The sequence below is a fragment of the Micromonospora sp. MA102 genome, assembly GCF_025460765.1.
GTDB classification, from domain to species: domain Bacteria; phylum Actinomycetota; class Actinomycetes; order Mycobacteriales; family Micromonosporaceae; genus Micromonospora; species Micromonospora halotolerans.
Window position 1 is genome coordinate 230336 of the sequence record NZ_JAMWEG010000006.1, and the last position, 55066, is coordinate 285401.

Consider the following 55066-nt stretch of genomic DNA (forward strand, 5'->3'; position numbering starts at 1 on the left):
GGCACCAAGGCGTGGATCACCCACGCCCGGGTCGCCGACTTCTACAACATCTTCTGCCGCACCGGCGGCCCCGGCCCGAAGGGCATCTCCTGCCTGCTGGCCGACCGGAACACCCCCGGCATCCACCCGCAGGCCGCCGAGCGCACGATGGGCCTGCACGCCTCCCCGGTCGCCCAGATCGCCTTCGACGAGGCCCGGGTGCCGGCCGAGCGGCTCATCGGCGGCGAGGGGGTGGGCTTCACCATCGCCATGTCGGCGCTGGACTCGGGCCGGCTCGGCATCGCCGCCTGCGCGGTCGGCCTGGCGCAGGCCGCCCTGGACTACGCCATCGGCTACGCCCGGGAGCGCCGGCAGTTCGGCCGGTCGATCATCGACTTCCAGGGGCTCGGGTTCGCCCTGGCCGACCACGCCACCCAGATCTCCGCGGCCCGCGCCCTGACCCTGGCCGCGGCCCGGCTGCGCGACGCCGGCCGGCCGTACTCGATCGAGGCGGCGAAGGCGAAGCTGTTCGCCACCGACATGGCCATGCGGGTGACCACCGACGCGGTGCAGGTGCTCGGCGGCGCCGGCTACGTCGCCGACCACCCCGTCGAGCGGTACATGCGCGAGGCGAAGGTGCTGCAGATCGTCGAGGGCACCAACCAGATCCAGCGGCTGGTCATCTCCCGGGCGCTCGCCAAGGGCTGATCGACGCGGTGCGCGACGCCCGGCCCGCGCAGCGTCACGGCGGCGGGCCGGGTGCGGCGTGGGAGCGCTTTTCCAGGTAGGTTGCACCGCGTGGAGGAGATCGACCGCGCCATCGTCGCCGCTCTGACCGGAGACGGTCGGCTGTCGTACACGGACCTGGCCGAGAAGGTGGGGCTGTCGGTGTCGGCCGTCCACCAGCGGGTCCGCCGGCTGGAGCAGCGCGGCGTCATCAAGGGGTACGCGGCCCGCGTCTCCTTCGAGGCGCTGGAGCTGCCGCTGACCGCGTTCGTGGCGATCCGGCCCTTCGACCCCTCGCAGCCGGACGACGCCCCGGAGCGGCTCGCCCACCTGCCGGAGATCGACTCGTGCTACTCGGTGGCCGGGGAGGACTTCTACCTGCTGCTGGTGCGGGTGGCCAGCCCGGCGGACCTGGAGCGGGTGCTGCAGGAGATCCGGACGGCGGCGAACGTCACCACCCGGACGACCGTGGTGCTCTCCACACCGTACGAGCATCGGCCGCCGAAGGTCGGTCCGGACCCGGTGGACCAGCAGCGGCTCCGTGGCGTGCCGGCCGGGTCGGCGGGCTCGCAGCCGGGTTGACACACCCGAACGCGCGAAGATCACCTTTTGCGCCGGCCCGGCCCTGACCTCGGGCGGGCCACGGTGGATGAGTGCGCGCGTGCGCCGGTGGGCGGCCGGGATCGGGGCGATCCGCGACGTCCGCCTACGCTTTGAACCATCGTTCGCCGAGCCGCGAGGGCCCGGTGAACGGGTGAGCACGTTGGAAAAGGAGTTGGCGTTGCGACAGAAGTTCCTGGCGACCTGCCGGCGTGGGGCGAGGCGGCTGCGGTGGACCAGCGCCTGGTCGGCGGGGAGCGGGCGATGACGGCCTCGAAGCCGGGCCGGTCCCGGATCAGCGGACTGCTCGCGCAGGCGCGGGCGTCGGCCGCCGGTACGCGGCTGCCCGCCGCGGCGGTCGAGGTGGCGGCCCTGGCCGCGCTGCTGCTGGCGGCGGTGGGGAACTCCCGCCTCTGGGCGCTGCCCCCGGCCGTTCTCGCGCTCGCGCTCCTGGCCTGGACGTGGCGTGGCGGTGCGGCGGCCGCCGGGACCGGCGTGGTGGGTCGCGTCCTCCTGCTCGCCTGCGCGTACCTGCTCGGCGCGGTGCACGGCAGTCTCGACCCGGCCCTGGCCGTCGGGGTGGCCGTCGCCGGCCTGGCGATCCTCAGCGAGCCGCTGCTGGCCTCCGTGTCCGAGGCGGTCTACCCGGTCTCGGCCAACCTGCCCGGAATGGGCGCGCGGGGGGACCGCAGCCCCAACTCCGCCCGGGTGGCGCTGGTCAACGGCGCTGCCGTGCTCGCGGCACTGGTCTGCGCGTTCACCGACCTGGTCGGGTGGGTCGCGCTGGCGGTGGGGGCCGTGGCGCTCGGGTTGACCCTGTTCACCACGGTGCAGGCGCTGCGCCGGGTGCGGGCGCGGCGCAGCCGGGAGGCGAAACTCCTCGCCGCGCTGACGGCCTACGAGCCGGTCTTCCTCGTGCACTGGAACGCGCCCGCCGGCACGGCGTACCAGCTCGCCATGTGGCTGCCCTACCTGGAACGCCTCGGCCGGAAGTTCTTCGTGCTGGTGCGCAACCAGACCAACTTCCAGGAGGTGGTGGCTCTCACCAAGGCGCCGGTGGTGCTGCGGATGGGGCTGAACCAGATCGACGACGTCATCGCCCCGTCGCTGCGGGCGGCCTTCTACGTCAACACCGCGACGATGAACAACCACGTCATCCGGTACACGAACCTGAAGCACATCCAGCTCAACCACGGCGACAGCGACAAGGTGCCGAGCCACAACCCGGTCTTCCGGATCTACGACAAGAACTTCGTCGCCGGGCAGGCCGCGATCGACCGTTTCGCGGCCAACGGCGTGAACATGCCGGCGGAGATGTTCACCATCGTGGGGCGCCCCCAGGTGGAGAACGTCGCGATCGCCACCCAGCCGATCGCCTCGATCGCCAACCCCCGGGTCCTGTACGCCCCGACGTGGGCCGGCTTCTACGCCGACTCCAACTATTCGTCCCTGCTCGTCGGCTACGACATCGTGAAGGCGCTCGTCGCCCGCGGGTGCAGCGTCGTCTTCCGGCCGCACCCGTACAGCCGGCGGTCCCCGGCGCTGTCGCGGGAGTGCGACCGGATCCGCACGCTGCTGGCCGACGACCGGCGGACGAACGGGCGGCCGCACGTGTTCGGCGCCGAGGCCGAGGTGTCGATGTCGGTCGCGGACTGCTTCAACGCCTCCGACGCGATGGTGTCGGACGTGTCGAGCGTGGTGGCGGACTACCTGTACTCGGAGAAGCCCTTCGTCATGGTCGCCGTCTCGGTGCCGGCGGCCCGGTTCCCGGAGGCGTTCCCGCTCGCGCGGGCGGCCTACGTGATCGACGCCCACGGCGGCCGGTTGCAGGGGCTCGACGCCGTCCTGGACGACTTCCTCGGCGACGACCCGCTGGCCACGGCCCGCCGTGACCTCAAGAAGTACTACCTCGGGGACATCCCGGCGGACCGGTACGCGCAGCGCTTCCTCGATGAGGCCGCGCGTTACCTCTGACCGCGAGCGGCACGGGCCCACGATCGGCTCCGGTTCGGCAGGGACGCTGAACCGGAGCCGATCGTCGTCCGGTCCCGGCCCGCTCTCCGCCGCGGCTGGCGTCCACGCCCCCGGCAGGTCAGTGCCGCGCCGCCCGGTCGGCGTCCACGCTCTGCGGTACCGGCTGGTTCCAGCGCTGGATGACCCGCCGGCCGTGCTCGTGGCCGAGCACGCTGACGGTGGCGGTGTCCAGCCGCAGCAACCCGCCTGCGGACGGGGGGAGGCCGATCCAGCGCGCGCCGAGCACCCGCAGGCTGTGCGCGTGGCCGACCAGCGCGACGCTGCCGCGCTCCAGCAGCGGGGCCACCCGGTCGAGCACCCGGTCGACCCGGGCGCCGACCTCGGCGGGGGACTCCCCGTCGGGGCAGCCGTCGGTCCAGATGTTCCACCGCGGGTTCTCCTCGTGGATGTCCACGGTGGTGCGCCCCTCGTAGGCGCCGTAGTTCCACTCGGCCAGGTCGGGATCGGTGGCGTCGACGGTGAGCCCGGCCAGGTGCGCGGTGCAGGTCGCGCGTTGCCGGGGGCTGGACAGCACCCGGACGAAGCGCCGGCCGGAGAGCGCCACGGCGAGCGCCTGGGACTGCCGCTCGCCGTCGGGGGTCAGCTCCAGGTCGGTGTACGAGGTGTGCCGGCGGCTGGCGCTCCAGGTGGTCTCGCCGTGCCGGATCAGCAGGATCTCGCTCACCCGCCCAGTCAACCACGGACGCGCGGTCCGGGCCGGCGGGTGGCAGGTCAGCCGCGCAACGACTGGGTGCCGAGCACGGTGAGCAGGGCGAGGCGTTCGGCGTCCGGGCTGCCCGGTTCGGCGGTGTAGACCATGATCCGCAGGTCGCTGCCGGCGACGGTGAGCACGTCGCAGTCGAGGGTCAGCGGTCCCACGTGCGGGTGGTCGACGGTCTTGCGCGCGGCGGCGTGCCGGCCGACGGTGCCGGCGTCCCACAGCTCGGCGAACCGAGGGCTGTGCTCCCGCAGTTCGGCGAGGAGCCGGCCCAGCCGCGGGTCGGCCGGGTAGCGGGCGGCGGCGGAACGGAGGTCGCCGACCAGCGCGGCCTCGAACCCGCGCCGTTCCTCGGGGCCGAGCCGGACCCGCGAGCCGGGGCCGAGGAAGTGCCGCCACACGCCGTTGCGCTCGTCGCCCCGCCACCCGGACGGGTCGCCCATCAGCGCCGCGTACGGCGGGTTCGCCACCAGCAGCGTCCAGGTGGCGTCGTAGACCGCCACCGGCGTGCCCGCCAGCCGGTCCAGCAGCCGCTGCACGCTCGGGGTGACCTCGGTGGGCACGGCCTGCGGGCCGGGCGGCGCGAGCCCGGCCAGCCGGTAGAGGTGGGCCCGTTCGGCGCCGGAGAGCCGCAGCGCCCGGGCCAGCGCCGCGACGACCTGCGCCGACGGGTGGGCCGCGCGGCCCTGCTCCAGGCGGGTCAGGTAGTCGACGGAGATCCCGGCCAGCAGCGCCAGTTCCTCCCGGCGCAGTCCGGCCGCCCGCCGCGACCGGCCGGTTGGCAGCCCGGCGGCCTCGGGCGGCACCCGGTCGCGCCACCGGCGTACCGCCTGCCCGAACTCCGCCTCCGCCACGCCCACCAGTCTGCCCCGCGGCCGCCCTGGGTGGCCCTGGGTGGTCCTGCCGGTCCCAGGAAGACGGGACGCCTGGCTGGCCACCGGGCGCCGACGGAGCCTGGTGACATGACGACGACACTGATCACCGGAGCCAACAAGGGGCTCGGTTTCGAGACCGCCCGCCGGCTGGTGGCCGCCGGGCACACCGTCTGGATCGGCAGCCGGGACGCGGAGCGCGGCCGCCGGGCCGCCGAGCGGCTGGGCGCGCGTTCCGTTCCGCTGGACGTCACCGACGACGCCTCGGTGGCGGCCGCGGCGCGCACCGTGGAGGCCGGTGGGGGACTGGACGTGCTGGTCAACAACGCCGGTATCGAGGGACGGACGGCGGACAACGGCGTGGTGGGCGCCGCGGAGGTGACCGCCGAGGAGATGCGGACGCTGTTCGAGACGAACGTCTTCGGCCCGGTCCGGGTCACCCACGCGTTCCTGCCGCTGCTGCGGCGCTCGGCCGCCCCGGTGGTGGTGAACGTGAGCAGCGGCCTGGCCTCCATCACCCGGCTCGCCGACCCGGCTGACCTGGCGTACGGCTACCCCGGGGTGGCGTATCCCGCCTCCAAGACGGCGCTCAACATGGTCACGGTGCAGTACGCCAAGGCGTTCCCGGACATGCGGATCAACGCCGTGGAACCCGGGTACACGGCGACGGACCTGAACGGGCGGACCGGCACGCAGACCGTCGAGGAGGGCGCCGAGATCATCGTCCGGATGGCCCAGCTGGGCCCGGACGGCCCGACCGGCGGCTACTTCGACGTCGCCGGCACGCTGCCCTGGTGAGCTCACCTATCTTCCTAGGATGCCCTACGCGACGTGCGCCAGCCCACAGCGTTTGCGGAGACCGGCACCGGGGACGCAACCGGCGGAAGCCCGAACGAGCCGAGGAGGCGCAATGAGCTTCACCGACAAGGCCAAGAGCCGGGCCCAGGAGATGGCCGGCGCGGCCAAGGAGCGGATCGGCGACGCCACCGACAACGAGCGGTTGCGGGCCGAGGGCGCCAACGAGCAGAGTGCCGCCCGGGCGCGGCAGGCCGGGCAGAACGTCAAGGAGGCCGGACGCAACGTCCGGGACGCCTTCGACAAGTGACCGGCACGCGGCGGGCCCCCGGACAGCCGGGGGCCCGCCGCCGTTGCGCGTGCCGTTCGGAGGTCGGGGGCTGGTTAGGGTCGCGGGGTGACGATCCTGCGTTCCCTGGTGTTGTTCGTGCTGGCCGCGGTGGCGGAGATCGGCGGCGCGTGGCTGGTCTGGCAGGGCTGGCGCGAGCACCGGGGGCTGTGGTGGGTGGCGGCCGGTGTGCTGGCGTTGGGGGCGTACGGCTTCGTGGCGACGTTCCAGCCGGACCCCAACTTCGGCCGGATCCTGGCGGCGTACGGGGGCGTGTTCGTGGCCGGGTCGCTGGCGTGGGGTGTGCTGGTGGACGGGTTCCGGCCGGACCGGTGGGATCTCACGGGCGCGGTGATCTGCCTGGCCGGGGTCGCGGTGATCATGTACGCGCCGCGGGGCTGACGGTCGTCGCCGAACACGCCGCCGGGCGGCGCACGCCGACAGGGTGTCGGAGTGCGCCGCCGTCGGGGCGCGCGGGTTACCTCGGGTCGCGGTTGAACTTGGACGTGGACCAGAAGTAGCCGAGCACGGCCAGTCCCAGGCACCAGAGGACCGCGAGCCACCCGTTGTGGCCGATTCCGCTGCCGAGCAGCAGGCCGCGCAGGGTCTCGATGGCGGGCGTGAACGGCTGGTACTCGGCGATCGGCTGGAGCCAGCCGGGCATGGCGTCGACGGGGACGAAGGCGCTGGACAGCAGCGGCAGCAGGATCAGCGGCATGGCGTTGTTGCTGGCGGCCTCGGCGTTCGGGCTGACCAGGCCCATGCCGACCGCGATCCAGGTGAGCGCGGTGGCGAAGAGCACGAGCAGCCCGAGCGCCGCGAGCCACTCCAGGACGCCGGCGTCGGTGGACCGGAAGCCGATGGCCACGGCGACGGCGCCCACGAGGACCACGCTCAGGACCGACTGCAGCACGCTGCCGACGACGTGGCCGACGAGCACCGAGCCGCGGTGGATGGCCATGGTGCGGAAGCGGGCGATGATGCCCTCGGTCATGTCGGTGGAGACGGACACCGCGGTTCCGATCACGGTGCTGCCGATGGTCATGAGCAGGAGGCCGGGGACGAGGTAGGCGATGTAGCGGGAGCGGTCCGGGCCGCCGCCGATGCCCGCGCTCATCGTGTCGCCGAAGACGTAGACGAACAGCAGCAGCAGCATGATCGGGGTGAGCAGCAGGTTGAGGGTGAGGGACGGGTAGCGCCGGGCGTGCAGCAGGTTGCGGCGCAGCATCGTGGACGAGTCGCGTACGGCGAGGGAGAGGGTGCTCATCGGAGGGCCTCCTTGGGCTGGGTGGGGATGCGGGCGCCGCCGGTGAGGGCGAAGAACACGTCGTCGAGGTCGGGGGTGTGGACGGTGAGGGTGTCGGCGTGCACGTCGGCGTCGTCCAGGCGGTCGAGGATGGTGCGCAGTTCGCGCTGGGTGCCGGCGCTGGGGATCTGGAGGGTGAGCGCCTGGTCGTCGCGTACGGTGTCGCGCAGCGCGGCGGTGGCCCGCTCGTAGGCGGCGGGGTCCTCGAAGCGCAGTTGGACGTGTCCGCCGGGGATGAGCCGTTTGAGTTCCGCGGCGGTGCCTTCGGCGGCGATCCGGCCGTCGTTGAGCACGGCGATGCGGTCGGCGAGCTGGTCGGCCTCCTCCAGGTACTGGGTGGTGAGGAAGACGGTGACGCCGTCGGCGACGAGTTCGCGGATGATCTGCCACATGTTGTGGCGGCTGCGGGGGTCGAGGCCGGTGGTGGGTTCGTCGAGGAAGATGATCCGCGGGTTGCCGACGAGGGTCATGGCGAGGTCGAGGCGGCGCTTCATGCCGCCGGAGTAGGTGGACGCGGGCTTGCCCGCGGCGTCGGTGAGGTCGAAGCGTTCCAGCAGTTCGGTGGCGGTGCGCTGGCCGTCGCGCTTGGACAGGTGGTGCAGGTCGGCCATGAGGAGCATGTTCTCCGCGCCGGTGATCAGGCCGTCGACGGCGGAGAACTGGCCGGTGACGCCGATCGCTTCGCGGACGGCCCGGGGGTCGGTGGTGAGGTCGTGGCCGCCGACGCGGACGGGTCCGGAGGTGGGGTCGGGGGAGATGAGGGTGGAGAGGATCTTGACGACGGTGGTCTTGCCGGCGCCGTTGGGGCCGAGCAGGGAGAAGATCGTTCCCTGCGGGACGGTCAGGTCGACGCCGTCGAGGACGACCTTGTCGCCGTAGGACTTGCGCAGTCCGTTCGCCGCGATGGCCAGGTTGGTCATGGTGGGTGCTCCTTCTACAGGCTGCGGGCGTCGATGTCGCCGAGGGCGGTGGTGGCGTGGATGGTCAGGCCGGCGGCGGTGCCGCCGGTGTTGGTGAGGGAGTTGTGGATCCGGCCGTGGGTGGTGCCGGCGTCGAGGGAGGCGGAGACGCCGTGGGCGGCGGCGACGGAGATGTCGCCGGCCTGGGTGCGCAGCACGACGGTGCCGCGGGCGGCTTCGGCGATGCGGATGTCGCCCTTGGCGGTGGTGATCTCGGCGGGGCCGTGGAGGCGGCCGACGGTGACGTCGCCGGCGGCGGTGGTGAGGCGGACGCCGGCGGCCTCGTCGATCGTGAGGGCGCCGTGTGCGCCCTCGAAGGTGACGTCGCCGAACCGGCCGGCGGCCCGGAGGTCGGCGCTGGCGGCCTTCACCTGGACGCGGGAGCCGGCGGGCAGCTGGACGGTGACCTCGATGAATCCGGAGCTGCCGAGGATCTGGTTGCGGGCGGTGGCCTCGATGCGCAGGACGCCGTCGGCGTAGTGGATCCTGGTTTGTTCCGCCACCTTCACGTCGCGGCTCTTGGCGGCGTCGGCGGGCCGGACGTCGACGGTGGTGTCGGCCCGGTCGGCGGCGATGAGCTGGACGCGCCCGGCGGGGATGTCGAGGACTGCGGTGATCGGGGTGGGGGTGTCGAAGGTCTGCATGGTTTCTCCTGCCGCGCGTGTCGTTTCTGACATCGGAAACGCTACGTTGCGTTCAAAGGTTCAGCAACAAGCCTGTTGCGGAAAACCAGCATCAGCGCAGCTAGGGGGCAGATTATCGTTGCAACCGGAGTGAATCTAACGCAACGCGAACGGCTCCGTCCGTTGCATTGGGCGACGACTGAACGCTATGCTGGCGGCATCGGACGACCGTGGAGGGGATATCGCGATGCCGGGAGGCAGGCTCACCCAGCAGGAACGCCAGCAGATCGCGCTGGGGGTGGCCGACGGCCTCGCCTACGCGGAGATCGCCAGACGTCTCGACCGTCCCACCTCCACGATCACCCGTGAGGTGATGCGCAACGGCGGCCCCACCGCCTACCGCGCGGACCTGGCCCACCGCGCCACCGAACGCCGCTCCCAGCGGCGCAGGCAGGCCCCCGCGCGGGGGCCGCAGGCGCCGTCGCAGGCGCACGGGCGCGACGCCGAGGCGGTGCGCGAGTACGAGGAGATGTTCACGACCCTGCTCATGCAGCAGGGTCTGCCCAAGATGATGTCCCGGGTGCTGACGTGTCTCTACACGGCCGACGCGGGCAGCCTCACCGCGTCCGAACTCGTCGGGCGCCTCCAGGTCAGCCCGGCGTCGGTCTCCAAGGCGATCACGTTCCTGGAGAGCCAGGGTCTCATCCGCAGGGAACGCGACGAGCGCCGCCGCGAGCGCTACGTCGTCGACGACGACGTCTTCTACCAGGGCACGATCGCCGGCGCCCGGGCCAACGCCCAGCTCGCGGAGGTGGCGCGGCAGGGCGTCAGCGTCCTCGGTGCCGGCACCCCGGCCGCCACCCGCCTCGAAAGCATCGCGCGGTTCGTCGACTTCATCGCCGAGAGCATCAGCCGCGCCGCGGAGCAGGCCCGCGAGATCCTCTACACGAAGCCCGAGGCGGGCTCGGGCGGCGCCGCCGCACCGCGGTCGGATCGCAGCGCCGGCTGATCCGGCCCCGCCGGCCGGCGGGGCCCGAACAGACCGCCGCCCCCGCGGCCGGGTGGCTCGTGGGGGCGTCGGGGTGCTCGCGGGTCAGTCGTCGCGGTGGGCGGTCCACCAGGCCTGGCCGGTCTCCGGCAGGGTGTCGATCGGGTCGTAGTAGGCGTAGCGCTTGTTGAGCGCTTCCAGGTCCGCGGACTCGATCGAGGTGCGGTAGTTCTTGGTCCAGTAGGAGATGCCGCGTTCGCGGTCGTACTCGGTGAGCATGTGCACCCAGCGCTTGCCGACGAAGGGGACGTCGCAGACGATGCGCGGGGTGGCGTAGCCCGGCAGGTAGCCCATGATGTCGTGCTGGAGCTGCTGGGCGTGCCAGACGGGGACCCGCCAGTGCTCGGCGTTGGGGATCATGTCGCACATGTAGAAGTAGTACGGCAGGATGCCGGCCTCGCCCTGCAGCGCGAAGCAGAGGTCGAGCAGGTCGGCGCTGGTGGCGTTGACGCCGCGCATGAGCACGCCCTGGTTGCGGACGTCGCGGACGCCGACGTCGAGGGCGGTCTGGGCGGCCTTGGCGACCAGCGGGGTGAGCGACTGGGCGTGGTTGACGTGGGTGTGGATGGCGAGGTTGACGCCGCGGCGGGAGGCGGTGCGGGCGACGCGTTCCAGGCCCTCGACGACGTCGGGCTGGAGCCAGTGCTGGGGGAGGCCCATGAGGGCCTTGGTGGCGAGCCGGATGTCGCGGACGGTCTCCAGTTCGAGCAGCCGCATCAGGTACGACTCGAGGTTCTTCCACGGCACGTTGGCCACGTCGCCGCCGGAGACCACCACGTCGCGGACGCCGGGGTGGGCCTTGAGGTAGGTGATGTGGGCGTCGTAGCGGTCGACGGGCTTCAGGGTGAGCTTCAGCTTGTCGACGGCGGGGGTGGAGTTGCCGACCAGGTCCATCCGGGTGCAGTGGCCGCAGTACTGCGGGCAGGTGGACAGCAGCTCGGCGAGGACCTTGGTGGGGTAGCGGTGGGTGAGCCCCTCGGCGACCCACATGTCGTGCTCGTGGAGGCTGTCGCGGCTGGCGTAGGGGTGGGAGGGCCAGTCGGTGCGCCGGTCGGAGGCGACGGGGATCATGTAGCGGCGGATCGGGTCGGCGAGGAACGCCTCGGTCGTCATGGGCTCGAACGGCACCATGGTGTTGACCATCTGCGGGGGCACCAGCATCGACATGGTGGCCAGGGCCTTCTGGTCGGCCTCGAGGTCGGCGTAGAAGCTCTCGTCGACGAGGTCGCCCAGGACGGTGCGCAGCTGCTTGATGTTCTTGACGCAGTTGACCCGCTGCCACTGGGCGTTCTCCCACTGCTCCCGGGTGACGTGGCGCCAGCCGGGGAAGCGGGTCCAGTCGGGTTCGACCAGGGGGCTGCGGCGGTACTCGTACGGCTGCCCGGCGGTCGGAACGGCGACCGGGGCGTGACGGGGTTGAGGGATGGTCTCAACCGGTTGGGTCTGGGTCACGGCCCCTCCTGACATGTGGTGCGGGTGATCAACGATCCCGAAGGTTACTGGAAAATATCCGGTGAAGAAATTAGTCTGCCGTAAGTTTTCCCGCGACGCGAGCCCTGGCCGGGGTTTCGGGCGGCTGGACTTAGGGGGTCGGCGTGACGTCACCGGTGGGTCTGCACCGAGTCGTGGAACCGGCGGGGGTGCTGCCGCAGGCGGCGTGGCGGTTGGACGCCGATCCGCGGATCGCCGCCAACGAGGTGCGGATCCGGGTCGAGCGGCTGAACCTGGACGCGGCGAGCTTCCGGCAGCTGTCGGAGAAGCACGGCGGCGACGGGGAGAAGGTCCGCGCCGAGGTGCTGGAGATTATCTCGACCCGGGGGAAGATGCAGAACCCGGTCACCGGCTCCGGCGGCATGCTCATCGGCACGGTGGAGGAGGCCGGGAAGCGGTCCCCGCTCGGGCTGCGGCCCGGCGACCGGGTGGCCACCCTGGTGTCGCTGACGCTGACCCCGCTGACGATCCTCGACGATCTGGCCCGCTGGGACGGGCGCAGCGAGCAGGTGCCCTGCGACGGCTACGCCATCCTGTTCGCCCGCTCGATCGCCGCGGTCCTCCCGGACGACCTGCACCCGGAGCTGTCCCTGGCCGTGCTCGACGTGTGCGGGGCGCCGGCGCTGACCGCGCGGGTGGTCGCCGAGCAGGTGGCGCGGCGCCGCCGCGAGGAGGACCCACGCCCGGTGACCGTGGCGGTGATCGGCGGCGCCGGCAAGAGCGGCTCGCTGTCCCTGGCCGCCGCGCGGCGGGCCGGCGCCGGCCGTACCGTCGGGGTCGTGCCGGTGGCGGCGGAGCGCGACGCGCTCGACGCGGCCGGCCTGGCCGACGTGGTCGCGCTGGCCGACGCCCGCGACCCGGTCGGCCTGTCCACGGCGGTGACCACGGCGCTGAACGCCCCCGCGGACGTCACGGTGGTCTGCGTGGACGTGCCGGGCTGCGAGCACGGGGCGGTCCTCGCCACCAACGACGGCGGCACGGTGATCTTCTTCTCCATGGCGACGAGCTTCGCGGCCGCCGCGCTGGGCGCCGAGGGCCTGGCCGCGGACGTGACCATGCTGGTCGGCAACGGGTACGTGCCGGGGCACGCCGCCCTGGCGCTGGACCTGCTGCGCGGCGAGCCGGGGGTGCGTCGTCTGTTCGAGGCCCGGCTGGCGGCAGACTGAGCGTCATGACGAACCCCTCGACCCTGTACCGCGGCGGAGTGCTGCACTGTCCGGCCGACCCGAGCGCGACGGCGTTGCTGGTGCGCGACGGGCGGATCGCCTGGCTGGGCGCCGACGCCGACGCGCCGGCCGCCGACCGGGTGGTGGAGCTGGGCGGGGCGCTCGTGACGCCGGCGTTCGTCGACGCGCACGTGCACGCCACCGACACGGGCCTGGCCCTGTCGGGGCTGGACCTGTCGGCGGTGCGGTCCGCGACCGGGCTGCTGGAGGCCCTGTCCGCGTTCGCCGCCGCCCTGCCGTCCGACGCGGTGGTGCTGGGGCACGGCTGGGACGAGTCGTCCTGGGCGGAGCCGGCCCTGCCCGACGCGGCGGCGCTGGACCGGGCGGCCGGGGGCCGCAAGGTGTACCTGTCGCAGGCGTCGATCCACTCGGCGCTGGTGTCGGCGGCGCTGCTGGCCGCCTGCCCGGACGCGGCGACCGCCGCCGGCTACGACCCGTCGGGCTGGCTGCGCCGCGACGCCCACCACGTGGTGCGGGCGGCGGCGCTGGGCTCGGTGACGGCGGCGCAGCGGGTGGCCGCCCAGCGCACCGCCCTGCGGCACGCCGCGTCGCTGGGGATCGCCGCGGTGCACGAGTGCGGCGGCCCGGGCACCTCCGACGAGAGCGACTTCACCGGCCTGCTGGCGATCTCCGGCGACGGCGTGCCCGAGGTGTACGGGTACTGGGGTGAGCTGCTGGGCGCCGCGAAGGCCCGGGAGCTGGGCGCGGTCGGCGCCGGCGGTGACCTGTACGCCGACGGGGCGCTCGGGTCGCGCACCGCGCACGTGTCGGCGGCGTACCTGGACGGGGAGCCCGGCGCCTGCGGGCACGGCTACGTCACCGCCGAGCAGGTGCGCGACCACCTGCTGGACTGCGCGGCGCACGGGCTGCAGGGCGGCTTCCACGCGATCGGCGACGCCGCCATCGGCACGGTGCTGGACGGGTTCGCGCAGGCCGCGCGGAAGGTGGGCGTGGACCGGCTGCGGGCGGCCCGGCACCGGGTCGAACACGCCGAGATCATGAGCAAGCGGCTCATCGCCGGGTTCGTGGAGTACGGCATCGTGGCGTCGATGCAGCCGGCGTTCGACCGGCTGTGGGGCGGCGCCGGCCGGATGTACGAGTCCCGGCTGGGCCTGTCCCGGTCGCTGGAGTCCAACCCGATGGGCGCCATGCACGGGGTGGGGGTGGCGCTGGCGTTCGGGTCGGACTCGCCGGTGACGCCGCTGGACCCGTGGGGGTCGGTGCGGGCCGCGGCGGCGCACCACAACCCGGCGCAGCGGATGAGCGCGCGGGCCGCGTTCGCCGCGCACACCCGCGGCGGGTGGCGGGCCGTGCACCTGGACAACGAGGGGGTCCTCGCCCTCGGCGCGCCGGCGACGTTCGCGGTGTGGGACACCCCGGCCGGGGTGGAGCGGGGCCTGCCGGTGCTGCAGGCCGAGGACCCGGAGGCGCGCGGCGCGGACGACCCGACGCCGCTGCCGGTGTGCCGGGCCACGGTCCTGCGCGGAGACGTGATCTATCAGGAAGGGGCTTCGTGAGCGTGCGGAGCATCGGCACAGACAGGGGCGCGACGGCGTGACAGGCAAGCTTGGGCTGGATCCGGCGCTGGTGGCGCGGGCGCGGGAGTTGGCGCGCCGCGCCGGGCAGCCGGTGGTGGATCTGGCGCGCAGCCACACCACCGTGTCGGTGGAGCGGGCGGTGCTGCGGCTGGCCGGGGTGACCGGCGCCGACCCCGACGGCATCCCGTGGGTGAACCGTCTCGTCGACGCGGTCGTCGCCGACGTCGGTCTCGGCCACGGGGTGGCCGCGCCGGTGTTCGACGCCCTGGCGCGGGAGCAGATCGCCGACGTGACGCTGCTGGCGCAGAAGGCCGCCGCCGGGTCGGTGCGGTTCACCCAGCCCACCGGCAAGGCCGCCACGGCCGCCCGGCGGGCCGCCCGGAAGGCGGTCGCCGCGGGTGTGCGGCAGATCGACCGGCGCCGCGCCGAACGGGAGCGGCTGGTGAAGCGGTACGGGGACCCGAAGCAGCGGCCCTGGATCTACCTGATCGTGGCGACCGGCGACATCTACGAGGACATCCCGCAGGCGCAGGCCGCGGCGCGGGCCGGGGCGGACATCATCGCCGTGATCCGCTCCACCGGGCAGTCGCTGCTGGACTACGTGCCCGAGGGCGCCACCCGGGAGGGCTTCGCCGGCACCTACGCCACGCAGGAGAACTTCCGGCTCATGCGGGCCGCGCTGGACGAGTCGTCGCGGGAGTTGGGCCGGTACGTGCGGCTGACGAACTACGCGTCGGGCCTGTGCATGCCGGAGATGGCCACCCTGGCCGGCCTGGAACGGCTCGACATGATGCTCAACGACTCGATGTACGGGATCCTGTTCCGCGACATCAACCCGATCCGCACGTTCGTCGACCAGCGGTTCTCCCGGCAGGTGCACGCCCGCGCCGGCATCATCATCAACACCGGCGAGGACAACTACCTCACCACCGCCGACGCGGTCGACGAGGCGCACACGGTGACGGTGTCGCAGCTGCTCAACGAGTACTTCGCCCACGAGGCGGGACTGGCCGACTGGCAGCTCGGCCTGGGCCACGCGTTCGAGATCAACCCGGACCTGCCGGAGTCGTTCCGGCTGGAGCTGGCGCACGCGCTGCTGGCCCGGGAACTGTTCCCCGACGCGCCGCTGAAGTGGATGCCGCCGACCAAGCACATGACCGGCGACGTGTTCCGCGGCAACCTGCTCGACGGGTTCTTCAACCTGGTCGGCACCATGACCGGGCAGGGCATCCTGCTGGTCGGCATGATGACCGAGGCGGTGGTCACCCCGTGGCTGTCCGACCGGGACATCGCCCTGCAGAACGTGCGGTACGTGCTGGGCGCCGCCGGCGGCCTGCACGAGGACTTCGTGCCCGCACCCGGCGGGTTCATCCAGCAGCGCGCCCACCGGGTGCTCGGCGAGGCCGTCGACCTGCTGGAGCGCATCGGCGACCAGTCGCTGCTCACCGCGATCGCCGAGGGCACCTTCGGGATCATGAAGCGGCCCGCCGACCGGGGCAAGGGCCTCGACGGCGTCGCGAAGCACGAGGCCGACTACTACAACCCCGCCACGGACATCCTGGAGCAGGCGGCATGACGGAGAAGAAGATCGTCCGGCCGTACGGGGACACCACCGGCGACGGCATGGTGCAGGTGTCGTTCACGCTGCCGGTGCCGCACGACAAGCGCGCCGAGGGCGCCGCCGTGCAGCTGGCCAACAAGATGGGCATGGACCCGGCCATGCTGGTGCACGCCAAGCAGATGGGCGACGGATTCACCTTCTTCGTCGTCTACGGCCGGGTGAACCACCTCGTGGACCTGGACAAGGTGCAGGTGGTGGAACGGGACTTCCCGCTGCTGTCGGCCAAGGAGGTCAACACGGTGGTGAAGCAGCGGCTGCGGCGCAAGCTGTCCGTGGTGGGCGCCTGCATCGGCACCGACGCGCACACCGTCGGCATCGACGCCATCCTCAACGTGAAGGGCATCGCCGGGGAGAAGGGCCTGGAGTACTACCGCGAACTCAAGGTCACCAACCTGGGCGCGCAGGTCAGCGTCCCCGAGCTGGTCGAGGCCGCCCGGCAGGAGAAGGCCGACGCCGTGCTGGTCTCCCAGGTCGTCACGCAACGCGACGCGCACCTGCACAACACCCGGGAGATGTCCGCCGCGTTCCGGGAGGCCATGCCCGCCGGCAGGCGGCCCCTGCTCATCGTCGGCGGCCCCCGCTTCGACGAGACCATGACCGGGGAGCTGGGCGTCGACCGGATCTTCGGCCGCGGCACCACCCCCGGCGAGGTCGCCAGCTACCTGGTCCACGCCCTGATCACCGAGAAGAAGGCGAGAGCATGAGTGACCCCCGGGTCGGCCTGACCGTCACCCACCGCCGGTACGTGCCGTACTCCCACGCCCACTACGCCGGCAACCTGGTCGACGGGGCGTACGCGCTGGGCCTGTTCGGCGACGTCGCCACCGAGGTGTGCATCCGCACCGACGGCGACGAGGGTCTATTCGCCTCCTACTCGGACGTGCAGTTCAAGGCGCCCATGAAGGCCGGTGACGTGCTGGAGGTGACCGCCACGGTCACCCGGGTGGGCACCCGCAGCCGCACCATCGACTTCGCCGCCCGGGTGGTGTGCCGGGGCCGCCCCGACAAGGGCGAGTCCGCCGCCGAGGTCCTCGCCGAGCCGATCGTCGCGGTCACCGCCACCGGCACGGTGGTCGTCCCCCCAGCGGCGTGAGCGCGAGGAGTGGGCCGGGTTTGCGAGCCCCGCAGTCGCGAGCGAAGGACAGCTCCGCGTGAACCTCGCCGTCTGCGCTGACGTCGGGTCGACGTACACGAAGGCGGCGGTGGTCGACCTCGACGGCGGCCGGCTCGTCGCCGCGGCGGCCGCGCCCACCACCGTCGGCACCGACGTGCTGCACGGCCTGGACACCGCGGTCGGCGCCGCCACCGCCGGGCTGGCCGCCGGTGACCTGCCCTGGTACGTGTGCTCGTCGGCCGGCGGTGGCCTGCGGCTGGCCGTCATCGGCTACGAGCCCCTCGTGACCGCGCAGGCCGGCCGGCGGGTCGGGTTGTCCGCCGGGGCGAACGTGGTGCACGTGGCCGCCGGGCGGCTCGGCGCGGCCGAGCTGACCGCGCTGCGCGCCGCCCGCCCCGACGTGGTGCTGCTCGTCGGCGGCACCGACGGCGGCGACGCCGACACCCTCACCCACAACGCCACCCGGCTGGCCCGGGCCCGCTGGCGGGTGCCCGTCGTGCTCGCCGGCAACGCCGACGTCCGCGACGACCTGCACGCCCTGCTCGCCGCGGCGGGAGTGCCGGTCACCGCCGCCGACAACGTGCTGCCGCGCATCGGGGTGCTCGCCCCCGCGCCGGCCCGCGCCGCGATCCGGCAGGTGTTCCTGCGGCACGTCATCGGCGGCAAGAAACTGTCCCGCGGCACCCGGTTCGCCCGCCTGGTGCGGGCCGCCACCCCCGACGCGGTGCTCACCGGGGTGGAGGTCCTCGCCGACGCCCTCGGCGGGGACCTGGCCGTCGTCGACGTCGGCGGCGCCACCACCGACGTGTACTCGGTGCTCACCCCCGACGAACGCGACACCGGCCCCAGCCAGGAGGTCACCGGCACCCTGTGGCGGGCCCGCACCGTCGAGGGGGACCTCGGCATGCGGTGGAGCGCCCCCGGCGTGGTCCGCGCCGCCGCCGAGGAACGCCTCCTCGCGCCCGGCGAGGAGGACGACCTGGCGGCCGCGGCGGCCGTGCGGGCCGCCGAGCCCGGCTTCCTGGCCGCCGGCGACGCCGACCGGGCCGCCGACCGGCGCATCGCCGCGCTCGCCGCCACGGTGGCGCTGCGCCGCCACGCCCGCGGCGCCGCCACCGGCGAACGCGCCGGCCGGGACCTGCGCGACGTCAAGCTGATGGTCGGCTCCGGCGGGGTGCTGCGGCACGCGGCGCCCGGCGACGCCGCCGAGGTGCTCGCCGCGGTCCTCGGCGACCACGCCGGCGGGTGGCCGCTGCCCCGCGCCGCCCGCCCCGTCGTCGACGTCGACTACGTCCTGGCCGCCGGTGGGCTGCTCGCCGCCGACCACCCCGGCGCGGCGGCCGCGCTGCTGCGCCGCCACCTCTCCGGGGCCTGAGCGCCACCCGGCGGCGAGCTTCGCGCGTTCCGCCACCGTCAAGACGCCCGCAAGCAACTTCACCGGGGACGTCTACCTCACCCCTGTCTACACCGGCACGGAGCCGTCACGGATGACCGTCGCCCTCGTGCGGTTCACCCCGGGCGCCCGAACCCACTGGCACTCTTACGCCGTGGGGCAGACCCTGCACGTCACCGAAGGGGTGGGCCTGGTCGGCACCCGCGACGGCACCGTGCTGCGCGTGCGTGCCGGCGACACCGTCGTCTGCCCGCCCGGTGAGGAGCACTGGCACGGCGCCACGCTGACACGTTCATGAGCCACCTGGCCATGCTGGAGGCGCTGCCCGGCGGGCAGGACCCCACCACCTGGCTGGAGCCCCTCCCCGACGAGCGGTACCGGGCCGCGCACCAGCGCGACACCTGAGAGCCCCGCGCCCGGACCTTCGCAAAGCGTCGGGAAACCGGCGTTCGCATCGAGACGCGCCGACGCGACACGCCGTGTCGCAACACACGACAGGCCCGGGTGGGTTGACAGCGGCGGGGGTGCACGCCGTACCGTCTTTGAGTCCTACCACGGGAAGCGGCTGTTGTTCGCTTCGTCCCTTCGTCCGCTGGCCGAGCGACCGGAAGGTTGCGGCGGCCAGGTCCAGCGGGCGGGGGTCGGCGGGGCGGCGCGAACCGGCCGCGGTTACCGGTGTACGGGCAGGGTGAAAGGCACGGCCAGTAGACAACGGCCGGGCGGGGGCAGCCAGTCCACGTCAGGTCGGTCCGAAGGTCGGCGCCGATCGTCCTCGCCCCACCGGCCGGGAAGGGCCTGGGAGCATCGGGGCGCGGCGCGAGCCGCGCCCCGATTTTCGTGCCCGCTTCAGGCCCCGGCCAGGCCGGTGCGACCGGTTAAGCTGTGCGGTATGACCGGAGCGGTGCGGAAACTGTCGATCTCGGTCCCGCCGGACGTCGCCGAACGCCTCGAACGGGAACCCAACGCCAGCGCCTTCCTCGTGCACGCCGCGCGGTCGCTGATGCGCCGGGAAGCCCTCGACGCCGAGCTGGCCCACCAGGGCGTCACCGTCACCGAGGAGGGCATCGCCCGGGCGCGGGCGGCGCGCGCCGCCGTGGACGTGGCCTGGCCGGCCGAGCGCTACCAGGCGATCCGGGAGCGGGCGCGGCAGGCCGCCGCCGACGGCGAGGACCGCACCTCCCGGGTCACCGCCGCGTGAGCGACCCCGACGACGGCCCACCCGTGCGGCTGGTCCTCGACCGCTCGACGCTGCTGGCGTACCTGGCCGGGTCGGTGCACGTGGGGGAGACGCTGCACGAGGTGATCGCCGACGGGGTGCGCTTCGGGGTGACGGCGGTCGCCGCCGCCGAGGCGTACGCGGCCGTGGACGACCCGAAGGACCGGGCGGCGCTGCGCCGGCTGCTCGCCCTCGACGCCTGCGCCGTCCTGCCCACCGACGGCGGGGCCTGGCAGGAGCTCGCGTACTGGCGGGCCTTCACCGGGCGGGTCGACCTGGCCGCCACCGTGCTGGCCTGCCTCGACCACGACGCCCCGATCCTCACCGGCGAGGGCCGCTACGGCACCGACGAGCTGCCGGTCATCCGGCTGCCCGAGTGACCGGCCCGGACGGGCCGGCGGGCGGGTCCGCCGGGTAGCCTTCGGCCCGTGATCGTGGTGAGGTGCCGGTGACGACGCTCGACCGGGAAGAGACGCAGGCCACCGGCGGGGCACGCCCGGGCGCCGGCGGGGGACCGCTGCCGCTGAAACTGGCCGTCCCGGCGGCCCTGCTGGCCGGTCTGGCGCTGCTCGCCGCCTTCCCCCCGTACGGGCTGTGGCCCCTCGCCCCGGCCGGTGTGGCGCTGCTCGCCGCCGCGGCGCACCGGCGGCGGGCGCGCGCCGGCGCCGGGCTGGGCTTCCTCGCCGGGGTGGCGCTGTTCGCACCGCTGCTGGAGTGGACGAACCTGCACACCGGCTACCTGCCGTGGCTGCTGCTGTCCCTGCTGCAGGCCGGCTACCTGGCGCTGCTCGGCGCCGCCACCGCCTGGGTGTCCCCGCTGGTCGACCGGCACCGCGCGGCGTGGCCGCTGGTCACCGGGGTGCTGTGGGTGGGGCAGGAGGCGCTGCGCGACCGCACCCCGTTCGGCGGCTTCCCGTGGGGGCGGCTGGCGTTCAGCCAGGACACCTCCCCGCTGCTGCGGCTGGCCGCGCTCGGCGGCGCCCCGCTGGTCACCTTCGCCGTGGCGCTCGCCGGCGGAATCCTGCTCACCCTCGCCTGGCGGGACTGGCGCCAACCCGCCGGGCTGTGGCGGCCCGTGGCCGGGCTCGCCGCCGCCCTGGCCGCGGTGGTGGCCGCCGGCCCCGCCGTGCCGGTCGGGGTACGCGGCGGCGGCGACACCGTCACCGTGGCCATCGTCCAGGGCAACGTGCCCCGCCTCGGGCTGGACTTCAACGCCCAACGGCAGGCGGTGCTGAACAACCACGTCGACGCCACCCTGAAACTGGCCGAACAGGTCGCCGCGGGCACACAACGCCACCCCGACCTGGTGGTGTGGCCGGAGAACTCCAGCGACATCGACCCGCTGCGCAACCCCGGCGCGGGTGAGCGGATCTCCCAGGCCGCCGACACGATCGGCGCGCCGATCCTGGTCGGCGCCGTGCTGCTCGGCCCCGGCGAGGGCGAGGTGCGCAACGCCGGGCTGCTGTGGCGCCCGGGCAGCGGCGCCGACCTGGACCAGCTCTACACCAAGCGGCACCCCGTGCCGTTCGCCGAGTACGTGCCGCTGCGCGAGATCGCCCGGATGGTCAGCTCCGAGGTCGACCGGGTCCGCTCCGACTTCATCCCCGGCAGCACCCCCGGCGTGCTCGACACCGGTGTGGCCACCCTCGGCGACGTGATCTGCTTCGAGGTCGCCTACGACGGCATCGTCCGGGACACCGTGACCGGCGGCGCGCAGCTGCTGGTCGTGCAGACCAACAACGCCACCTTCGACGCGGCCGAGGCCCGCCAGCAGCTGGCCATGGTCCGGCTGCGCGCCGTCGAGCACGGTCGCGCTGCCCTGATGGCCTCCACGGTCGGGGTGTCCGGGTTCGTTTCCCCGGACGGGCGGGTAGACGGTGCGACCGGGTTCAACACCGCCGCGGTGGTGGTGCGGCAGATGCGGCTCGGCGACGGGCGTACCCCGGCCACCACGGCGGGGGTGTGGCCGGAGGTGGCCCTCGCGGCGCTCGCCGTCGCGGCCCTGGCCGGCGCGGCGGTGCTGCGCCGGCGCCGGGAGGTCGACCCGGCCTAGGACGACGAGCGGGAGGCGGTACACGGTGGGCGTGGTAGCCGACAGGCGCACGGTCGGCCATCCCGGGGTGGGACGGGTCCTCGTGGTCATTCCCACCTACAACGAGGCCGACAACGTCGACCGGATCGTCGCCCGGGTGCGGGAGGCGGCGCCGGGGGTCGACGTCCTCGTCGCCGACGACAACAGCCCCGACGGCACCGGCGCCATCGCCGACGGCCTGGCCGGCGCCGATCCGCACGTGCACGTGCTGCATCGGCCCGGCAAGGACGGGCTCGGCGCCGCCTACCTGGCCGGGTTCGCCTGGGCCCGGGAGCGCGGCTACGACGCCGTGGTGGAGATGGACGCCGACGGCTCGCACGCCCCGGAGGACCTGCCGGCGCTGCTGGACGCCGCCCGCGACGCCGACGTGGTGATCGGCTCCCGGTGGACCCGCGGCGCGCGGGTGCTGAACTGGCCGCTGCGGCGGCTGCTGCTGTCCCGCGCCGGCAACCTGTACGCGCGCCTCGCGCTGGGCGTGCCGGTCTCCGACGCCACCGGCGGCTACCGGGTGTACCGGTCGGCCGCGCTGGACGCCATCGACCTGGCCTCGGTGCGCTCCCAGGGGTACGCGTTCCAGGTGGAGCTGTCCCGGTTGGCGCACCGCGCCGGGGTGCGCATGGTCGAGGTGCCGATCACGTTCGCCGAGCGGGAGCACGGCGACAGCAAGATGAGCCCGCTCATCGTGGCCGAGGCGCTGTGGCGGATCACCACCTGGGGGCTGCGGGACCGGCGGGCGGCGGCGCGCCGCCCCGACGCGCTGGCCCGCTGGCCGTGAGCGCGGGCGTGTCATGCTGGAGGGGCGTGATGACACCCGCGGGCGGATGAGGTGAGATGCGCCGAGGACTGAAGTACCTACCACCGGCCCTGCTGCTGCTGGCGCTGGTGGAGCTGACCGTGTTCGTCCTGGTCGGCCGGGGCATCGGGTTCGGGTTCGCGGTGCTGCTCGTGTTCGCGGCCTCGCTGCTGGGCCTGGTGCTGCTGCGCCGCGAGGGCATGCGGGCCTGGCGCGGCTTCCGGGCCGCCGTGGAGTCCCGGCAGCCGCCGGGTCAGCAGGTCACCGACGGCCTGGTGGGCCTGCTGGGTGCGCTGCTGCTGGCGCTGCCCGGCCTGGTCAGCGGCCTGGTGGGGCTGCTGCTGCTGGTGCCGCCGGTGCGGCGGCTGGCCCGCGCCGGGGTGCGCCGGGCCACCGAGCGCCGGGTGTCGTCGATGGTCGCCGGTGACCTGTTCGGTCCGCGTCGGGTCCGGGTGCGCCGCGGCGCTGCCCAGCCGACCCCGGCGCCGCAACCGCCGCCGGTGACCGAGCCGGGCCGCGCCATCGAGGGGGAGATCGTCGAACCCGGCCGGTGAAACCGGACAGACATGACGAAGCGCCCCCGGGGTGATCCCCGGGGGCGCTTCGGTCGTTTCGGGTGCTCAGGCGCGACCGCGGCGGGTGCGGACCTCCTGCAGCCGCTCGGCCAGGATGTCCTCCAGCTCGGCGATCGAACGCCGCTCGAGCAGCATGTCCCAGTGGGTACGCGGCGGCTTGGCCTTCTTCTGCTCCGGCTCGCTGCCGTCGACCAGGCGGGCGACGCTGCCGTCGAACTTGCACTCCCAGGTCGTCGGGACCTCGGCGTCGACGGCGAACGGCACCTCGAACTGGTGCCCCTTCGCGCAGAGGTACTCGCGGGTCTGACGCGGCGCGAGCTCCGTGTTGCGATCGGATTCGTAGCTGACTGCGCCCAGTCGGCTACCGCGCAGCATACGCTCGCCCATGATCGACTTCCCCTCGTTCGTGGTGCTGGTCTTCAGGTGTAACGGTCCGTCACCGCCGCCCCATTCCCGGCCACGCTGACGACCCGGCGCGCGGTCGGGATCCTCAAGAGTAGCCGGTCATGACAGCTGCCCGGCGGGGTCGTCCCCGGCCGGGCCGAATCAGTGGAGTGTTTCGACTGTCAACGGGGATGTTATCCGCCATCACGTGGTGCGGAGGTGACGATGACCGGTGACGCGCCGGCCGAGGCCCGGGCGCCCGGCGGGAAGACCTTCTTCGGCCACCCGCGGGCGCTGTCGACGCTGTTCCTCACCGAGATGTGGGAGCGGTTCAGCTTCTACGGGATGCGGGCCATCCTCGTGCTGTACCTGACCGCGTCGGTCGCCGACGAGGGACTGGGTATCGGGGAGTCCACCGCCAACGCCGTCTACGGCACCTACAACGCCATGGTGTACCTCATGGCGCTGCCCGGCGGGTGGGTGGCCGACCGGCTGATCGGCGCGCGGCGCAGCGTGCTCTGGGGCGGCGTGGTGATCGCGGCCGGGCACTACGTGATGGCCGTTCCGGCCCGGTGGAGCGTGTTCGCCGGCATGGCGCTGATCGTGCTCGGCACCGGCCTGCTCAAGCCCAACATCTCCACCATGGTCGGGGACCTCTACGACCGGGACTCCCCGCGCCGCGACGCCGGCTTCTCGATCTTCTACATGGGCATCAACCTGGGCGCGTTCATCGCCCCGCTGATCACCGGCTTCCTCGGCGAGAAAATCAACTGGCATCTGGGCTTCGGGGCGGCCGCCATCGGCATGACCTTCGGCGTGATCCAGTACGTGCTGGGCCGGCGCAACCTCGGTGACGCCGGCGCCCGGCCGGCCGACCCGCTGCTCGGCGCCGACCGGCGGCGGGCGCTGACCCGCATCGCCGTCGTGGCCGTGGTGGTGCTCGTGGTGCTGGCCATGCTGGCCCTGATCGGGCTGTTCACCGTCGACACGGTGGTCAACCTGCTCACCCTCGTCACCGTGCTGGTCACCATCGCCTACTTCGCCCGGATCCTGACCGACCGCGAGATCAGCGGCACCGAGCGCAGCCGGATGAAGGCGTACCTGTGGCTGTTCGTCTTCGCCGCGGCGTTCTGGCTGATCTACGACCAGGCCGGGTCGGTGCTGAACATCTTCGCCGAGGACCAGACCGACCGGACCGTGGGCGGCTTCACCTTCCCGGCGTCGTGGCTGCAGTCGGTGAACCCCATCCTGATCATCATCGGGGCGCCCCTGGCCGCCTGGCTGTGGCTGAAGCTCGGCCACCGGGTGTCCACGCCCATGAAGTTCGCCGTCGGCCTGGTGCTCAACGGCCTGTCGTTCGTGCTGATGGCCGCCGCCGCGCAGGCCGCCGTCGGCGGCGACCTGGTCTCCCCGTGGTGGCTGGTCGCCGTGTACGCGATCCAGGTCGCCGGCGAGCTGGCGCTGAGCCCGGTGGGCCTGTCGGCCACCACGAAGCTCGCCCCGGTCAAGTACGCCAGCCAGATGCTCGGCCTGTGGTTCCTCGCCACCGCCGTCGGCGACGCGATCGGCGGTCAGGTCGCCCGGCTCGCCGACAGCTGGTCCGAGTCGACGTACTTCCTGACCTTCGGCCTGGCCTCGGTGGTGCTCGGGCTTGCCGCCGTGATGTTCACCCGGCAGATCCGGCAGCTGATGGTCGGCATCCACTGACCGACCCGGGCGTCACCGGGCCGGGGTCGGCGGCAGCGGCAGCGGCAGGCCCGGCAGCCCGTCGATGCTGGTCGCCACGTGATCCTTGCCGGCGAAGTACGCGCTCAGCGACGCGTCGTCCTCCCGGGCGAACCGCCGCCCGTGCAGGTCCCGGTCGGCCTCGTAGGTCATCAGCGGAACCGCGTAGCCGCAGGTGTCGCGGATCAGCTCGGCACGGACCACCACGATCGCCCGCAGGCCGTGCAGGCTCGGGTCGATGTCGGGGAAGTGGCCCGTCAGCTCCGGCCAGCGGGGATCGTCGCGGAACACCGGCTCGCCCCGCCCGTGCACCCGGACGATGTTCGGCGGGCCGGTGAAGGCGCACCACATCAGGGTGATGCGGCCGTTCTCCCGCAGGTGCGCGACGGTCTCGGCGTTGCTGCCGGCGAAGTCCAGGTACGCGACCGTCAGCTCGTCGAGCACCGCGAAGGAGCCGCGCAGACCCTTGGGGGAGAGGTTGATCGTGCCGTCGCCGGCCAGCGGAGCGGTGGCCGTGAAGAACATCGGCTGCGCCTCGATGAAGGTGCGCAGCCGCCCGTCGATACGTTCGTACGTCTTACCCACGCCCTGATCATCCTCGCCGGAGGCCGCCCGGCGCTGACCGGTCCCCGCCCGTCCCAGCCCGTGGCCGGCGGCCTCAGCCGGAACGGGAGCCCAGCCGGGCCAGCGCGCTGGCCAGATCGCTGACCTGGTCGGCGAGCTGACCGGCCCGCCGCTGGGCGGCGTCGCGGTCGGTCTCGGCGGCGGCCACCCGTACGGTGAGCTCGGCCAGCCGGGCCTCGACGGCGGCCGCGGCCTGCCGCGCGGCCGCCAGGTCGCCGGCGAGGGCGTCGCGCTCGGCGGTCCGGGCCGCCACCTCCTCCCGGGCGGCCGTGGCGACCGCCACGGCCTCCGCCCGGCCGGCCTCGGCCCGGTCCCGGGCGGCCTGCGCCTCCGCGGCCTCCGTGCGGGCCTGCTCGGCCGCCTCCTGCCCGGCCCGCCGCGCCGCCTCGGCCTCCGTGCGGGCCCGGTCGGCCTCGGCGCGGGCCGCCTCGGCGTCGCCGCGGGCCCGGTCGGCCTCGGCGCGCAGCCGCTCGGCCCGGTCGAGGGCCTCACCCGCCGAGCGGGTGGCCCGCTCGGCGTCGGCCCGGGCGGCGTCCCGTTCGGCGGTCAGGTCGGCGACCAGCCGGCGCTCACCGTCGCGTTCGGACCGCACGGTGCGCAGCTCGTGGCGGGCGGCGTCGCGGTCCCGCTCGGCCTGCACCCGCAGCGCCTGCGCGGCGCCGGCCTCGCCGCGCGCCTCGTCCCGGGCCGCCTCGGCGTGCCGGGCCCGGTCGGCGGCCGCGGTCGACGCGGCCTCGGCGCGCTCGGCCCGCTCCCGGGCGGCGTCGCGGTCGGCCAGCGCCGCCTGCGCCTCCTGGCGGGCCCGCGCGGCGGCCGCGGCGGCGTCCTCGGCGTCCCGGCGGGCGTCGTCGCGTTCGGTGTGCGCCGCCGCCACCTGGGCGGCCGTCTCGGCGCGGACCTCGGCGAGCTGCCGCTCCACCCCGGCCGGGGACAGCTCGGCGTGCAGCGCCTCGGTGAGGGTCTCCACGATCTGGTCGAGCCGGTCCACCGCCTCCCAGGTGCGGGCCACCTGCCCCGGCAGGCCGGGGGCGGTGCGGTGGCGCATCCGGGAGTTGCGCGACGCCCGCTGGCAGGCGCCGTCGTTGTCCCGGCAGTACCGGAAGGGCCGGCCCGCGCCGACGCGCTGCGGCACGTCCCGTCCACAGTGGGCGCAGGGGCGGGTCTCGGGGGTGGTCTGGGCGTCCATCGGCGGCGAAGTCTAGTTGCCGGAGGTCACGACGGCGGCGCCTACCCGTCGCCGCCGGCGTCGGCGCGGGCCGCCCGGTCGAGGGTGTAGCGGCGTTGCAGCAGCACCGCGACGACCATGAGCGCGGCCGGCAGCAGGCCGAAGCCGTACCGGATCGCGGTGAGCGCGCCCGCCGACTGGGTGACCGCCTGCCCGGCGGCGGAGGCCACGAAGCCCCCGGCGGCCAGGCAGAGGGCGTAGGCGTAGGGGCCCAGCGCCGCGCCGGTGGCCTCGGTGGCGGTCCACACCCCGGTGTAGGTGCCGGCCCGGTCGGTGTCGGCGGCCCGGATCACGTCGGGCAGCATCGAGAAGGGCAGCAACTGCATCCCGGCGAACGCCACCCCGAGCACCGCCACCGCGCCGACCAGCACCGGCAGCCCGGCCGGCCGGCCGACGGCCAGCACCAGCGCGCCGACGGCGAAGGCCACCTGGCCGGCGAGCAGCGCCGACTGCTTGCCGACGCGCCGGGCCACCGCCAGCCAGGCCGGGGTGACCAGCAGCGCCGGGGCGACGAACGCGGCGACCAGCACGGTGGTCAGTTTCGGGCGGCCCAGCTCGTACTCGGCGTAGTAGGGCACCCCGGCGAGCACCAGGTGGGTGGTGGTCGACATGGCCAGGTATGCGCCGACCAGCCAACGGAACTGCCGGTCGCGCAGGCTCGCCGCCAGGGTCGCCCACCCGCCCGCCGGGTGCGGTGGCGAGGGCGCTGCGGCGGTGCGGCGCAGCCGGTCGATCCCGGCGACGCCGACCACCATGGCCGCGAGCATCCCCACCGCGAGCAGCGCCGCCATCCGCAGGTAGCCGGCGCGGGTGGCGGTGTCACCGCCGGCCAGCAGCGGCGCGAGCAGCCCGGAGACCAGGATGCCGAGGGTGAGGACCACCATCCGGAAGGCCATCAGCCGGGTGCGCTCGTGGTAGCCGATCCGCAGGTCCGCCGGGGTGGCCAGGTAGGGCACCTGGTACGCGGCGAAGAGCAGGTTCCCGGCGACGAAGAACAGCGCCACCCAGGCCGCCGCCCGCGCGCCGCTCAGCTCGCCGGGCACCGCGAACAGCGCGGCGAAGGCCGGCGGCAGGGCGCAACCGGCCAGCAGCAGGCGCCGTCGGTGGCCGCGCCGGGCCTGCTCGACGTCGCAGCGGTGCCCGATCCAGGGGTGCAGCAGCACGTCGGCGATCTTCGGCAGCAGCAGGGTCAGCCCCGCCAGCCACGGGGCGACGGCGAGGACGTCGGTGAGGAAGTACAGCAGCAGCAGCCCGGGGACGGTCACCCAGACGCCCATGCCGAGCGAGCCGGCGGCGAAGCCGGCCAGCGGGCCGCGCGGCAGGACGGCGGCCCGCCGTCGCTGGTCGAGCGTCATCGCCGCCTCCTCCTCGGGGCACGCCGACCCCAATCCAACGGATGCTGGATTGTAGGGGGAACAATGGCGGGATGACCATGCCTCGCCGGCGACCGGGCCGGCCCCGCCGTGGCGACGAGCGCCCCACCCGGGAGCTGGTGCTCGCCGCCGCCACCGCGCTCTTCGCCGAGCGGGGCTTCGACGCGGTCGGCCTGCGCGACGTGGCCGCCGCGGCGGGCGTCGACGTGGCCACCGTCGCCCACCACACCGGTACGAAGGCGGAGCTCTACGACGCCTGCTTCGCCCGGGTCTTCGCCGCCGAGCGGGAGGTCCTCGAGGTGGCCGGGCAGCGCGCCCGGGCGGCCCTGGCGGCCGGGCGCGCCGACGCGCTGCGGACGCTGCACGACCTGGTCGACGTGTTCGTCGACTTCCTGGAGGACCGGCCGGAGACGACCGCGCTGTGGCTGCGGCGCTGGCTGGAGCCGCACCGGCACGCCGACCTGGACCAGCGCTACGCGGCCCCGCTCTACACGCTGGTCGAGGAGTTGCTCGCCACGGCCGCCGAGGGCGGCGCCCTGGTCGAGCCGACCCCGCACGTGACCGTGCGCAGCCTGGTCTGGGCGGTGCACGGTCACGTGGTGGCCCTCGCCGCCGGCACCGGCTCCGGCGCCCGGGAGCGGCGCGAGTTCCGCGGCTTCGTGCACCGCTTCCTCGACGGGCTGTACCCGCCGGCCAGCCCTTGACGGGTCGCCGCCCGCCGGGGATTATCCAGCGGTCGTTGGATTAAGGAGGCGGGCATGGCGGCACCACCCCGGGTCGCGGTCATCGGCGCCGGCGCGGCCGGACTGGCCACCCTCAAGGCGCTCGCCGACGCCGGCGTGCCGGCGGTCGCGTTCGAGGCCACCGACACCGTCGGCGGCCTCTGGGTGTACGGGTCACCGGGCTCGCCCGCGTACCGGACGCTGCACCTGAACACCAGCAAGGGGCGCACCCAGTTCGCCGACCACCCGATGCCGGCGCACTGGCCCGACTACCCCGACCACAGCCGCATCGCCGGCTACCTCGCCGACTACGCCGACCGGTTCGGGCTGCGCGACGCCGTGCGGCAGCGGCACACCGTCGAGCGGGTCACCCGGGCCGCCGGCGGCGGCTGGACCGTGCACGCCACCGGACCCGACGGACCGGTCCGCCTCGACGTCGAGGCGGTGGTGGTGGCCAACGGGCACAACCGGGTACCGAAGTGGCCCGACCCCTACCCGGGCGGATGCACCGCGGAGCAGCTGCACAGCCACGACTACCGGGGCCCGGAGCAGCTGGCCGGCCGGCGGGTGCTGGTCGTCGGCGGCGGCAACTCCGCGATGGACATCGCCGTCGACGCCTCGTACGCCGCCGCGCGCACCCTGCTGTCGCTGCGCCGCGGGGTCTGGGTGGTGCCCAAGTACCTGCTCGGCCGCCCCTCCGACACCCTCAACGGGGCGCTCGCCCGCCGGCTGCCCTGGCGGCTGCGGCAGCGGATCAGCCAGACCATGCTCACGGCCACCGTCGGCCCACCCGCCCGGTACGGGCTGCCCGCCCCCGCCCACGGCTTCCTCCAGGACCACCCCACCCTCTCCGACGGGCTGCTGTCCCGGCTCACCCACGGCGACATCCAGGCCCGTCCCGGGATCGCCCGGTTCGCCGGCGACCGGGTCGAGTTCACCGACGGCCGCGCCGACGAGGTGGACCTCGTGGTCTGGTGCACCGGCTACCGGGTGGAGGTGCCCTTCCTCGACGCCGAGCTGCTCGGCGACGGCGCCGACCGGCTGCCGCTGTACCGTCACGTGTTCCACCTGGACGCCCCCGGGCTGGCCTTCGTCGGCCTCATGCAGTCCACCGGGGCGGCGTTCCCGCTGGTCGAGGCCCAGGCCCGGCTGGTCGCCGGCTGGCTCGCCGGCACCTGGACCCCGCCCGACCCGGCCCGGCAGGCCGCCGCCTCCCGGGCGGAGCTGCGCGCCGCCACCACCCGGTGGGGGCAGCGCCGGCCGCACATGCGGGTCGACTTCGATGCGTACCTGAACGAGCTGGAGCGGGAGCTGGCCGCCGGGCGCCGCCGGGCGGGGGTGCGGCGGTGAGCGCGCTGGTTGGACGGCGGGTGCTGGTCACCGGCGCGCGGGGCACCTTCGGCCGGCACCTGTGTGCCGCGCTGAGCGCGGCCGGCGCCCGCGTCGTCGGGCTGGACCTGCACCCCGACGAGGACGGCGGGACGCCGGTGCTCGGCTGCGACCTGACCGACCCGGCCGCCGTGCCGGCCGCGGTGGCCGCCGCCGTGGACCGGCTCGGCGGCCTGGACCTGCTGGTCAACAACGCCGGCGTCGGCGGACCCGCCCCGGCCGAGCTGCCACCCGACGAGGTGGTCCGGCGGCAGCTGGAGGTCAACCTGCTCGCCGCCTGGCGCACCACGGCGGCGGCGCTGCCCGCCCTGGAGGCGACGCGCGGCCGGGTGGTCTTCGTGGCCAGCCGGATGGCCGTGCTGCCGCTGCCCCTCGCGGCCGCCTACGGGGTGAGCAAGCGGGCCGTCGTCGCGTACGCCGACGCGCTGCGCCACGAGGTCGGCACCCACGTCGGGGTCAGCGTGGTCTACCCGAGCATGGTCGCCTCACCGATCCACGACAGCACCGCCGAGGCCGGGCTGTCGCTGAGCGGGGTGTCCCGGCTGGAACCCGTCGAGGGGGTCGTGGCCGCGATCCTGCGCGCCGCCACCGCCCGCCGGGCACCCCGGGACGTGGCCACCACGGCCCGGGGCCGGCTGGAGCTGGCCCTGGCCCGGCACGCGCCCGCGCTGGCCGACCGGCTGGTGCGACGTACCGTCGCCGGGCGGGTCGCCGCCGGAGACCTGGACGCCGCGCCCCTGGCCGCCGGCATGGTGCGGCGGCACCGGGAGGCCCGCCGGTAGGGTGCCGCCATGCCTGTCTCGCCCTACATCGCGCGGATGCGCCGGCACATCGGACACGACCTGCTCATGCTCTACGGGGTCAGCGCCGTGGTGACCGACGAGGCGGGGCGGGTGCTGCTGGCCCGGCGCGGCGACAACGGCCGCTGGTCGGTGCCGGCCGGCACCGTCGACCCCGGCGAGCAGCCCGCCGACGCGCTGGTCCGCGAGGTCCGCGAGGAGACCGGCATCGAGGTCGAGATCGAGCGGATCGGCGGGGTGGCCACCCACCCGGTCGTCTACCCCAACGGGGACGCCTGCGAATACCTCAACGTCTGGTTCCGCTGTCGGGCCGTCGGCGGCGTGCCCACCGCCGACGGCGACGAGTCCCTCGCGGTCGGCTGGTTCGCCCCCGCCGAGCTGCCCGAACTGGACGAATGGTCCCGACTGCGGATCACCACGGCGCTGCGCGAGGACCCCCGACCCTGGTACGCCGCGCCCGGCGAGCACCACCCCGCCCTGCACCAGCCGGACAACCTCTGACCCTCGCCACCCGCCGGCTCCGGCGGGGTGCCGGTCAGGGGGTGGCGACGGCGGCCCGCGAGCGGTCGGCGGCGATGCGCACCGCGAGGCCGGCCAGCACGCTGCCCATCACGTAGCGCTGGGCCCGCGCCCAGGCGGGCCGCCGGGTGAGGAACGCCGACACGGTGCCGGCGGTGAGCACGATCAGCCCGTTCACCGTCAGCGCGATGCCGATCTGGGTCAGCCCCAGCAGCAGGCTCTGCACCGCCACGTGCCCGCGCGCCGGGTCGACGAACTGCGGCAGCAACGACACGTAGAGGATGGCGATCTTCGGGTTCAGCAGGTTGGTGACCAGGCCCATGGTGAACAGCCGTCGCGGACGGTCCGGTGGCAGCGGCGCCGGGGTGAACGCCGACCGCCCGCCCGGGCGCAGCGTCTTCCAGGCCAGCCACAGCAGGTACGCCGCGCCGGCCAGCTTCACGGCCGTGTACAGCGGCGGGACCAGCACGAAGACCGTCGCGATGCCGGCCACCGCGGCGGCCAGGTAGATCAGGAAGCCGACGGCCACACCAAGCAGCGACACCAGCCCGGCGCGCCGCCCCTGGGTGACCGAGCGGGACACCAGGTAGACCATGTTCGGGCCGGGCGTGAGCACCAGACCCAACGCCACCAGGGCGATTCCCACAAGCGCGCCGACCGTGACCACGCGACCTCCCCGCCGTCCGTCCTGCCCGGACCCTACGCCGGGGCCACGACGCCGGGCGGGCGGGCTCGCGGCGGGGCGGCGTGAGGGGCGACACTACCGGGATGCCGATCGTGCTCCACGCCGCCGCCACCCCCTCCGCCCCCGGCCTGCTGCTGCGCCCGTGGCGCGACGACGACGCCGAGGCGCTGCTGGCCGCGTACCGGGACCCGGTGCTGCGCAACTGGACCTCGTACCCGGTGACCACCCGGGCGGAGGCCCGGGCGTTCCTGCGCCGCAGCCGGCAGGGCTGGGCGTCCGACCACCGGTTCAGCTTCGCCGTGCTGGAGACCACGGGCGAGGGGGAGCGGCTGGTGGCCAACGTGGTGCTCAAGGAGGTCACCCCCGGGCGCCCGGCCGCCGAGGTGGGTTACTGGACGGCCGCGCCGGCCCGGGGCCGCGGGGTCGCGCCACGTGCCCTGGAGGCGGTCACCGGCTGGGCGTTCGCCCGGTTCGCCGCGGCCGGCCTGACCCGCCTGGAACTGCTCCACCAGATCGACAACCCGGCCTCCTGCCGGGTGGCCGAGAAGAGCGGTTACGCCTTCGTGGAGGTGCTGCCGGCCCGGCCGCCATTCCCGCGCGACGGCCACCGGCACGTCCGCCTGCGGCCCTGACCCGCGGCCGCGCGTTCAGCGCTCGGCCGGCTCGGTGCCGGCCGCGCGGCCGGTGGGCTCCGGACCGAGCAGGCGCAGCAGCAGCCGGGGCTCGCCCGGCCAGGCGTCGAGCAGCACCTGCCGGGGGACCTGCCGGCCGGCGTACCGCAGCGCGAGCGCCACCACCACGATGTCGTCGAGCGGGCCGATGACCGGCAGGAACTCCGGGATCAGGTCGATCGGGCTGGCCAGCCAGAGGCCGGCGAACACGACCGCGACCCGGGCCCGCCGTGGCACCCGGGGGTCGCGGCGCAGCCGGCGCACGGTGGTCAGGCAGTCCGGGATGAAGGCGGCCAGGTCGCGCAGGATCCCCGGCGGCAGCCGCCGGGCCAGCAGCACCAGCAGCGCCCAACTGGCCAGGAGGCAGGCCACCGCGACGCCGAGGCCGATGAGCCAGTCGCGCACGCCGGTGGTCCCTCCCTGCCGGGGGTACGGGTCGCCCGCCGACCCACCCCGGAATGTACGCCGCATCGCGCTCCGCCGGCAGCGCCGGATCACCTCGGAGTTTCCGCCCGGTTCCGCGCCGCGCTGTGGCCGGTGTCTCACCCGTACCCCGTCGGGGGCCGCCGGGGCGGGAACAGGCCGGTCGCGGCCGGCGCTGAACCGGGTCGGTGACCGGCGGATACGGTGGGAACGGGAGGTGACGGCGGTGACGACAGGCTGGGAGGCCGCGGTCGAGGCGCAGATCCGCTCGGCCCAGCAGCGCGGCGAGTTCGACAACCTGCCCGGGGCCGGCAAGCCGATCCCCGGACGCGACCTGCCCTACGACGAGGGCTGGTGGATCCGGAGCTTCCTGGAGCGCGAACAGCTCCCCAGCGACCTGCTCCTGCCCACCCCGCTGCAACTGCGCCGGCGCATCGAGAAGCTCCCCGAGGAGGTCCGCGACCTGCCCACCGAGGAGTCGGTGCGGGCGTACGTGGCCGCCCTCAACACCGAGGTGGTGGCCTGGCTGCGCGCGCCCACCGGGCCGCGCGTGGTGGTGCGCCCCGTCAACACCGACGGCGTGGTCCGCGACTGGCGGGCCGCCCGGGAGCGGGCCGCGGCCGAGCGGATGCCCGTGGCCCCGGACCCGGAGCCGGTGACCGTTCCCGCTCCGCCGAGGCGCCGCTCGTGGTGGCCCTGGCGCCGCCGCTGATCCGCCCCCGCCGGGAAACCGTGTCGGTTCAAGCCCTCGCCGAGCCGTCCCCGCGCAGCATCATTATCGGATTGCCGTTAACAGTAATCCGATAATTAGTCGCCACAAAAGGGGCAGAACGCCACCACACCATAATGACGCTTTTGGTGTATCAGGTGTCCGTCACTGCCCCAGGCGGCAGTGCGGGAGCGCGTGGGCCGGCGCTCGCCTGGCCCGCGCCGCGTTGTTGGCCAGCGCGACGTCGAGGAACGCACCGACCCCGACCTCGGTGACCTCGGCGAGCCGCGCGATGAGCAGCAGTCGCCGCCGCAGCGCCTCCGGCTCGCCGGCCCCGTACCGCGCCGGTCGCCGGCCACCCGGGTACGGCGACGCCCGGCGCCGGGTCGCCGCGTCGGCGGGAGCGTCGTCGTCGAGCTGCGCCGCGAGCAGCGGCCACACGTCCTGCCCGTCCGGGTCGAGTTCCTCGACGAGCAACGCGGCGGTGTCGCCGAGCACGTGGTAAGCCCACGGTTGGGGCAGTCGCGCCAGCCGGTCCACCGCGGCGTCGACGCCGGCGAGGTCCGACTCGTCGGCGGCTCGCACCCCGGCCGCCACCGCGTTCCACAGCTCCTGCTCCGCCGGGGTCGGCGGGTGCCGCATCGCCATCTTCGCTCCGCTTCTGACCTGCGAGGGGTCAGGCGTCCAGAGTTCGGGGCGGCCGGTGCGCCGCCCGGGTCGGGGTGGCCGGCACGGGCCCGTAGGAGGGCGAGACCCGTGCCGGCCGCGGTGATCACCCCAATCACCGCCTTGGCGTCGCCGTGGGCTGCCGCCCCGCGGTGACGTCGTCTCCGAGGTGAGGCGGGTCGGATGCGCCCGCCAACCTGAGTCAATTATCAGTCATATTCGCCTGGTTATGACGATTTGAACGTTCGTGTTGCACGTGTTCACGTCCGCATCGGGGTCGTCTCGCGTCCCACCGTTTGCACGTGTTCACGTCCGCATCGGGGTCGTCTCGCGTCCCACCGTGGCGGGGCGCGTGACCGGAGGTTCCACGGGGTGCCGGCCGCTCGTGGGGCGGGGCCAGGGCAGCAGTCGCGGTGGCCGCCGGGCGCTGAGGTCCTCGATCCAGCCGAGAGCCAGCACCACGCCGATGAGCAGCATGAGGGCGACCGCGAGGTAACCCACCTGGCCGACCCGCCAGAGACCCATCGAGTCGCCCACGGCGAAGCAGACGGCGATGGCGGCGTTGTGCCAGAGGTAGATGGTCAGCGCCCGGCTGTTCAGCGCGGTCACCAGCCGGTCCAGCGACCGGAGCCGGGACAGCCAGCCCATCGGCGGCGCGACGCGCAGCAGCACCAGCACGAACCCGAGCGACCAGAACGCCTGCGCCACGGGGATGTCGTTGAGGTCGCCCCCCGCGTCGGGATGGGTGGCCAGCCAGCCGACCGCCGCGCCCAGGCAGAGCACCGCCAGGCCCAGCAGCGCCGGCACCGGGAGCCGCCGCAACCGGCGGTCCTGGTGGGCGAAGCCCACGAGCCAGCAGGCGGCGAACGTGACGAGGTCGGTCAGCACCGACTCCACCGGCCCGTCGAACCCGGGCGCCGCGGTCTGGAGCAGCACCACGCCGGCCAGTGGCACGAGCACCGACCACAGCGGCCACCGCCGGTGCAGCGCCAGCATCGCGGGGGAGAGCAGCACCAGCCAGAGGTACGTCACCAGGTACCAGAGCACTCCGGTCACGTCCGCGGCCCACTCGCTGCCCGGCGGCTGCACCAGGGGCACCGCCCAGCTCAGCAGCGCCGGCCAGGCGGGCCGGTCGGACCAGCCGTGCCACAGCATCAGCGGCACGAGCACCAGGGCCAGTGCCCACAGCCCCGGGAGCAGCCGACGCAGCCGGCCGCTGACCGCCCGCTCCGGCGTACGGTCCAGCGAGCGGGCCATCAGCGAGCCGCCGAGGGCGAACATCACCCCCATGGCGGGGAAGGCGAAGCTGAGCCAGGCGGCCCCGAACATGTGGTACGCGATGACCCGGCCCAGGGCGAGAGCCCGCAGGGTGTCGAACCAGCGGTCCCGGCCCGGCCGCGTCCCGGCCGCCGGTGCCACGGGCGTCTTCTCGACCGCCTCGCCGGCCCGCTTGACCCGCCGCCAGCCCAACCGCGCGCCGGTCAGCGCGGTGACCACCGACCGGGCCAGCACCAGGTACATCAGCTGGCGGTAGGCGAACTGCTGGATGGGCAGGGTGAGCAGCGGCCGCAGCGGCTCCCGGTCGAGTTTGAAGGCCACCGCCGCGGTGAGCAGTTGCACGGCCAGCATGACCAGCCAGGCGATCGCCGTCTTCGTGGTGTCCAGGAAGAACAGACCGTAGACGGCGAGCAGGTCGAGCACCGGCCCGAGCAGGGGAAGCAGCACGCCGAACAGGGCGAGCATGGGCAGCCCGAACCGGCCGAAGCGGGCGCCCGCACCCCGGTCGCGCAGGGCGCCGCGGTGCTTCCACATCGACTGGAGGGTGCCGTAGCTCCAGCGGTAGCGCTGCCGCCACAGGTCACCCACCGACGCGGGCGCCTCCGTCCAGGCCCGGGCGCGGTCCTGGTACACCACGCGCCAGCCCGCGCGCAGGACGGCCATGGTGACGTCGGTGTCCTCGGCCAGGGTGTCGCCGCTCATCCCGCCGACCCCGGTCAGCGCGCGCCGGCGGAAGGCCCCGACCGCGCCGGGCACCGTGGGGATGCAGCCCAGCTTCTCGTAGAACCGGCGGTCCAGGCTGAAGCCGATGACGTACTCGATGTGCTGCCACTTGCCGAGCAGCCCGTGCCGGTTGGTGACCTTGACGTTGCCGGCCACCGCGCCGATCCCCGGGTCGGTGAACGGCTCGACGAGCCGCCGGATCGCGTCAGGCTCGAAGACGGTGTCCGCGTCGACGGTGACGATGATGTCGTGCGAGGCGTACAGGAGGCCGGTGTTGAGGGCGGTCGCCTTGCCGCCGTTGGGTTTGCGGATCACCCGGACGCCGGGCAGGCCGAGCGAGTCGACGAGGTCGGCGGTGCCGTCGGTCGACCCGTCGTCGACCACGATCACCTCGATCCCGGGGTGGTCGTTGGCGACCAGGGACCGGACGGTGGCGACGATGCCGGCCCGCTCGTTGTAGGCGGGCACGATGACCGAGACCGGCGCGTCCGTCACGCCCCAGGGCCAACGGTGGGCCCGTCGGCGCCGGGCCAGCCGGCCGGCCAGCAGGAGCAGCAGCAGCGTACGGGTCAGCATGAGCAGCCCGACCACCACGAAGACCAGGCCGAGGCCGCGCAGGATCCCGTCGGCCAGCCGGATCGCCCAGCAGAGCGGGGCGGCCCGCCAGCGGTCCCCGGTAGACGCCGCGACGTTGCCGGCGAACGCGGGCGCGTCCGGCCGGGCCCGGTTCATTCCCCCGCTGATCGTGGTGAAGGTGTAGCCGCGGGCGCGCATCAGCGGGATGAACCGGTCCAGGGCCGCGATCGTCTGCGACCGGTCCCCGCCGGCGTCGTGCAGCAGCACCACGGCGCCGTCGTCGCCGGGCGGCGTCAGGTTCCGCACGACGGCGTCCACTCCGGGCCGCGCCCAGTCCTCGCCGTCGAGGTCGTTGACCACGCTCAGGTAGCCCTGTCCGGCGGCCTGCCGGATCACCGGCCAGTTGGCGTCGTCGACGGCGCTGGGCACCGAGGAGTACGGGAAGCGCAGCAGGCTCGTCCGGACCCCGGTGGCGTGCACGATCGCCATCTGGGTCTGCGCGTACTCCATCCGCTGCCGCCATGGGGGCAGCAGGCTCACGTCTGGGTGGGTGAAGGTGTGCACGCCCAGTTCGTGGCCTTCGGCCACGGCGCGCCGGGCCAGGTCGGGGTGGCGGGCCACCTCCGACCCGATGACGAAGAAGGTGGCCGGGGCGTGGTGCCGGCGCAGGACGTCGAGGACCCGGGGGGTCCAGGTCGGGTCCGGCCCGTCGTCGAAGGTGAGGGCGATGGTCCGCGCGGGCAGCCGGTAGGTGCGGGGCTGCGCGCCGCGGGCGTCGAGCACGGGCCCGCCGTCCAGGATCTCCGTGGGCACGGTGACCTGGTCCTCGGCGTCGCGGACGTGGTCGGGGCGGAAGCGGGCGTTCGCGTAGGCCTCGACCAGCAGCACGGACCCGACCACCAGGGCCAGCGAGGCGACGACGAACCGGCCGGCGGTGCGACGACTCGGGAGCGTCATCCGACGACCTCCGGATCGATCAGCGGCAGGGTCGGCGGGGTCGTGGCGGGCTCGGTGGTCGCCGCGGGTGTCGGGGTGACCGACGGCGTCGGGTCCGCCGGTGGCGGGGTCGGCGCCGGGGCCGCGGTGGTGGGCCGGTCCGCCGGCGGCACGGCGTCCCGGGTCGGGTCGACCTGCCGGGGCGCCGGTCGCGCGGCGCGGGCCGGGCGTCGCGCGGCGGCCGGCTCCGGTCGCGGGTCGGCCGCTTCCGTCCGCGGCGGAACCGGGCGCGGCGCCGTGATCCCGGGCGAGGGAACCAGGACGGGTGGGCGGCTGGCTCCGCCGCTCGGCCCGCCGCCGACCGAGATCGGGCCGGGCAGCATCGGCGTCGCCGGGCCTGGGAGCAGGGCGGCGGCGGCCATCGGCAGGTAGAACAGCGAGGCCACCGCGACGAGGACTCCCGCGCGCCGGAGCCGTCGTCGGCGGGCGCCGGTGGCATCGACGAAGACCGGGCGGGCGGGGCGGGGCGGGACTGTCGTCGTCGGAGGATGGGGGCCGCCGGGGAGCCGGTCGAACGAGATGCGAGATGCCACCGGCTGAGGCTATTGGGGAGGTTGTGAGCGTATGTCCCGATTCTAAGGTGAGGATCCGAGGCGAACTTTCACCATTAGCATATCCGGAAGGAAAGGCATATTCGCCTCAGACGGAGCAGACGGGCCTTGAGTGGCGAAACAGGATGAAGGTCCACAATGCTCCGCGAGCCACCCCCGCGGCAGGGGGTGGCTCGCGGTCCGTCGGTCAGGGTTGGGTGCGGTCGTCGATCTCGGTGCCGGACTCCCCGGGCCGGGCGCCGATCGCCTCCTCGGCGGCGCGCCCGCCGGTGCTCTCGTCACCCAGGTCCAGGCTGCTGCGCGGCAGCCCCGACAGCCCGGCCGGATCCTGGCTGTCGCCCCGTACGCCCCGTACGCCCCGGTCGTCCTCGGTGCGGTCGTCGATCTCGGTGCCGGATTCCCCGGGCCGGGCGCCGATCGCCTCCTCGGCGGCACGCCCGCCGGTGCTTTCGTCACCCAGGCTCAGGCTGCTGCGCGGCAGCCCCGACAGCCCGGCGGGATCCTCGGTCGGCTGGTCCGGCCAGTCGGCCGTCTGTGCGCCCGCGCCACCGACGGACTCCCGCCGTCCGACGCCCTGCGCGTGGTACGCGCCGGGCACACCGGGGTCACCCGGATCGGCCAGGCTCGTGTCGACCGGCCGGGCGTCCGGGTCGGCCAGCCCTGCGCGGCGCAACATGTCGACCAGCTCGTCGTGCGGCATGCGCTCGGTGTCCGTTATTCCGGCCCCGCGCGCGATGGACCGCAGGGTGGTCAGGTCCTGATCTGCGAAGGTCTCGGCCATGCCGGTGCCTTCCCGGCGCCCGAGAGAAGGAAACCTGTCAGGCCCGTGCGCCACCCAGTCCCAGCAGCACGGCCAGGCCGAGCGCGCTGCGCGGGGCGTACGGCACCCGCCACAGGCCGCCGTGCGCCGCCGCGTACGCCTCGTCCCGCCACGGGTGGTCCTGGCCCGGACCGCCGCCGGTGCGCAGGTCGTGCACGAGCAGCGCGGCCATCAGGGTGTTGCTGGTGGCCGGCTCGAACACCTCGATGCCGAACCGGTGCGCCCCGGCGTACGCGGCCGCGAGAGCGCGGTTGCGCAGCACCGAACGGGTCCGGGTGGGCGGCGCCACGGTGAACGACACGGTGGCGCCCGCGTCCCGCGCCACGGCCGCCCGCCAGCGTTGCAGCCGCTTGGCCAGGGCGTAGTTCGGCCCCTGCTGCGGCACGAGACTGTCGTTGATCCCGGGATCGGCGCCGGGCGGGTAGTTGCGGTGCAGCAGCCGGCCGCCGGAGAGCAGTCGCAGGGACCGGCGTGCCAGTCCGCGGGCGGCGTACCCGCGTTCGGCGTGGGCCACGGCCTCGGCGGGCACGGCGTACACGTCGGTGGGGGTGGCCAGGAAGGCCAGCGCGGTGTCCGGGCGGCGGCGACCCAGGTGGACGGTGAGCGCGTCGACCGCGGTGGCGACCCGGACGTTCGTCGCGCCGTCGGCGTACACGTAGTTGCCGAGCACGAGCCGGCCGTCCAGGCCGTCGAGCCAGCGGGCGGCCTGCGGCAGGCGGTGCAGCAGGTCGGCGCCGGCGCCGGCGGCGAGGGCGGCGTCGCCGTCGCCGGTGCCGGGCCGCACCGGCAGGCGCAGCCGGCCGCCGTGCCGCTGGGCGGTGCGCAGCAGCCGGCGCCAGATCTCCGGCCGGGGCAGGTCGACGGCGACCACGTCGCCGCCCCAGCGCAGCACCGACGGCAGCGGGCCCATCTCGGCGCCCGCGCCGAGCACCACGATGCGCAGGTCGCGCAGGTCCAACCAGTCCGGGTTGGCCTGCACCGCCCGGACGGCCTCGGCGAAGCTCGGCTCGACGACGCCCGCGTCCACCCAGGCGTCGAGGCGGCGGCTCAGGTCGTCGCCGCGCAGGCGCTGCCCGCGGTACGGCACGGACAGCTCACGCTCCACCGGGCCGGCGCCGGTCACGGTGGCGGTCTCCAGCGGCGGCTCCCGGTCGGGCAGCGCGAACGCCTCGTCCAGCGCGACCTCGGCGCCGTCGGCGGGAACGTAGCGCATCCGGGCGTGCAGGCCGGCGAGCCCGTCCCGGGCGACGGTGAGCGCGGCCTCCCGGGAGAGCAGGCCGGCCTCGACGAGCCGGCGGAAGTGACCGAGGTAGCCGTGCCGCCAGTCGGTCTCGTGCTCGGCGGAGCGGGCGCCGACCGGGTCCACCGCCCGCAGGGCGTCGGCGACCACCTCCCGGCCCAGCACGGTCGTGCTGCGCCGGCCGTCGCCGGTCGCGGGGAACACCACCCCGGTCGGGCCGTCCACGGCTCACCTCCTGCTCCCACCGGCCACCGCCGGCTGTGCGCCCACTCTGCCGCATGGAGGGCGCGGCCGCCCGCCGGGCCGCTCAGGTAACGGCCCGCGCACGGAACGGTCACGAGGGTCGCGCTTGGGTATCGGCTCGGCCACGGCGGGATCCGCCGCGTCGTCGCCCTGCGTCAATGGCCATGACCCGTCCCAAGCCCCTTGGAGGAACCATGGTCCACCTGAGACGGTCGGTGCTGCTACTGGCGGCGCTGGCGACCACCGTGACGGCCGGTGCCTGCACCGCCGACGGCGGCGGACAGCGCAGCGACGCGGCCCACGGGCCGGTCCGCCCGGATTCCGGCGCCCCCTGGTCCGGTGACGAGACCCGGGCCTCCGACGATCCGCTCTCCACCTTCGCCGTCGACGTCGACACCGCGTCGTACGGCTACGCCCGCCGGCTCATCATGGACGGCCGGCTGCCGGAGCGCGGCACGGTGCGACCGGAGGAGTTCGTCAACTCGTTCCGGCAGGACTACCCGCAGCCCGCCGGCGACGGCTTCGCCGTGCACGTCGACGGCGCCCGCCTGCCGGAGACCCACGAGGCCGGCGGCGACGAGCGGCTGCTGCGCGTCGGCCTGCAGACCCGCGCCGAGGACGAGGAACGCCGCCCCGACGCGGCGCTCACCTTCGTCATCGACGTCTCCGGGTCGATGGGCGAGCCGGGCCGGCTCGACCTGGTCCGCGACGCCCTGCACACGCTGGTGGACCAGTTGCGTCCCACCGACTCCATCGCCGTGGTCGAGTTCAGCGACGAGGCCCGGGTGGTGCGGGAGATGACGCCGGTCGCCGACGCCCGGCCGCTGCACGCGGCGATCGACTCGCTGCACACCAGGGACAGCACCAACCTGGAGGCCGGCCTGGTGCTCGGGTACCGGGTTGCCCGGGACGGCTTCCGCTCCGGCCGGACGAACCGGGTGATCGTGCTCTCGGACGGGCTGGCCAACGTCGGCAGCACCGAGGCCGAGCCGATCCTGCGCCGGGTACGCGCCGAGGCGGAGAAGCAGATCGCCCTGCTCGGCGTGGGCGTCGGCAGCAGCTACGGCGACGAGCTGATGGAACAGCTCGCCGACCGGGGCGACGGCTTCGCCGTCTACGTCAGCGAGCGGGAACAGGCCCGCGAGGTGTTCGTCCGGCAGTTGCCGGCCACGCTGAGCGTGCGGGCGCTGGACGCCAAGGTGCAGGTGACCTTCGCGCCGCAGGCGGTGCGCTCCTACCGGCTGGTCGGCTACGACAACCGGGCCGTGGCCGACGAGGACTTCCGCGACGACCGGGTCGACGGCGGCGAGGTCGGCCCCGGACACAGCGTCACCGCGCTGTACGCGGTCCGGCTCGCCGAGGGCGCGGCCCCCTCCGACCGGATCGCCCAGGTGCAGGTGCGCTGGACCGACCCGGCCGACCGGACCCCGGCCGAGACGTACGGGTCGGTGACCGTCGCCGACGTGCAGCGCGGCTTCGCCACGGCGTCGCCACGGCTGCGGGCCTGCTACGCGGCGGCCTGGTTCGCCGAGACGTTGCGGGGTGCGGAGTCCGACGGGCCGGTCCGGCTGACCGACCTGGCCGCCATCGCGGACGGGGCGGCCGCCGCCACCGAGGACGCCGAGGTGCGGGACCTGGCGCGGGTGATCCGGTCCGCCGACGAGCTGCGCTGAGCGGTGGGGGGCCGGCGCCGGGCAGGGGAGGCGCCGGCCCTCAGCGGCGGGCGGGTTTCGGCTCCGGGGCGGGGCGGTTGCGTTCCGGGTCGACTCCCACCTGCACGGCGAAGCCCGGGTCGACGGCGAGCAGCGGGCGCGGCCCGAACAGCGCCATCGCGGTCAGCAGCTGGTCGGCGCCCCGCTCCCGCCAGGTCGGCCGCCGCTGCGGGTCCAGCTCGGCGTGCTCCCGGCGCTGCCGGCGCAGCAGCCGGCGGGCGGCCGCGCCGGTCTCCGGCACCTCGCACAGCCACCAGCCGCCCAGCGCGGTGGCCAGGCAGCACAGCAGCAGGCCCACCACGGAGGCCGGGCCACCGGCGTCCCGACCCTCGACGGCGCTCTCCACCAGCCGGGTCACCCCGACCGCGGCGACCGCGAACAGCGGCAGGGTGCCCAGCGCGATGCGTCGCCGCTGCGCCGGGGTGAGCAGCCAGCCGTCGCGGACGAGCCGGCCGACCAGCCGGCGCAGGGCCCGGCCGACACCGGGGTCGGCGAGCACCGCGGCCCAGGTCTGCGGCCGGCGCAGCGCGGCGTGCAGGGCGCGGACCAGCGCGGGCGAGCGGGGCGGCGGCGGGCCGTCCACCGACAGGGTGGCCAGCTCGCCGAGGCGTACCACGCCGGCGCGGTGCAGCGCGGCCACGCCCACCTGGCAGGCCAGCAGGGCGCGGTCGGTGAGGTAGGCCAGCTCGACCGCGTCCGGGAGGTCGCCCCGGGCCCGCCGGCCGGTCAGCTCCCGCGCCGCCAGCGCGACGGCGACGGCCACGGCGACCGCCGCCAGGTAGTCGAGGAGGAAGAGCGGTCCGCTGACACCCCAGAGCATGGCGACAAGTATGGCCCGGCCCCACCGGTCGCCCGGCGGCCGTGCGCCCGCCGCTCAGGAGGCGTGGCTCACCTCACTGTCCCAGATCTGCGACCAGGGGCGGCGCAGGCCGCGGCAGACGAAGATCGGCCCGCCGTTCTCGTCGTTGTCCACGTCGACGCGCTGGTCGACCCGGCCGGCCTCGGTGACCTCGGTGAACCAGGCGCGCAGCGGGTCGGGGCGCTCCCAGCCGACGACGATCACCACGTCGGCGTCGTCGGCCGGCCGGCCGAACCCGGCCATGCTGTTGTGCCCGGAGTAGGCCCGGGGCAGGCCGCGGGCCGGGCCGTAGCGGGCCAGGGCGCCGGCCTCGCCGTAGTTGCCGGTGAGCACGATCGCCCGGTCGCGCTCCCCGGGCGGCAGGCTCCGGTGCACGGCGGCGACCGAGTCGGCGAACGCCGGCCAGCCGATGGTCTCGCCCGCGTCGTAGTTGACCTCGACCACGAAGCCGGGCAGCCGGTCGGCGGGCAGGGTGGGCAGCAGCAGAATCGCGCTGCTGGCGACCATCAGGGCGGCGGCCGTGGCGAGCAGCGCCTGCCGCGTCCGGGCCGCGCCGCGCCGCGCCCAGTCGGCGGTGACCACCGTGCCGGCCGCGGTGAGCACCAGCAGCAGCGGGGCGTCGTAGTAGCCCTTGCCGCCGGCGAGCACGACGATCGCGAACACCACGATCCAGGCCCAGCCGAGCGCCCGGTACGCCGCCCAGCCGGGCCGGCGCAGCAGCGCGACGAGGCCGGCGATCCACACCGGGGTGGCGAACGGGCTGATGATGAGCATCTGGAGCACGATCGCGTCGACCCGGCCGCTGTAGGAGCTGTCGCCGCCGGCGATGGACGAGGCCACCGAGAGCTGGGGGAAGCCGTGCGCGGCCTGCCAGGCGAGGTCGGGCACGGCGAGCAGGACGGCGACGCCGGCGCCGGCCAGCACCCACCGGTCGCGCAGCAGCCGGCGCGGCCCGGCGATGAGCACCCCGGCCAGCAGACCGACGGCGAGCAGTCCGGGCAGCAGCTTGTTGAGCATGCCCACGCCGAGCGCCAGGCCGATGCCGAGCGCCCAGCGGCTGTCGCCGGTGCGCAGCACCCGCACTGCGCACCAGGCCGCGACCAGCCAGACCAGCAGGTCGACAGTGGTCGTGCTGAGCAGGTGACCGGCGGCCAGCACCACTCCGGCCGCGGCGGCCAGCACGGCGGCGGCCAGCTGGGTGCCGCGGCCCGCGCCGAACTCCCGGGCGATCGCCGCGACCAGCACCACGGCCGCGCCGGCGATCAGCGCCGACGGGGTGCGCAGGAGCACCAGGTTGCCGGGCGCGAGGGTGTCGGCCAGCCGCGCGAGGGCGGGCACGAGCGGGCCCTGGTCGACGTAGCCCCAGTCGAGGTGCCGGCCGCAGAGCAGGAAGTAGAGCTCGTCGCGGTGGTAGCCGTAGCGGCCGGCGAGCAGCAGCAGCACGGCGGTGACGGCCCCGCCGACCAGCCAGGGCGCGGCGGTGCGCGGCCCGGGTGGCGGGGTCGTCGGCGCGGCGGACGCCCCGGCGTCGGGGCGGTCGAGGTCGGTGACGGGTTCGGCCACCCGTCCATGATGGTCCCGCCGTGCCATCTCGCGCTGCCCCGCGCCGCCGGACGGAAATCCGGTGTCCGGCCGCCGGGCGCCCGGCTACCGTGCGCGGGATGCGCATCCGGGAGTACGCCGAGACCGACTGGGACCAGGTCCGGCCGATCGTCGAGGACGTCATCGCCGCCCAGGAGACCTTCCCCTACGACCCGGCGTGGCCGGCCGAGGTGGTCCACGAGGTGTGGGTGGAGCGGCCGCCGGGCCGCACGGTGGTCGCCGAGGAGGACGGCACGGTGCTCGGCACCGCCAAGATGGGCGCCAACCGGCCGGGGCCGGGCGCGCACGTGGCCACCGCCAGCTTCATGGTGGCCGCCGGCGCCCGGGGCCGCGGGGTCGGCCGGGCGCTGTGCGAGCACGCCCTGGACTGGGCGCGGCGCCAGGGCTTCGTCGCGATGCAGTTCAACGCGGTGGTCGAGACCAACACGGTGGCCGTCGCGCTGTACCGGCGGCTCGGCTTCACGGTGGTCGGCACCGTGCCGGAGTCCTTCACGCACCCCACGCTCGGGCGGGTGGGGCTGCACGTCCTGCACCGTCCCCTCTGAGCGGCGGCGCTGCGCGAGGATGGGCCGATGAGTTCTGAGCCGATCGAGCTGGCCGCCGCCCTGGCGCGCTTCGACCAGCTGTGGAGTCCCCGCATCGTCACCACCGTCAACGACTACGACGTCCGGATCGCCAAGGTGGCCGGCGAGCACGTCTGGCACGCCCACGACCACACCGACGAGTTCTTCCTGGTCCTCGACGGCGAGCTGCGCATCGCCCTGCGCGACGGGGCGGGCGGCGCGGAACGCGAGGTGGTGCTGCCGCGCGGCGCGGTGTTCGTGGTGCCGCGCGGGGTGGAGCACCGGCCGTCCGCGCCGGACGGCGCGTCGATCCTGATGTTCGAGCCGTCCGGCACGTCCAGCGTCGGGGAGCGCCACGACGCGGTGCCCGGGCACGTGGACGCCACCACGGGGCACCGGCTCTGACCGGTCCGCCTCAGCGCCCCGCCGGCGCGGGCTCCGCGGCGGCCGGCGGGGTCGGGGCCGGCCAGCCCAGCCGGCGTACGCCGGGGACGGCGGCCGTCCCGAGGCAGGCGACCAGGACCAGCATCCCGGCCACGGCGAGCGGGACGGGGGCGCCCCAGGCGTCGGCGGCGAGCGGGGCGATTGCGTACCCGAGCGGCATGGCGCCCAGCGACATGAGCCAGTCGTACGAGGTGACGCGCGCCAGCACCTCGGGCGGGAACTGGCCCTGCACGACGGTCTCCCAGACCGGGTTGAGGAAGCCGAGGGCGATCAGCGCGAGGCAGTAGGCGGTGATGGTCACCGGGGCGGGCGCGGCGGCGGCGAGCAGCAGCAACGGCGCCGCGTACGCGGCGAGGGCCAGGTTGCCGAGCAGCACCGGGCGGCGGGGGCGGGCCCGGGCGGCGAGCAGCGACCCGGCCAGCAGGCCGATGGCGCCGGCCTGCTGGAGCAGCACCCAGACGCCCTCGCCGCCGAGGCGGTCCACGGCGACGACCGGGCCGAGGGTGAGCAGCACCGCGGCGGCGCCGTTCCAGACGCCGTGGGCAAGCAGGCTGCTCCAGTACCAGTCGCGGGAGCGGACCTCGCGCCATCCGAACAGCAGGTCGGCGCGCAGCGACCGGTGCGGTACGGGCACGTGCCGCACCCGGATGACGGCCAGCAGCGCGGCGCTGAGCGCGAACGAGGCGGCGTCCAGCACGAACGCCCACCCCGGTCCGGCGGTCCAGACCAGCAGCCCGGCCAGGGCGGGGCCGGCCAGCCGGCTGGCGTTGCCGGTGGCGCCCATCAGCGCGTTGGCCCGCTGCCGGCCGTCGGCCTCGACGGTGCCGGCGACCAGCGGGGACGAGGTCGGCATGGCGAACGCCGAGGCCGCGCCGCCGACGGCGGAGGCGACCGCGAGGTGGGCCAGGGTGGGTGCGCCGCCGAGCAGTTCGATGCCGACGACCAGTTGGGCGACGCAGCGCACCAGGTCGGTGCCGAGGGCGACGCGGCGGGCGTCGAAGCGGTCGGCGACCACGCCGCCGAGGGGGAGCAGCAGCAGCCGGGGCACCATCGCGCAGCCGAGCACCAGGGCGAGGGCGGCGGTCGAGCCGGTGGCCCGGAGCACGGCCAGGGCAAGCGCGGTGGGGACCACGGCGTCGCCGACCGCGGAGACGGTGCGGCCGAGGAACAGCAGTCGGAAGGCGGGGAGCCGGAGGGGATGCGTCACTCGGGAAGACTACTTCGACGTCGAATATTTAGACAACGAATATTTCGTCGTCGGCGTACCGTTGCTCGCGTGACCCACCGCGATCCCGTCGACCAGCACATCGAACGCTGGCTGCCCGTGGTGCCCGACCTGGACCCCGACGTGGAGGGGGCGGTCGTCCGGATGCTGCTGCTCAGCCGGCACCTGCGCGAGGTGAAGGACCGGGCGCTGGCCGAGCTGGACCTCCAGGAGAAGGAGTACGGCACCCTGCACGCCCTCGCCGGCCGGGGCGGCCGGGCGGCGCCCTCGGAGATCGCCGGCGACCTGCGGATGGCGCCCGCCTCGATCACCGCGCGAGTCGACGCCCTGATCCGCCGGGGCTTCGTCCGGCGGATCCCGTCGGAGGTGGACCGTCGCCGGATCGACGTGGAGCTCACCGACGCCGGCCGGGCCGCCTGGCAGCGCGCCATGGGGGTGGTCGGCGACGAGGAGCACCGGGTTCTCGGCGCGCTGACCCCGGACGAGCGCCGGGTCCTGTCCGACCTGCTCCGCCGGGTCACCCTGGCGGCCGAGCCGCAGCCCGGCCGGATCTGACCGGCCGGAATGTCGGTGGGCGGGGCTAGGTTGGTCACCACCAGCCCACACCCGTCCGGGAGGCGCCATGAGCACGCTCGTCGACCGACCGCACGCCGCCCTGCTCGTCATCGACGTGCAGAACGGCGTCGTGCAGCACGCCCATGACCGGGACCGGGTGGTCGGCAACATCGCCGCCCTCGTCGACCGGGCCCGCGCCGCCGGCGTCGAGGTGGTCTGGGTGCAGCACCGCAGCGAGGACCTGCCCACCGGCAGCGAGCAGTGGCAGTACGTGCCCGAGCTGGTGCGCCGCGACGGCGAGGCGCTGGTGCACAAAGCCTGGGGCGACTCCTTCGAGGAGACCGACCTGGAGTCGGTCCTCGCCACGCGCGGCGTCGGCCGGCTGGTCGTGACCGGCGCGCAGACCGACGCGTGCATCCGGTCCACGCTGCACGGCGCGATCACCCGCGGCTACGACGCGACGCTGGTCGCCGACGCGCACACCACCGAGGACCTCTCCGCCTACGGCGCCCCACCGCCGGAGCAGGTCATCGCCCACACCAACCTCTACTGGCGCTTCCACTCCGCGCCCGGCCGCACCGCCGGCACGCTCGACACCGCCGACGTCGACTTCGCCGCGCCGGTCCGCGCCTGACCCGGTCCGCCCCGCCGCCGCGGCTCCCTGGTGGACGCGGCGGGACCGGCGGAAAACCCGTGGCCGCTCGGAGGCGGGCGCTGGCAGGCTGCCCATCATGAGTGCACAGGCCCTCGCGGGGGCGCTCGCCGACGAGCGCCGCCGCGCCGTCTTCGCCGCGATCGTGCTCGGCGCCGCCGACATCCCCGCCGTCGTGTCCCGGACCGGGCTGTCCGCCCGGGACGCCGCCACCGCCGTCCGCCGGCTCACCGACGTCGGCGTGCTGGCCGACGACGGGACCGGGCTGCGGGTCGACGGCCAGCGGCTGCGGGACTTCGCCCGCGCCGGCGGCCCGCCCGCCCCGGCGCCGGCCGCGAACCCCCGCGAGACGATCCTGCGCACCTTCCTGCGCGACGGCACGCTGACCCGGCTGCCCGCCCAGCGGGGCCGCCGAAGGGTGCTGCTGGAGCACATCACCGAGCGCTCCTTCGAGCGGGGTGTGCGGTATCCGGAGCGGGCCGTGGACGACGCGTTGCGCCGGTGGTGCGAGGGCGGCGAGGCCGATCACGTGAGCCTGCGCCGCTACCTGGTCGACGACCTGCTGCTCACCCGCGAGCAGGGCGTCTACTGGCGACCGTGAGCGTTGACCAGGCCGGCTACGAGAACGGGGTGCTGACCCTGCGCGTCCCGATCTCCGAGCGGGCCGAGCCGCCCCGGATCGCGGTCATTGGCGGCGGGCAACGGCCGCCGCGTGATCAGCGCCTGACGGCGGCGTGCCGGGGACGATGGGCGCGCGAGGCCGTCAGGGTGCGGTCGGAGCGGGGGTGGCCGGAGACACGGCCGCCCCCGCCGGCGCCGGTGGGGCCGGCGGGTAGAGCCGGGCCAGGGCGTGCGCCGTGGCGGTGAGGCGTTCGCGCAGCTCGGCCGGCGCCAGCACCTCCACCTCGGCGCCGAGCTTCAGCAGCTCGGTGTGGGCGTGCCGCACCGACTCGATCGGCACGGTGGTCTCCAGCCAGCCGTCCGGTCCGGGCTCGCCGGCCGCCGCACGGGCCGCCCGGCTCATCTCCGGCGGGAAGACGTACGGCATGAACTCCAGCGCGGCCACGGTCAGCCGGATCCGGGCCTGGTCCCGGTAGACGTCCCGCTCGTAGCGCTCGGTCCACTCCCGCCAGTAGTCGGCCAGGTCGAAGTCGGCGGGCCGCTCGTAACGCTCGTCGCGGATCACCACGTCGAGGACCGCGCCGACCCGGTACGTGCGCAGCTGCTCGTCGCAGCGGGCCACCAGATACCACCGCCCCGCCTTGAGCACCACACCCAGCGGGGCGACCACCCGGGTCACTTCGCGCGGCGCACGCCAGCGCCGGTAGCGCATCTCCACCAGCCGGTCCTCCCACACGGCCCGGGCCAGCGCGGTCAGGTGCGGGGTGGGTTCGGGGTGCCGGAACCAGCCGGGCGCGTCCAGGTGGAACCGCTGCCGGGCCCGGCCACCCCGGTCGGCCAGTTCGTCGGGGAGCGCGGCGAGCACCTTCAGCTCGGCGGCCGCCACCACCGGCCCGAGGCCCAGGTCGGCGGCCGGACCGGGCATGCCGGCCAGGAACAGCGCCTCGGCCTCCGGCGCGGTCAGCCCGGTCAGGCGGGTCCGGTAGCCCTCCAGCAGCCGGTAGCCGCCGGCCGGGCCCCGGTCGGCGTACACCGGGACGCCGGCGGCGCCGAGCGACTCGACGTCTCGGTAAACGGTCCGGACCGACACCTCCAGGGCGTCGGCGAGCTCCTGGGCGGTCATCCGGCCCCGCGTCTGCAGGAGCAGCAGCAGGGAGACCAGGCGGCTGGCACGCACGCCGTGACGGTATCCCGGTCCGGTGGGCTGCCGGCGCGCCGGCCGGCCGAAGCCGCCCGGGTCGCCGCGGAGAGGCCGGCCGGTGGAGGCGGCGGGAGATCGTCGGGCGCGCCTCGTCGCGAATCGCCCGGCGGGCTGAGAGCCTTTCTCACATGCTGCGTCCCGAGGTGCTGCCCCGCGGGTCGGTCCCCGCCCTTGAAGGCGGGCCGACCGACTTCACCGAGGCGTGGCTGCGCAACCGGAGGCTGTCCGAGCACACCCGGGACGCGTACCGGCGGGACGTCGCCGGCTGGCTGAGCTGGTGCGCCGGCCGGGGCCTCGACCCGCTGCGGGCCAGCTTCCTCGACGTCAACGCCTACGGGCGGGAGCTGGAGTCCACGCCGTGCGGGCGGGGCGGTCGGCCGCTGACCCCGGCCACCGTGGCCCGCCGCCTGTCGGCCCTGTCGAGCTGGTACGACTTCCTGGTCAAGCTGCGGGCCCTGGAGGCCAACCCGGTCGCCGCCGCCGACCGTCCCCGGGTCGACCGGGACCACTCGGCCACGATCGGGCTCACCCCCGACGAGGTGGACGCGCTGCTGGCCGCCGCCGACGCGGACACGGGTCCGACGGCCGCCCGCAACCGGGCCGCCATCGCGCTCCTGGCCGACCTGGGGCTACGGGTCGGCGAGCTGGTCTCGCTGGACCTCGCCGACCTGGGCGCCGAGCGCGGGCACCGCAGCGTCCGGTTCGTCGGCAAGGGCGGCAAGGTCCGCCGGCGCGCGCTCACCCCCGGCACCGCGTACGCCATCGACGCCTACCTGGCGGCGCGCGCCGCGGCCGAGGGGGTGAGCGTGCCGGAGCTGACCGGTCCGCTGCTGGCCACCGCGACCGGCGGGCGGCTGGACCGGCACGCGGTGTTCCGGTTGGTGCGCCGGCTCGCCCAGGCCGCCGGGATCCCCGCCTGGGCGAAGCTGTCCCCGCACTCGCTGCGGCACGCGTTCGCCACGACGGCCCGCGCCGAGGGGGTGCCGCTGGAGGACGTGCAGGACGCCATGGGGCATGCGGACCCGCGCACCACCCGCCGCTACGACCGGGACCGGCACAACCTGGACCGTGACCCGGCGTACGCGATCTGGGCCGCCCGCGCCCGCCGGCGCGGATAACCGCTTGACGGAGTGAGTACTCACTCCGCATGCTGTCCGGCATGACCGATCCACAGCCACCCCGGCGCCGCGCCCCCGGCATGAGCCCCGACGAGCGCCGGGCCATGATCGTGCGGGCCGCACTGCCCCTGCTCGCCACGCACGGTGCGGCGGTCACCACCGCGCAGGTGGCCCGCGCCGCCGGCATCGGCGAGGCGACCGTCTTCCGTGCCTTCCCCGACAAGGACGCCCTGCTCGACGCCGCCGTCGCCGAGGCGTTGCGCCCCGACACCGCGCTCGCCGAACTGGCCGCAATCCCGCTGGACCAGCCGCTGGCCGAGAGGCTCACCGCCGCCGCCACGGCGCTGCTTGCCCACCTGGACCGGCTCGGCGCGGTGCTCGCCGTCGCCCACACCGCCGGCCGCCCCGGCCGGGCCCGCCGCGCCGCGGCCGGGGACCAGCCGCCGCCCGACGGCGCCGCCCGCCAGGAGTCGGCTACCGCCACCCGGGCGGCGGTCGCGGCCCTGTTCGCCCCGGAAGGGGATCGGCTGCGGCTGCCGGCCGACCGGCTGGCCGCCCTGTTCCTCGCCGTCCTGCTGCCCGGCCGCCCGCCACTGGCGGACGACCGGCCCACCCCGACCGAGCTGGTCGACCTGTTCCTGCACGGCGCGCTCGCGCCGGCCGCTCCGGAGGAGAGTCGATGACCGTCACCCTCAACCACACCATCGTCCCGGCCCGCGACCACCACGCCGCCGCCCGGTTCTTCGCCGACGTGATGGGTCTGCCGGTCCTGCCGCCCGCGGGCCGGCACGGCCACTTCGCCCCGGTACGGGTCAACGACCAGCTCACCATGGACTTCATGAGCGTTCCCGCGCCGGAGGGGCACCACCTGGCCTTCGACGTGGACCCGGCCACCTTCGACGCGATCCTGGCCCGGCTGCGCGCCGCCGGTGTGCCCTACGGCAGCGAGCCGGGGGAGCCGGACAACGGTCGCACCGACCATCCGTTGTGCGCCCGGGGACTGTTCTTCCGCGACGACGCGGGCAACCTCTTCGAGGTGATGTCCCCGGCCTGACCGTCGCACCCCGGCCGTAGGGTGCCGGAATGCGGCACGGGCTGGAGATCTCCTGCGGAGGCGCCTCGGTGACGGTGTCCGACCTGGTCGCGCTCGGCGAGCTGGCCGAGCGGGCCGGCTGGGACGGGGTGTTCCTGGAGGACTACCTCATCCACCACGCCGGGGACGACCCGCCGACCTGGGATCCCTGGCTGGTGCTGGCGGCGGTGGCCGGCCGCACCGACCGGGTCCGGCTGGGCACCACGGTGACCGCGCTGCCCCGGCGCCGCCCGGCCAAGCTGGCCCGCGAGGTGCTCACCCTCGACCACCTCTCCGGCGGGCGGGCCGGGGTCGCGGTGGGTGTCGGCGACCCGGCCGACCGGGGGCTCGCCGCGTTCGGCGAGCCGACCGACGTGAAGACCCGCGCCGCGATGCTCGACGAGGGCCTCGACCTGCTGGTCGGGCTGCTCGGCGGCGAGCGGGTCACGCACCGGGGCGCGCACTACCGGGCCGACGGGGTGGCGTTGCGGCCCGCGCCCGTGCAGTCGCCCCGGGTGCCGGTCTGGGTCGGCGGCAGCCTGCAGGCCGGGGCCGTGCTGCGGCGGGCCGCCCGCGCGGACGGCATCGTGCCCTACAAGCTGACCGACACGGCCGGCTGGTCCGACGTCGCTCCCGACGAGGTGCGCGACCTCGTCGCCGCGCTGCCGGCGACCCGCGCCGACGGCCAGCCGTTCGACGTGGCGATCGGTGGCCGGCGGCGGCGACCCGACGAGCGGGCCGAGCGGGCCTACCTGGCGGAGCTGGCGGCGGCCGGCGCGACGTGGTGGCTGGAGTACGTCCCGGCGGGCGATCCGGCCGCCATGCGCGCGGCGGTCGCCCGAGGTCCCCTGCGCTGACCGTTCAGCGCCCGCGCGACGGCCGCTGGCGGGCGTCGTAGTCCTGGCGGGCCTGCTCGACCCGGTCGAGGTGGCCGGCCGACCACTGCGCCAGGTGGGCGAAGAGCGGGGCCAGGCTGCTCCCCAGCTCGGTGATCTCGTATTCCACCCGGGGTGGGACCTCGGCGTGGTAGGTGCGCCGCACGAGGCCGTCGCGTTCGAGTTGCCGCAGCCGCTGGGTGAGCACCTTCGGGGTGATGGTGGCGAGCCGCCGTTCCAGCTCGACGAAGCGCTGCCGGCCGTATTCGTGCAGGGCCCAGAGGATCGGCGTGGTCCAGCGGCTGAAGACGAGGTCGACCACCGGGGCGATCGGGCAGGCCTGTTCCGGGTCACCGCCGGTCCGGGGCTGCCAGGTGGTGCTGCTCACAGTTCCTCCCGAAGCCGTTACTTTCCTCTAGGTACCTACTATACGCAGGAGATTAACGTGCTCGGTGTTCACATCTGACACCGAGAGGGGCACCTCATGATCGTGGTTACCGGCGCGACGGGGAACGTCGGACGGCCGCTGGTGCGGGCGCTGGCCGGGGCGGGTGAACCGGTGACGGCCGTGTCCCGGCGCGTCGCCGCGGCGGATCTGCCACCGGGCGTACGGGCGGTCCGCGCCGACCTGGCCGACCCGGCCGGGCTGAAGACGGCGTTCGACGGCGCCGAGGCGTTGTTCCTGCTGTTCACCGGCGGGCAGTTGACCGGCGGCGCGGACCCGGGCGCCATCCTCGACACCGCGCGGCAGGCGGGCGTACGCCGGGTGGTCCTGCTGTCCTCGCAGGGCGTCGCCACGAAGCGCCACCCACCCGAGCAGGAGGAGGCGGTCCGCGCGTCCGGGCTGGAGTGGACGGTGCTGCGGCCGGCCGGCTTCCACTCCAATGCCCTCGCCTGGGCGCCCGGGGTGCGCTCCGGGCGGATCGTGCACGCGCCCTTCGGCGACGTGGCGCTGCCGAGCGTCGACCCGGCCGACATCGCCGAGGTCGCGGCGATCGCGCTGCGCGACAGCCGCCACGCCGGCGGCACCTACGAGCTGACCGGCCCTGCGGCGGTCTCGCCCCGCGAGCGGGCGGCGGCGCTCGCGGCGGCGCTCGGCGAGCCGGTCCGGTTCGTCGAGCAGACCCCGCAGGAGGCGCGGCAGCAGCTGCTGGCGTTCATGCCGGAGCCGGTGGTGACGGCGACCCTGGGCATCCTGG

Annotated in this window: 58 protein-coding genes and 1 pseudogene (2 of these 59 cut by a window edge); 37 read left to right on the forward strand and 22 right to left on the reverse strand. The window is 75.0% G+C overall.

All coding sequences use genetic code 11. The annotated features are described in order from the left end of the window. From NFX44_RS14880 to NFX44_RS14890, 3 genes are all read left to right on the forward strand, one after another. On the forward strand, positions 1-687 hold the 3' portion of the coding sequence (locus tag NFX44_RS14880) for an acyl-CoA dehydrogenase family protein (RefSeq protein ID WP_262284134.1). It extends 456 nt beyond the left edge of the window; the window shows 687 of its 1143 coding nt (coding positions 457-1143); its start codon lies off the left edge, out of view; it ends in the stop codon at positions 685-687. A gap of 90 nt (positions 688-777) precedes the next feature. Continuing rightward, positions 778-1287, forward strand: coding sequence for an Lrp/AsnC family transcriptional regulator (locus NFX44_RS14885; RefSeq protein ID WP_262284135.1), 510 nt, complete (start codon positions 778-780; stop codon positions 1285-1287). A gap of 249 nt (positions 1288-1536) precedes the next feature. Then, positions 1537-3279, forward strand: coding sequence for a CDP-glycerol glycerophosphotransferase family protein (locus NFX44_RS14890; RefSeq protein ID WP_262284136.1), 1743 nt, complete (start codon positions 1537-1539; stop codon positions 3277-3279). 118 nt (positions 3280-3397) lie between these two features. On the opposite strand, the gene NFX44_RS14895 is transcribed toward NFX44_RS14890, so the two are convergent. Both NFX44_RS14895 and NFX44_RS14900 read right to left on the reverse strand, forming a co-directional pair. Beyond that, a complete protein-coding gene (locus NFX44_RS14895) occupies positions 3398-4003 on the reverse strand; it encodes a histidine phosphatase family protein (protein ID WP_262284137.1) in 606 nt (201 codons plus the stop codon). A gap of 47 nt (positions 4004-4050) precedes the next feature. Beyond that, the gene (locus NFX44_RS14900; protein WP_262284138.1) at positions 4051-4890 is read right to left on the reverse strand and encodes a helix-turn-helix transcriptional regulator; all 840 of its coding nucleotides are present in this window, start codon (positions 4888-4890) and stop codon (positions 4051-4053) included. A gap of 108 nt (positions 4891-4998) precedes the next feature. Here NFX44_RS14900 and NFX44_RS14905 point away from each other — a divergent pair, with 108 nt between their 5' ends. From NFX44_RS14905 to NFX44_RS14915, 3 genes are all read left to right on the forward strand, one after another. After that, the gene (locus tag NFX44_RS14905) at positions 4999-5706 is read left to right on the forward strand and encodes an SDR family NAD(P)-dependent oxidoreductase (protein WP_262284139.1); all 708 of its coding nucleotides are present in this window, start codon (positions 4999-5001) and stop codon (positions 5704-5706) included. 112 nt (positions 5707-5818) lie between these two features. After that, positions 5819-6013, forward strand: a complete 195-nt coding sequence (locus tag NFX44_RS14910) for a CsbD family protein (protein ID WP_262284140.1) — start codon at positions 5819-5821, stop codon at positions 6011-6013. An 87-nt stretch (positions 6014-6100) separates the two neighbouring features. Next, positions 6101-6433: a YnfA family protein gene (locus tag NFX44_RS14915; protein ID WP_262284141.1), complete on the forward strand. Its 333-nt coding sequence runs from the start codon at positions 6101-6103 to the stop codon at positions 6431-6433. A gap of 76 nt (positions 6434-6509) precedes the next feature. Here NFX44_RS14915 and NFX44_RS14920 read toward each other — a convergent pair whose 3' ends face one another. Genes NFX44_RS14920 through NFX44_RS14930 form a run of 3 tightly spaced genes read right to left on the reverse strand, consistent with a single transcriptional unit; the run spans position 6510 to position 8940 of the window. Next, the gene (locus NFX44_RS14920) at positions 6510-7298 is read right to left on the reverse strand and encodes an ABC transporter permease (RefSeq protein WP_262284142.1); all 789 of its coding nucleotides are present in this window, start codon (positions 7296-7298) and stop codon (positions 6510-6512) included. After that, positions 7295-8257, reverse strand: a complete 963-nt coding sequence (locus NFX44_RS14925) for an ATP-binding cassette domain-containing protein (protein WP_262284143.1) — start codon at positions 8255-8257, stop codon at positions 7295-7297. The genes NFX44_RS14920 and NFX44_RS14925 overlap by 4 nt, the downstream gene beginning before the upstream one ends. A gap of 14 nt (positions 8258-8271) precedes the next feature. Beyond that, positions 8272-8940, reverse strand: a complete 669-nt coding sequence (locus tag NFX44_RS14930; RefSeq protein WP_262284144.1) for a DUF4097 domain-containing protein — start codon at positions 8938-8940, stop codon at positions 8272-8274. A 226-nt stretch (positions 8941-9166) separates the two neighbouring features. On the opposite strand from NFX44_RS14930, the gene NFX44_RS14935 reads away from it, so the two are divergent. Further along, on the forward strand, positions 9167-9928 hold the full coding sequence (locus NFX44_RS14935; RefSeq protein ID WP_262284145.1) for a helix-turn-helix domain-containing protein: 762 nt from the start codon (positions 9167-9169) through the stop codon (positions 9926-9928). A gap of 84 nt (positions 9929-10012) precedes the next feature. Here NFX44_RS14935 and NFX44_RS14940 read toward each other — a convergent pair whose 3' ends face one another. Beyond that, the gene (locus NFX44_RS14940; RefSeq protein ID WP_262284146.1) at positions 10013-11419 is read right to left on the reverse strand and encodes a KamA family radical SAM protein; all 1407 of its coding nucleotides are present in this window, start codon (positions 11417-11419) and stop codon (positions 10013-10015) included. A 155-nt stretch (positions 11420-11574) separates the two neighbouring features. Here NFX44_RS14940 and NFX44_RS14945 point away from each other — a divergent pair, with 155 nt between their 5' ends. The 12 genes from NFX44_RS14945 to NFX44_RS15000 all read left to right on the forward strand — a co-directional run bounded on the left by NFX44_RS14945 (position 11575) and on the right by NFX44_RS15000 (position 23005). Beyond that, complete coding sequence (locus NFX44_RS14945) at positions 11575-12624, forward strand: zinc-binding alcohol dehydrogenase (RefSeq protein ID WP_262284290.1); 1050 nt, start codon at positions 11575-11577, stop codon at positions 12622-12624. A gap of 5 nt (positions 12625-12629) precedes the next feature. Beyond that, positions 12630-14201: an amidohydrolase gene (locus tag NFX44_RS14950; RefSeq protein WP_262284147.1), complete on the forward strand. Its 1572-nt coding sequence runs from the start codon at positions 12630-12632 to the stop codon at positions 14199-14201. Between the two features lie 37 nt (positions 14202-14238). Next, the gene (locus NFX44_RS14955) at positions 14239-15798 is read left to right on the forward strand and encodes a lysine 5,6-aminomutase subunit alpha (RefSeq protein WP_262284148.1); all 1560 of its coding nucleotides are present in this window, start codon (positions 14239-14241) and stop codon (positions 15796-15798) included. Continuing rightward, positions 15795-16547 (forward strand): OAM dimerization domain-containing protein, encoded by a 753-nt coding sequence (locus NFX44_RS14960; protein ID WP_262284149.1) that lies wholly within the window; start codon positions 15795-15797, stop codon positions 16545-16547. Before NFX44_RS14955 ends, NFX44_RS14960 begins: the two co-directional genes overlap by 4 nt. Continuing rightward, positions 16544-16936, forward strand: a complete 393-nt coding sequence (locus NFX44_RS14965; protein ID WP_262284150.1) for a hotdog domain-containing protein — start codon at positions 16544-16546, stop codon at positions 16934-16936. The genes NFX44_RS14960 and NFX44_RS14965 overlap by 4 nt, the downstream gene beginning before the upstream one ends. Before the next feature lie 58 nt (positions 16937-16994). Next, positions 16995-18332, forward strand: coding sequence for a glutamate mutase L (locus tag NFX44_RS14970; RefSeq protein WP_262284151.1), 1338 nt, complete (start codon positions 16995-16997; stop codon positions 18330-18332). A 112-nt stretch (positions 18333-18444) separates the two neighbouring features. Further along, positions 18445-18648 carry a cupin domain-containing protein gene (locus NFX44_RS14975; protein ID WP_262284152.1) on the forward strand — a complete coding sequence of 68 codons (204 nt, stop codon included), beginning with the start codon at positions 18445-18447 and terminating at the stop codon, positions 18646-18648. A 591-nt stretch (positions 18649-19239) separates the two neighbouring features. Further along, complete coding sequence (locus tag NFX44_RS14980; RefSeq protein WP_262284153.1) at positions 19240-19548, forward strand: hypothetical protein; 309 nt, start codon at positions 19240-19242, stop codon at positions 19546-19548. After that, positions 19545-19946 (forward strand): hypothetical protein, encoded by a 402-nt coding sequence (locus tag NFX44_RS14985; protein WP_262284154.1) that lies wholly within the window; start codon positions 19545-19547, stop codon positions 19944-19946. The genes NFX44_RS14980 and NFX44_RS14985 overlap by 4 nt, the downstream gene beginning before the upstream one ends. Before the next feature lie 68 nt (positions 19947-20014). Then, the gene (gene lnt / locus NFX44_RS14990) at positions 20015-21619 is read left to right on the forward strand and encodes an apolipoprotein N-acyltransferase (RefSeq protein WP_262284291.1); all 1605 of its coding nucleotides are present in this window, start codon (positions 20015-20017) and stop codon (positions 21617-21619) included. A 25-nt stretch (positions 21620-21644) separates the two neighbouring features. Then, entirely contained in the window at positions 21645-22433 is a 789-nt protein-coding gene (locus NFX44_RS14995; protein ID WP_262284155.1) for a polyprenol monophosphomannose synthase, read from the forward strand. 56 nt (positions 22434-22489) lie between these two features. Continuing rightward, a complete protein-coding gene (locus tag NFX44_RS15000; protein WP_262284156.1) occupies positions 22490-23005 on the forward strand; it encodes an FxsA family protein in 516 nt (171 codons plus the stop codon). A 66-nt stretch (positions 23006-23071) separates the two neighbouring features. Here the strand turns inward: NFX44_RS15000 and NFX44_RS15005 are convergent, their stop codons facing one another. Continuing rightward, positions 23072-23413 (reverse strand): RNA polymerase-binding protein RbpA, encoded by a 342-nt coding sequence (locus tag NFX44_RS15005; RefSeq protein WP_046564157.1) that lies wholly within the window; start codon positions 23411-23413, stop codon positions 23072-23074. Positions 23414-23635: 222 nt separating this feature from the next. On the opposite strand from NFX44_RS15005, the gene NFX44_RS15010 reads away from it, so the two are divergent. Then, positions 23636-25117 (forward strand): peptide MFS transporter, encoded by a 1482-nt coding sequence (locus NFX44_RS15010; RefSeq protein WP_262284157.1) that lies wholly within the window; start codon positions 23636-23638, stop codon positions 25115-25117. A gap of 12 nt (positions 25118-25129) precedes the next feature. On the opposite strand, the gene NFX44_RS15015 is transcribed toward NFX44_RS15010, so the two are convergent. The 3 genes from NFX44_RS15015 to NFX44_RS15025 form a co-directional block, all read right to left on the reverse strand. Continuing rightward, positions 25130-25720 carry a pyridoxamine 5'-phosphate oxidase family protein gene (locus NFX44_RS15015; RefSeq protein WP_262284158.1) on the reverse strand — a complete coding sequence of 197 codons (591 nt, stop codon included), beginning with the start codon at positions 25718-25720 and terminating at the stop codon, positions 25130-25132. 73 nt (positions 25721-25793) lie between these two features. Next, positions 25794-26945, reverse strand: coding sequence for a hypothetical protein (locus NFX44_RS15020; protein ID WP_262284159.1), 1152 nt, complete (start codon positions 26943-26945; stop codon positions 25794-25796). A gap of 41 nt (positions 26946-26986) precedes the next feature. Then, the gene (locus NFX44_RS15025; RefSeq protein ID WP_262284160.1) at positions 26987-28339 is read right to left on the reverse strand and encodes an MFS transporter; all 1353 of its coding nucleotides are present in this window, start codon (positions 28337-28339) and stop codon (positions 26987-26989) included. Between the two features lie 77 nt (positions 28340-28416). Here NFX44_RS15025 and NFX44_RS15030 point away from each other — a divergent pair, with 77 nt between their 5' ends. From NFX44_RS15030 to NFX44_RS15045, 4 genes are read left to right on the forward strand one after another with little or no spacing between them, the layout of a single operon-like run. Beyond that, positions 28417-29061, forward strand: a complete 645-nt coding sequence (locus tag NFX44_RS15030; RefSeq protein ID WP_262284292.1) for a TetR/AcrR family transcriptional regulator — start codon at positions 28417-28419, stop codon at positions 29059-29061. A 54-nt stretch (positions 29062-29115) separates the two neighbouring features. Further along, positions 29116-30429: an NAD(P)/FAD-dependent oxidoreductase gene (locus tag NFX44_RS15035; RefSeq protein ID WP_262284161.1), complete on the forward strand. Its 1314-nt coding sequence runs from the start codon at positions 29116-29118 to the stop codon at positions 30427-30429. Beyond that, on the forward strand, positions 30426-31250 hold the full coding sequence (locus NFX44_RS15040) for an SDR family oxidoreductase (protein WP_262284162.1): 825 nt from the start codon (positions 30426-30428) through the stop codon (positions 31248-31250). Before NFX44_RS15035 ends, NFX44_RS15040 begins: the two co-directional genes overlap by 4 nt. 9 nt (positions 31251-31259) lie before the next feature. After that, complete coding sequence (locus NFX44_RS15045; RefSeq protein ID WP_262284163.1) at positions 31260-31769, forward strand: NUDIX domain-containing protein; 510 nt, start codon at positions 31260-31262, stop codon at positions 31767-31769. Between the two features lie 34 nt (positions 31770-31803). Here the strand turns inward: NFX44_RS15045 and NFX44_RS15050 are convergent, their stop codons facing one another. After that, the gene (locus NFX44_RS15050) at positions 31804-32454 is read right to left on the reverse strand and encodes a LysE family translocator (protein WP_262284164.1); all 651 of its coding nucleotides are present in this window, start codon (positions 32452-32454) and stop codon (positions 31804-31806) included. A gap of 101 nt (positions 32455-32555) precedes the next feature. On the opposite strand from NFX44_RS15050, the gene NFX44_RS15055 reads away from it, so the two are divergent. Further along, a complete protein-coding gene (locus NFX44_RS15055; RefSeq protein WP_262284165.1) occupies positions 32556-33104 on the forward strand; it encodes a GNAT family N-acetyltransferase in 549 nt (182 codons plus the stop codon). A gap of 15 nt (positions 33105-33119) precedes the next feature. On the opposite strand, the gene NFX44_RS15060 is transcribed toward NFX44_RS15055, so the two are convergent. After that, a complete protein-coding gene (locus NFX44_RS15060) occupies positions 33120-33548 on the reverse strand; it encodes a YkvA family protein (protein WP_262284166.1) in 429 nt (142 codons plus the stop codon). A 244-nt stretch (positions 33549-33792) separates the two neighbouring features. On the opposite strand from NFX44_RS15060, the gene NFX44_RS15065 reads away from it, so the two are divergent. Further along, positions 33793-34278: a DUF1992 domain-containing protein gene (locus NFX44_RS15065; RefSeq protein WP_262284167.1), complete on the forward strand. Its 486-nt coding sequence runs from the start codon at positions 33793-33795 to the stop codon at positions 34276-34278. Between the two features lie 162 nt (positions 34279-34440). Here the strand turns inward: NFX44_RS15065 and NFX44_RS15070 are convergent, their stop codons facing one another. The 5 genes and pseudogenes from NFX44_RS15070 to NFX44_RS15095 form a co-directional block, all read right to left on the reverse strand. After that, on the reverse strand, positions 34441-34923 hold the full coding sequence (locus tag NFX44_RS15070; protein WP_262284168.1) for a hypothetical protein: 483 nt from the start codon (positions 34921-34923) through the stop codon (positions 34441-34443). Between the two features lie 324 nt (positions 34924-35247). Then, positions 35248-38475: a glycosyltransferase gene (locus tag NFX44_RS33250; protein ID WP_315974595.1), complete on the reverse strand. Its 3228-nt coding sequence runs from the start codon at positions 38473-38475 to the stop codon at positions 35248-35250. After that, positions 38472-39047: a hypothetical protein gene (locus NFX44_RS15085; RefSeq protein WP_262284169.1), complete on the reverse strand. Its 576-nt coding sequence runs from the start codon at positions 39045-39047 to the stop codon at positions 38472-38474. The genes NFX44_RS33250 and NFX44_RS15085 overlap by 4 nt, the downstream gene beginning before the upstream one ends. Positions 39048-39498: 451 nt before the next feature. Further along, positions 39499-39846: pseudogene (locus NFX44_RS15090) on the reverse strand (hypothetical protein); the annotation flags it as partial. A 37-nt stretch (positions 39847-39883) separates the two neighbouring features. Next, positions 39884-41350: a hypothetical protein gene (locus NFX44_RS15095; protein ID WP_262284170.1), complete on the reverse strand. Its 1467-nt coding sequence runs from the start codon at positions 41348-41350 to the stop codon at positions 39884-39886. 212 nt (positions 41351-41562) lie between these two features. Between NFX44_RS15095 and NFX44_RS15100 the strand changes: the two genes are divergently transcribed. Next, positions 41563-43041, forward strand: a complete 1479-nt coding sequence (locus NFX44_RS15100) for a von Willebrand factor type A domain-containing protein (RefSeq protein WP_262284171.1) — start codon at positions 41563-41565, stop codon at positions 43039-43041. Positions 43042-43081: 40 nt separating this feature from the next. On the opposite strand, the gene NFX44_RS15105 is transcribed toward NFX44_RS15100, so the two are convergent. Further along, a complete protein-coding gene (locus NFX44_RS15105) occupies positions 43082-43900 on the reverse strand; it encodes a TIGR04222 domain-containing membrane protein (protein WP_262284172.1) in 819 nt (272 codons plus the stop codon). Positions 43901-43954: 54 nt separating this feature from the next. Then, positions 43955-45502, reverse strand: coding sequence for a glycosyltransferase family 39 protein (locus NFX44_RS15110; RefSeq protein ID WP_262284173.1), 1548 nt, complete (start codon positions 45500-45502; stop codon positions 43955-43957). A 98-nt stretch (positions 45503-45600) separates the two neighbouring features. Between NFX44_RS15110 and NFX44_RS15115 the strand changes: the two genes are divergently transcribed. Both NFX44_RS15115 and NFX44_RS15120 read left to right on the forward strand, forming a co-directional pair. Continuing rightward, on the forward strand, positions 45601-46086 hold the full coding sequence (locus NFX44_RS15115; RefSeq protein WP_262284174.1) for a GNAT family N-acetyltransferase: 486 nt from the start codon (positions 45601-45603) through the stop codon (positions 46084-46086). Between the two features lie 27 nt (positions 46087-46113). Further along, positions 46114-46509, forward strand: a complete 396-nt coding sequence (locus tag NFX44_RS15120; RefSeq protein ID WP_262284175.1) for a cupin domain-containing protein — start codon at positions 46114-46116, stop codon at positions 46507-46509. A gap of 10 nt (positions 46510-46519) precedes the next feature. Here NFX44_RS15120 and NFX44_RS15125 read toward each other — a convergent pair whose 3' ends face one another. After that, positions 46520-47755, reverse strand: a complete 1236-nt coding sequence (locus tag NFX44_RS15125) for an MFS transporter (protein WP_262284176.1) — start codon at positions 47753-47755, stop codon at positions 46520-46522. 69 nt (positions 47756-47824) lie between these two features. Between NFX44_RS15125 and NFX44_RS15130 the strand changes: the two genes are divergently transcribed. From NFX44_RS15130 to NFX44_RS15140, 3 genes are all read left to right on the forward strand, one after another. After that, positions 47825-48328, forward strand: coding sequence for a MarR family winged helix-turn-helix transcriptional regulator (locus NFX44_RS15130; RefSeq protein WP_262284177.1), 504 nt, complete (start codon positions 47825-47827; stop codon positions 48326-48328). Between the two features lie 67 nt (positions 48329-48395). Next, complete coding sequence (locus tag NFX44_RS15135) at positions 48396-48962, forward strand: isochorismatase family protein (RefSeq protein WP_262284178.1); 567 nt, start codon at positions 48396-48398, stop codon at positions 48960-48962. A 97-nt stretch (positions 48963-49059) separates the two neighbouring features. Further along, on the forward strand, positions 49060-49581 hold the full coding sequence (locus NFX44_RS15140; RefSeq protein WP_262284179.1) for a DUF2087 domain-containing protein: 522 nt from the start codon (positions 49060-49062) through the stop codon (positions 49579-49581). Positions 49582-49743: 162 nt separating this feature from the next. On the opposite strand, the gene NFX44_RS15145 is transcribed toward NFX44_RS15140, so the two are convergent. Beyond that, entirely contained in the window at positions 49744-50778 is a 1035-nt protein-coding gene (locus tag NFX44_RS15145) for a YafY family protein (protein WP_262284180.1), read from the reverse strand. A gap of 152 nt (positions 50779-50930) precedes the next feature. Between NFX44_RS15145 and NFX44_RS15150 the strand changes: the two genes are divergently transcribed. From NFX44_RS15150 to NFX44_RS15165, 4 genes are read left to right on the forward strand one after another with little or no spacing between them, the layout of a single operon-like run. After that, positions 50931-51920, forward strand: coding sequence for a tyrosine-type recombinase/integrase (locus NFX44_RS15150; RefSeq protein WP_262284181.1), 990 nt, complete (start codon positions 50931-50933; stop codon positions 51918-51920). 41 nt (positions 51921-51961) lie between these two features. Next, positions 51962-52603: a TetR/AcrR family transcriptional regulator gene (locus NFX44_RS15155; protein WP_262284182.1), complete on the forward strand. Its 642-nt coding sequence runs from the start codon at positions 51962-51964 to the stop codon at positions 52601-52603. Continuing rightward, on the forward strand, positions 52600-52974 hold the full coding sequence (locus NFX44_RS15160) for a VOC family protein (protein ID WP_262284183.1): 375 nt from the start codon (positions 52600-52602) through the stop codon (positions 52972-52974). Before NFX44_RS15155 ends, NFX44_RS15160 begins: the two co-directional genes overlap by 4 nt. Before the next feature lie 29 nt (positions 52975-53003). Beyond that, complete coding sequence (locus NFX44_RS15165; protein ID WP_262284184.1) at positions 53004-53849, forward strand: LLM class flavin-dependent oxidoreductase; 846 nt, start codon at positions 53004-53006, stop codon at positions 53847-53849. Between the two features lie 4 nt (positions 53850-53853). Here the strand turns inward: NFX44_RS15165 and NFX44_RS15170 are convergent, their stop codons facing one another. Beyond that, a complete protein-coding gene (locus NFX44_RS15170) occupies positions 53854-54255 on the reverse strand; it encodes a helix-turn-helix domain-containing protein (RefSeq protein WP_262284185.1) in 402 nt (133 codons plus the stop codon). A 96-nt stretch (positions 54256-54351) separates the two neighbouring features. On the opposite strand from NFX44_RS15170, the gene NFX44_RS15175 reads away from it, so the two are divergent. Continuing rightward, positions 54352-55066, forward strand: the 5' portion of a protein-coding gene (locus NFX44_RS15175; protein ID WP_262284186.1) for an SDR family oxidoreductase. Its footprint extends 113 nt past the window's final position; the window shows 715 of its 828 coding nt (coding positions 1-715); it begins with the start codon at positions 54352-54354; its stop codon lies beyond the right edge, outside the window.

Coding starts and splice junctions, on each gene's coding strand:
- NFX44_RS14960 (WP_262284149.1), top strand. CDS start 15,795: ATGACGGAGAAGAAGATCGTCCGGCCGTACGGGGACACCACCGGCGAC.
- NFX44_RS15150 (WP_262284181.1), top strand. CDS start 50,931: ATGCTGCGTCCCGAGGTGCTGCCCCGCGGGTCGGTCCCCGCCCTTGAA.
- NFX44_RS33250 (WP_315974595.1), bottom strand. CDS start 38,475: ATGACGCTCCCGAGTCGTCGCACCGCCGGCCGGTTCGTCGTCGCCTCG.
- NFX44_RS15010 (WP_262284157.1), top strand. CDS start 23,636: ATGACCGGTGACGCGCCGGCCGAGGCCCGGGCGCCCGGCGGGAAGACC.
- NFX44_RS14980 (WP_262284153.1), top strand. CDS start 19,240: ATGACCGGAGCGGTGCGGAAACTGTCGATCTCGGTCCCGCCGGACGTC.
- NFX44_RS15005 (WP_046564157.1), bottom strand. CDS start 23,413: ATGGGCGAGCGTATGCTGCGCGGTAGCCGACTGGGCGCAGTCAGCTAC.
- NFX44_RS14920 (WP_262284142.1), bottom strand. CDS start 7,298: ATGAGCACCCTCTCCCTCGCCGTACGCGACTCGTCCACGATGCTGCGC.
- NFX44_RS14950 (WP_262284147.1), top strand. CDS start 12,630: ATGACGAACCCCTCGACCCTGTACCGCGGCGGAGTGCTGCACTGTCCG.
- NFX44_RS14965 (WP_262284150.1), top strand. CDS start 16,544: ATGAGTGACCCCCGGGTCGGCCTGACCGTCACCCACCGCCGGTACGTG.
- NFX44_RS14930 (WP_262284144.1), bottom strand. CDS start 8,940: ATGCAGACCTTCGACACCCCCACCCCGATCACCGCAGTCCTCGACATC.
- NFX44_RS15035 (WP_262284161.1), top strand. CDS start 29,116: ATGGCGGCACCACCCCGGGTCGCGGTCATCGGCGCCGGCGCGGCCGGA.
- NFX44_RS15100 (WP_262284171.1), top strand. CDS start 41,563: ATGGTCCACCTGAGACGGTCGGTGCTGCTACTGGCGGCGCTGGCGACC.
- NFX44_RS14905 (WP_262284139.1), top strand. CDS start 4,999: ATGACGACGACACTGATCACCGGAGCCAACAAGGGGCTCGGTTTCGAG.
- NFX44_RS15045 (WP_262284163.1), top strand. CDS start 31,260: ATGCCTGTCTCGCCCTACATCGCGCGGATGCGCCGGCACATCGGACAC.
- NFX44_RS15140 (WP_262284179.1), top strand. CDS start 49,060: ATGAGTGCACAGGCCCTCGCGGGGGCGCTCGCCGACGAGCGCCGCCGC.
- NFX44_RS15105 (WP_262284172.1), bottom strand. CDS start 43,900: ATGCTCTGGGGTGTCAGCGGACCGCTCTTCCTCCTCGACTACCTGGCG.
- NFX44_RS15000 (WP_262284156.1), top strand. CDS start 22,490: ATGCGCCGAGGACTGAAGTACCTACCACCGGCCCTGCTGCTGCTGGCG.
- NFX44_RS15155 (WP_262284182.1), top strand. CDS start 51,962: ATGACCGATCCACAGCCACCCCGGCGCCGCGCCCCCGGCATGAGCCCC.
- NFX44_RS14925 (WP_262284143.1), bottom strand. CDS start 8,257: ATGACCAACCTGGCCATCGCGGCGAACGGACTGCGCAAGTCCTACGGC.
- NFX44_RS15160 (WP_262284183.1), top strand. CDS start 52,600: ATGACCGTCACCCTCAACCACACCATCGTCCCGGCCCGCGACCACCAC.
- NFX44_RS14935 (WP_262284145.1), top strand. CDS start 9,167: ATGCCGGGAGGCAGGCTCACCCAGCAGGAACGCCAGCAGATCGCGCTG.
- NFX44_RS15030 (WP_262284292.1), top strand. CDS start 28,417: ATGCCTCGCCGGCGACCGGGCCGGCCCCGCCGTGGCGACGAGCGCCCC.
- NFX44_RS15055 (WP_262284165.1), top strand. CDS start 32,556: ATGCCGATCGTGCTCCACGCCGCCGCCACCCCCTCCGCCCCCGGCCTG.
- NFX44_RS15165 (WP_262284184.1), top strand. CDS start 53,004: ATGCGGCACGGGCTGGAGATCTCCTGCGGAGGCGCCTCGGTGACGGTG.
- NFX44_RS15020 (WP_262284159.1), bottom strand. CDS start 26,945: ATGGACGCCCAGACCACCCCCGAGACCCGCCCCTGCGCCCACTGTGGA.
- NFX44_RS14975 (WP_262284152.1), top strand. CDS start 18,445: ATGACCGTCGCCCTCGTGCGGTTCACCCCGGGCGCCCGAACCCACTGG.
- NFX44_RS15115 (WP_262284174.1), top strand. CDS start 45,601: ATGCGCATCCGGGAGTACGCCGAGACCGACTGGGACCAGGTCCGGCCG.
- NFX44_RS15120 (WP_262284175.1), top strand. CDS start 46,114: ATGAGTTCTGAGCCGATCGAGCTGGCCGCCGCCCTGGCGCGCTTCGAC.
- NFX44_RS15070 (WP_262284168.1), bottom strand. CDS start 34,923: ATGGCGATGCGGCACCCGCCGACCCCGGCGGAGCAGGAGCTGTGGAAC.
- NFX44_RS15025 (WP_262284160.1), bottom strand. CDS start 28,339: ATGACGCTCGACCAGCGACGGCGGGCCGCCGTCCTGCCGCGCGGCCCG.
- NFX44_RS15135 (WP_262284178.1), top strand. CDS start 48,396: ATGAGCACGCTCGTCGACCGACCGCACGCCGCCCTGCTCGTCATCGAC.
- NFX44_RS14910 (WP_262284140.1), top strand. CDS start 5,819: ATGAGCTTCACCGACAAGGCCAAGAGCCGGGCCCAGGAGATGGCCGGC.